The following is a 55,609-nucleotide window of genomic DNA, read 5'->3' as shown; positions in this document are numbered from 1 at the left end:
GGGTCGACCTGGCCGATCGTCACCGCCGTCTCCAGCATCAACGCGTGCACGAACCCCTGCGGCAGGTTGCCGCGCAGCTGTCGCTGCTGCACGTCGTACTCCTCGGTGTAGAGGCCCGGCGGGCCGCACGCCGCCCGGTTGCGTTCGAACCAGCGGTTCGCGCCGGCCACGTCCCCGGCCTGCCAGGCGGCCAGGGCGGCGGCGAAGCCGCAGAGCAGGAACGCGCCCTCGGCGTCGCCGAGGGGCCGCCGGTCGGGCCGGAACCGGTACAGGTAACCGTCCTGCTCCAGTTCGGCGATGACCGCCCGGCGGGTGCGGTCCACACGCGGGTCGTGCGGTGGGAGCGCCCCCCGGATGCCGGGCAGCAGCAACGCGGCGTCGACCCGGTCGTCGTCGTAGGCGCGCCGCCAGTGGCCGGTGGCGGCGAGGGCGTTCGCCGAGACGTCGGCGAGGATCCGGTCGGCCAGGGCCGACCAGTGGGCGGCCGACGGCGGCGCGGCGACCTGGGCCGCCGTCCGCAGCCCGGCCACGCAGGTCAGTTTCGAGTGGGTCCACTGCCGGGGGGACAGCTCCCAGATCCCGGAGTCCGGCTGTGACCAGCGCCGCCCGATCGCGTCGGCGGCGACCCGCATGGCGTGCTGGCCGTCGGCGTCGAGCCGGTCGTGGCGCTGCGCGGCGGCCAGCACCATCAGCACCTCACCGAAGGAGTCGAGTTGCAGTTGGCCGCGTACCCAGTTGCCGGTGCGGACCCGGCCACCCGGGTAGCCGGCCAGCGGCAGCGGCTGTTCCCGGGGCACCGGATCGCCGGTGACGGTGTACGCCGGGGCGAGGTGGTCCCCGTCGGCCAGCACCCGAGCGGTGAAGAAGGCGACGGCGTCGTCGAGCAGGTCGTACCGGCCGACCAGCGCGGCGGCCTGGCCGGCGAAGGACTGGTCGCGGATCCACGCGTACCGGTAGTCGTAGTTGCGGCCGGCCAGGGCCCGCTCGGGGAGGGCGGTGGTGGCGGCGGCGACCATGCCGCCGCCCGGTCGGGTCATGCCCCGCAGCACGGCGTAGGCCAACGTCGCGTCGCGCCGGGCCGGCCCGTTCAGGGACGGGATCACCGAGGCCCAGTGCTGCTCCGTGGTCCGCCACAGTTCGGCGGCCGACTCGTGCGCCGGGTCGAGGGTGTCGTTCGCGATCTCCAGGACCAGGTCGTGGTGACCGCCCGGGGGGATCGTCAGCTCCCCCGCGAGAAAGCCCTGCTGGTCCTGGTGCAGCCGGGCGCCGCCCTGCAGGCGCAGGTGCAGGTTGCCGGTACGGGCCCGCCACCGGTCACCGTCGCGGGCGGCGTCGCGCACGGGTTCCCGGCCGAAGCCGGCCCGGGGGTCCACCACCACCCGCACCCGCGCCGGCCTGTCCAGGGCACGGATCTGGCGCAACAGCACCAGCCGGTCCGCCTCGCCGGGAAAGGCCAGGGCCTCCCGGGACTCGATGATCCCGTCCCCGGTGACCCACCGGCTGCGCCAGATCAACGATCCTGGCTCGTAGTAGCCACCCCAGACGAAGCGGTCGGCCGCCGGGGCGACCCGGAACCGGCCCGCCCCGTCGAGCAGCGCGCTGAAGACCGCCGGGTCGGACCAGCCGGGGGCGCAGAGCCAGGCGATGTCCCCGCCGGGGTCGATCAGCGCGCCACGGTGCCCGTCGGCGAGCAGCGCGTAGTTGCGCAGGACCGCCGGCATCCTGCCGGTGCTCGGGGTCGCCTCCGTCCGGGACATCGCGGCACGGTCACCGGGTGGGTCCGCGCCGCCGGCCGGGTACCCGGTCGGTCGGGTCCGGCGCGGCGGGCGCCCGGTCGGTCGGGTCCGCGCGCGGGCGCGTGGTGTCCGGCATGTCGTCCCGTCCGGCGTCGTCGGTGTCCGGGTCGGCGAGGGCCCGTCCGGTCGCCGCCCAGCTCGCCAGCAGGGCGAGCCGGTCGGCGGAGGCGGAGCCCTCGTCGACGCTGAAGGTGGTGACGAAGGTGCCGGCTTCGCCGGGCATCTCGAACACGTCGAAGGTGACCTCGATCTCGCCCACCTCTGGATGGCGGAGGGTCTTGCGGCCGGTGCGGTGCTCGTGCACGTCCCGGGCGGCCCAGTCGGCGCGGAACTGCGGGCTGCGGGTCGACAGCTCCCCGATCAGGGCGGTGAGGTCGCTGTTGAGGGGGTCACGGCCGGCCTCCAGTCGGAGCATCGCGGCGGTCGTCCGCCGGGCCAGCGGCCAGTCCACGTAGTAGTCCCGCGCCCGTCGGTCGAGGAAGACGAACCTGGCCAGGTTCGGCTGCTCGGCCTCGAAGTGGGGCGAGAAGAGGGCGCGGCCCATGAGGTTCGAGGCGATGAGGTCCTGGTGTGCGGTGTACACGATGGCGGGGACGGCCAGGTTGTCCAGGACGCGTTGCACCGAGGTGCGCAGGGCCGGGGTGATCGTCTTCCTGGACCGCGCCGGCGAGCCGGCCGGGGCGGTGCGGGCCAGGTCGAACAGGTGCTGCCGCTCGACGTCGTCGAGCTGCAACGCCCGTGCGACCGCGTTCAGCACGCTCTCGGACGCGCCCCGGATGTTGCCGCGTTCGAGGCGGGTGTAGTAGTCGAGGCTGACCCCGGCGAGCAGGGCGACCTCCTCGCGTCGCAGGCCCGGCACCCGGCGTTCCCCACCGAAGTCGGGCAGGCCCGCCTGCTCGGGCGTCACGTGCGCGCGCCGGGAGATCAGGAACTCCCGCACCTCGTCCTTGCTGCTCATGGCCTCAACGGTAGGGCGGTGCCGGGGTGGGGTGGGGGGTTCTGGCAGGACCCCCCACCCCATCGGGAAGGGTGCGCCTCAGAGGGTGAGGAGGACCTTGGTGGCGCGGCGCTCGTCCATCGCCTGGTAGCCCTCCGCGGCCCGCTCCAGCGGCAGGGTGAGGTCGAACACCAGGCCCGGGTCGATGGTGCGGTCCCAGATCATCCGGATCAGCTCCGGCAGGTAGCGGCGTACCGGGGCGGGCCCGCCGAGGGTGTGGATGCCGGCGAAGAACAGCTGGATGCCGGGGATCGTGACGTCGTAGTTGACGCCGACGTACCCCAGGTGGCCGCCGCCCCGGGTGGCGCCCACGGCCTGCATGAACGACTCCTGGGTGCCGACCGCCTCGACGACGGAGTGCGCGCCGAGCCCGCCGGTCAGCTCCTTGATCCGGGCGACGCCCTCGTCCCCGCGCTCGGTGACGATGTCGGTGGCGCCGTAGTGGCGGGCGAGCTTCTGCCGTTCCGGGTGGCGCGACATCGCGATGATCCGTTCCGCGCCCAGGTGCTTGGCCGCGAGGATCGCCATCAGACCGACGGCGCCGTCCCCGACGACCGCGACGGTCTTGCCGGGGCCGGCCTGGGCCGCGTCGGCGGCGAACCAGCCGGTCCCCAGGACGTCGGAGGCCGCCAGCAGCGCCGGCACGAGGTCCGCGTCCGGTTCGCCCGGGGTCGCCACGAGCGTGCCGTCGGCGTACGGGATGCGGGCCTTCTCCGCCTGGGTGCCGATCTGGGCCACGAACTCCGCGTGCACGCACTTCGACTGGAAGCCGGCCCGGCAGATCTCGCAGGTGTTGTCCGAGATGACGAAGGAGCCGACGACGAAGTCGCCCGGCTTGATCGTCGTCACCTCGTCCCCGACCTCTTCCACCACACCGACGTACTCGTGTCCCATCACCTGGTGGTCGGCGGGTTCGATGCCCCGGTAGGGCCACAGGTCCGAGCCGCAGATGCACGTCGCGGTCAGCCGGATGACCGCGTCGGTCGGGTCGATGATCGTCGGGTCCTCGCGGTCCTCGACCCGGACGTCCCCGGCCGAGTACATCACCACGCCACGCATGCTGGTCCTCACTTCCCTGGCTACACGTCGTCACCGTCTCGCACGGGCGGCTGCGGGTCCGCTGACTTCGCAGGGCCCGTGATCACGACGGTACGCAGCGACGACGGCTCGCCGGGAGGTTCTGCCAGTCCCCCTCAGGACGGGGTCGGCGGACACGGACCGTGCGGGTCAGCCGCAGCTGTCGGTGGTACCGGAGGCGGGGGTGCAGCAGTCGCTGTCGGTGACCTTCGCCAGGTGGTCGGAGTCGGCCTTGACGGTGTAGACCTCCCAGGGCTCATCGCCGGGGCCACGGACCCAGACCTTGTCCTGGAGGGCGTAGCAGCACTCGGTGCTGTTCTCCTCCAGGGTGATCAGGCCGGACTCGGTGAGGCGCGCCGTGGCGGCGGTGACCTCGTCGGTGCTGGACACCTCGACGCCCAGGTGGTCCAGCACGGTCGGCTGGTCGGGCTCGCCTTCGAGGAGGACGAGCTTCAGCGGTGGGTTCTGGATGGCGAAGTTGGCGTAGCCGGGGCGGCGCTTGGCCGGCTCGACGCCGAACAGCTTCGTGTAGAAGGCGACGGAGCCTTCGAGGTCGGACACGCGCAGGGCGAGTTGAGCGCGGGACATGCTTCTCCTTCTGACAGGGTTTCCGGTCGCCGCTTCGATCCTTGCCTAGATGGTTTTCGAAGCAGGGCCCACGTTGCCCGCTGTTTCGAAATCTGTCAACCTAGGCGCATGTCGAAACAAGCCCTGCCGGTGGTCGACCTGGAGGCCGTGGCCTGCTGCGCCCCGATCGCGGTCCGCCCGATGGACGACGACCAGGCGGCCGTGGTCGCCCCGATGTTCAAGGCCCTGGGCGACCCGGTCCGGCTACGACTGATGTCGATGATCGCCTCCGTACCGGAGATCTGCGTCTGCGACCTGACCCCGGCGTTCGACCTGTCCGGGCCGACCATCTCCCACCACCTCAAGGTGCTGCGCGACGCGGGCCTGGTCGACTCCGAGCGGCGCGGCACCTGGGTCTGGTACCGGGTCCGCCCGGAGGCCTTCCGACAGCTCGGCGCGCTGCTGGACGTCCCCTCCGCCGCCCAGGCCACCGGGTGAGCCTCGCCCTGACCCGGCGGGCGTCCGCGGAGTTCGCCGGTACGGCGATGCTCGTCACCGCCGTCGTGGGCTCCGGGATCGCCGCCGCCCGCCTCTCCCCCACCGACGTCGGACTCCAACTCCTGGAGAACGCGGTCGCCACCGCCCTCGCACTGGGCGCGCTGATCCTGGTGTTCGGGCCGGTGTCGGGCGCGCACCTCAACCCGGTCGTCTCCGCCGTCGACTGGTGGCTCGGCCGCCGCTTCGGCACCGGCCTGAGCGTCCGGGACCTCGCCGCCTACGTACCCGCGCAGGTCGCCGGGGCCGTCGCGGGGGCGGTGCTGGCCGACGTCATGTTCGGTCTTCCGGCGGTCACCTGGTCCCGCACCGACCGCTCCGGCGCGAACCTGTGGCTGGCCGAGGTCGTCGCCACCGCCGGACTCGTCGTGCTGGTCTTCGCCCTCGCCCGCACCGGACGCACCACCGCGGCGCCGGCCGCCGTGGGCGCCTACATCGGCGCGGCGTACTGGTTCACCTCCTCGACCTCGTTCGCCAACCCCGCGGTCACCGTCGGCCGCACGTTCACCGACACCTTCGCCGGCATCGCCCCCACCTCCGTACCCGGCTTCGTCGCCGCCCAACTCGTCGGCGGCCTCGTCGCCGTCGCCGCCCTCGCTGCCTGGTACCCCCACGCCGGGCACACCGCCGACGCCGTGGTCGTGCCCCACCCCATTCGAGAGAGCGCACCCTGATGACCGAGAAGCCCACCGTCCTGTTCGTCTGCGTGCACAACGCCGGCCGCTCCCAGATGGCCGCCGGCTGGCTGCGCCACCTCGCCGGCGACACCGTCGAGGTCCGTTCCGCCGGCAGCGAACCCACCGACCGGATCAACCCCGCCGCCGTCGAGGCCATGGCCGAGGTCGGCATCGACATCACCGACCAGACCCCGACCCGGCTCACCTGGGACACCGCCGAGGCCAGCGACGTCATCGTCACCATGGGCTGCGGCGACGCCTGCCCCGTTTTCCCCGGCAAACGGTACGAGGACTGGACACTCGCCGACCCCGCCGGCCAACCCCTCGACCTCGTCCGCGAGATCCGCGACGACATCAGGACCCGGGTCGTCGACCTGCTCGCCGGCCTGCGACGGGCCCGCTGAGCAGCACTGCCCAGCGGGCCACCGGCCACGACCCGGTCAGGTGATCTGCTCGGACGGCTCCCGGCGGGCCGGGCCGGCGATCGAGTAGCCGATCAGCCCGCCGAGGGCGAGCACCGTCGCCATCACGAGGGCGGGGTTGTCGTCAGGTGGCTGGCCCTGCCACGTCACGGCCGATCCCCAGGTGCCCTCCTGCGGGTACAGGGCGGCGACGATGGTCCAGCCCAGCGGCAGGAACCAGGACCGGGCGGCGCCGAACACCGCCGCGCACAGCGCGGTCAGCCCCAGCAGGCCGACGGCGGTGCGGGCCACCAGCGCGGCCGGGCCGAACCGGGCTCCGGTGTGCAGGGTGGCGAGCAGCACGACGAGGACGACCACCAGGCCGGCGAGCAGGTGCGCCGCGCGCCGCCAGGGCCAGCGTACCGACGCGGTCCGGTCCAGGTCCTCGTCCGGGCCGGCCAGGGTGGTGGAGAGGACCGCCACCATCAGCAGGACGGTCATCACGACCGTTGCCGGGGCGACGTCCCGCTCGTCGGCGAGGGCCAGCCACAGGCTCCAGAGCACCGCCGCGCCGCCGAGGGACGCGGCGAGGGTCCGGGGGACGCGCCGGGAGCGCAGGTACAGCACCACCCCGGTCACCGGGGGCTCCGGGACAGCAGTCCGGTGGTGTCCGCACAGGCCAGGACGGCGTCGCGGACGGCCGTCACCCGGGCCAGCGCCTCGTCGTCGGAGAGCGCGCGCAGCCCCTGCCACAGCGTGACCGCCCCGGCGTTGGTCTCGGCGTCCTCCTCGACACCGAGATCCGGCTGTGGCTCCCGGCCGAGAAGCCAGGAGGCCGCGGCACGTTCGACGGCCGGGTTGCGGTTGCGGCAGGTCCCGTCGTACTCGACGCCCAACCTGGTGACGATCTCGGGAACCACGGCGGCGGGATGGGCCAGCCCACCGCGCCTGTCGATCCGGACCGGGATCGTGACGACGCCGTCCGGGGTCGGCCGGTCCTCGCGGAGCCGGTACGTGGTGGTGTCCTCGTGCACGGCGGTCGGTGCGTCGGGCATTCTCGCCAGCACCGCCAGGCCCTCCCGGGCCAACGGGGTCAGGGCGTCGAGGACGGTGGCGTGGACCCGGCTGACGCAGACCGTCGGGGTGTCGTCGGTGCACACCAGTTCCCGCGCGACCGGGTCGACCGGCTGGTCGAGCACGGCCGGGTCCCGGGGGACGACCGTGGCCGCCACGGTGAGCCCGAGCAGCACCGGCACCAGCGCCGCGGTACGGGCCCGCCAGCCACCGGCGACCAGCAGCAGCACGCCGGTGCCGGCGAGCGCGGCCAGCCAGATCGCGAGGGCGGCACTGACCTGGTTGTCGATCGTCTGGTAGTGGTGGAACTGGCTCGTGCCGTGGATCGGGGAGATGGCTGCGGCCAGCCAGTCCGGAGAGACGAAGGAGCTGGCGAAGACCAGGAGGACGCCGGCCACGCCGAGCGTCGGGGCGGTCGCGGGGGCGGGGAGCGTCCGCCCGATGCCCAGGCCGAGCCACGCCGCGCCGATGAGGGCCAGCACGCCGACCCCGGTGACGACGGCGACGTTCAGCACGGGCAGGTACCGGTCGGTGGTGAAGATCCAGGCGACGCCCGCAGCGGTGACCAGCAGGTAGGCGACGGTGAGGGTGATGGCCATCGCGCCGAGGACCGGCAGCATCCGCTGGGCGCGGGGCCGGGCGGTGGTGGCGAACAGTTCGCCGACCTTCGTCCGGTGCTCCCGGCGGCCCTGCCAGGCGCCGGCGGCGAGGGCGAGCGGCCACATCAGGATCAGGTACTCGCGGATGGCGATGGCCAGCGCCATCCAGCCGGTCGACCAGCGGCCGGGGGCCACGTAGAGGGCGACGACCCCGGCCGCCACGGTGGTCAGCGCGGCACCGAGCGCGGCGGAACGGCGCAGTTCGACACCGAGGATGCTCATCGGGCGGCCTCCGCGCGGTGCCGGCGCAGGACGGCGGAGTAGCCGCGTTCGGCCGGGCTGTCGCCCGCGTGGCTGTGGTCGCCCTGCGTGGTCAGGCCCTCGGGGGTGCCCTGCCACACCAGGCGGCCCTCGTTGATCACGACGACGTCGGTGCAGGCCGCCGCCACGTCCTCGACCAGGTGGGTGGAGACCAGGACGCAGCTGTCGGTGCCGAGGTCCCGCAGCAGTTCACGGAAGTCGAGTCGCTGTTCCGGGTCGAGGCCGACGGTCGGCTCGTCGAGCAGCAGGATCTGCGGGTCGTTGACGATGGCCTGCGCGATGCCGGCCCGGCGCAGCATGCCTCCGGAGAGGGTCTTCAGTCGGGCGTCGGCTCGGCTGGTCAACCCGACCCGGTCGACGGCCCGCTGCACCGCCGCCGGGATGGTGGCCTTGGGCATCTCCTTGAGCCAGGCCATGTAGCCGACGAACTCGCGGACCGTGAAGCGCGGGTAGAAGCCGAAGTGCTGCGGCAGGTACCCCAGGGCGCGGCGTACCGGTCGCAGCTCGGCGCGGCCGTCGACCGGGCGTCCGAGCAGGGTCAGCCGTCCGCCGGCCGGGGTCAGGACGGTGGCCAGGGCCCGCATCAGGGTGGTCTTTCCCGCGCCGTTCGGACCGAGCAGCCCGTGGACGCCGGTGGTCAGGGCCAGGTCGAGGCCGTTGACGGCCAGTTGCCGCCCGGCCCGGACCTGTAGTCCGTCGGCGTGGATCGCCCAGGGATGGGTGGTGGCGGCCGTCTCGGCCGCGCGCACAGCACGCATCGTCGTCTCCTTCGTGCGCTGGTGGGGCGTGGGGTCGGGGTTGCGTGGCGGGGATCGCCTAGTCGTGGTGGGCGAGTCGGCGGAATCCGTCGACCCGGAAGAGCGCCGTCACGGTGAGGAGCACGGTGGCCAGCGCCCAGATGCCGGCGCTGTCCGGTTCCAGCAGCGCCGGGGTCCGGGCGGCGGCGAGGCTGGGTGCGACCACGACGAGCGCCCAGGTCGCGATCAGTCCGGTCGCGGCCCGGCGGACGCCGACGAGGGTCCCCAGCAGGAGGGTGGCGGCGGTGAACGCCAGGCAGGGCAGCAGCGTCAGCGCCAGCGACACTCCGGTGCCGGCGCCCACGAGGGCGAGGGCGGGGATGACGCAGGCCAGCACCGCCGCGGTACGGCGCAGCAGCATGGTCAGACCGGCGGCGGGGGTGGCGGCGATCAGTTCCCAGGCCGGGTCGGCGCGGCGGTGCCAGGCGACCGCCACGCCGGGTAGCGGCGCCAGCGGCGCGATCAGCAGTACCAGCGAGGGCAGTCCGGCGCGCAGCGAGCTGAGCGCGGCGGCGCAGGCGAGCACCGCGGCGGTCATGGCCAGCCACGGCGACAGCGTGCCGACCAGCCAGCGGTGGCGCAGCACGGACCAGGACCGGCTCCGGGCGGCCGGTACCGGCGTGGCGGCGATCTCCCGGTCCAGGCTCGCCGCGACCCGGTCGATCAGGGCTTGGGTGTCGGCGGTGGTGCTGCCAGCCAGCCGGGCCCGGCAGTCGGCGCAGTCTTCGAGGTGCGCCTCGATCGCCCAGACGCTGGCCTCGTCGAGGCCGGGGTCGGCGGCGGCGTACCGGTGGAGGTGGGACGGGCTGGGGTGGGTGCTCACGACAGGGCCTCCCGCAGGGCGATCCGGGCTCGGCGGACCCGGGACTTGACGGTGTTCTCCGGGACGCCCAGCAGCACGGCCGCCTCGCGTGGCGAGAGTCCGTCGAGGACCGTGGCCCGCAGGGCGGCGCGGACCTCGGGCGGCAGGACGAGCAGGGCCTGTTCCAGTTCCTGTCCCACCCGGGCGGCCATCACCTCGTCCTCGGCGGCCGGGGCGGTGCTGGGCGTGAGCTGCACCGGCGGCACCTGCGCGGTGCGGGCCCGGCGGCGGAACGCGTCGACCAGGCGGTGGGCGGCGATGGTCCAGAGCCAGCCCACCGCGCTCCCCCGGGCCCCGCCGCCGCTGCCGGTCCGGGCGCCGGAGAAGCTGCCCGCGGCCCGCCAGACCGTCAGGTACGTGTCCTGGAGCACCTCGGCGACGACGTCGGGGTCGGCGCACCGGCGGCGCAGGCGCACCTCCAGCCACGGCGCGGTACGCCGGTAGAGCTCGTCGAACGCCCGCCGGTCCCCGCGGGCCACCCGACGGACGAGTTCGCCCTCGTCGGGGCCGTCCATGCCTGTCCTCACGGTCGGTAAGACGACGGGCTCGTCCGGATCGGGTCCCGGTCCGGCGTGATCGCCGTCACGTCGGACTCCTACGGGCAGTGTGGGACCCTCCCCGGTCGGAGAACGCGAGCACGGTCTGCTAGCTGGTCCGACGCAGCGAGCAGTCGTCGATCAGGAGGGTGGGCCCGTCGGCGCGCAGGTCACCGGAGAACACCGACAGCGGAAGATTGTTGCCGCCGTGCGCACGTCGGAAGCTGACCGAGATCCGGTACCAGCGGGTCGGGTCCGCAAGCACGATCTTCGGCGACCGGGTGGGCGCCGACACCCGCTGCCAGTCCTGGGTGTACTCCTGCAACTGCGCATAGACCCCGACGGGGTCGGCAGAGCGAACCCAGCAGGTGGCGGTGTAGGCCGCGCCGGTGACCGTGGTGAGCCGATCGGGCGAGCCGGTCGCGCCGGCCGCCACCTGAGTCGGTGCCGTGGTGCCGATCTGGAGCGCATGCTGACCGCTGCGCCGGGTCCGTGTTGGTGTCAGCACGGTGCTCGGGCCGAAGGTCCGCCACGCCGTCGGCAATGTCTCGAAACCCGGATCGGTCAGCAGGTTCGGCGCACTGACCGTCGGTGACCCCGCCGGGGAGGTGGCCTGAGCACTGGCCCGTCGCGTGGGCGGTGAACCGGTCGGTGTCGCGGGGGCGGCCGGGCGGCCCGCCGCAGGTGGAGACCCGACGGCGTGGGGACCGGGCTCGACGCGCCCTGCCGAGTCCGGAACGGTCAGCCATATCAGGACCAGCGGAGCGACCCCCAGCACGACGATGCTCGCTGTGATCACCGCGGGCCATCGCCACCAGGGGGTCCGCCGCCCGGTCGGTTCATCGGCGGTGGGGGCCGACGGCCGGTCGGTGGGCAATCCGGTGGGGACGCCCCCGGCTGTCGCCGCCCGCCAGCCGGCACGCCACTGCGCGACCTCCGCGTCGACGAGTTCCGGCGCGAGCCCGGCGGCAACCAGACAGGCTGCGACGAACGGCTCGACCACCTTCCACGCCGTCTCACGCCCGTTGAGAATCCGTTCGACCGTCCCGGGCGGGAGCCCGCCGGCGAGGAACCCGCCGGCGGTGGGCCGCTCGCCGGCCAGCGATCGCAGAGTCTCCTCGGACGGCTGGCCGGCCTCCGTCCACAGCTCCACGAGCCGGTCGACCAGTTCGTCAGGACCCGGCCTGTGGTCTGGCGCCCCCATGAGGTCATCCACCGGGGTTCTCCTCGCTCGGCCAGGCCACTCCGCCGAGCCGCTCGATCAGCGCTGCCGCGAACCGGTGAGCGAGTCCGGCGGCGCTGGTCGGTTCGTCCGGCGCTCGCACCCGCACCCACCACAGCGGCGTCGGCGCGCGTCGGGCCACGTCCGCGCCGAGGAGCCTGGACACCTCGGCCGGCACCGGCACGAAGACAGGTTCCTCGACGGTCAGCAGCACGCTCAGGCCGCCGTCCCCGCTCGCGTGCGGTGCGCAGAGCTGGATCACGGCGCCATCTGCGGCCCCCCACACCAGCAGGTCCTCACCAGCGGCGACCAGGCCGGCCACCACAGCCGGTACGTCCGGCGGCCGGCTCGCGAGCACCACGACGTCATAGGTCACCCGTCCTCCTCTCCGAGGGCCGTCTGCACGAGGCGGACCGGTGCGCCCCGGCATACCCAGAAGCCGCGGCCCGGTGGTTGCTGCTGGGCGTACACGCCGGGGTACAGCGGCCCTTCGCCGCGGTCCCCGGCGAGGACGAGGCCGGTGGCGCCGCTCTCCCGCACCGCGAGGAGGAACGGGTCGTAGCTGCCACGCGCCGCCCCGGCCACCCGCCGGGCGAGTACGACGTGCAGGCCGATGTCGCGGGCCGACGGCACGTACGGCAGCAGCGCTTCCAGCGGCCGCTGGCCGGCGGCGGTGAGCATGTCGTAGTCGTCGATCAGGAGCACGGCCCGTGGGCCGTCGAACCCGCGCACGGTGGGGTCCTCCGACAGCCGCTTGGCGAGTTCCTTGGCCATGCCCACCGCCAGCGCCGCACAGAGCCGTGGGTGGTGCGCGTACCCGCCCAGGTACGGTTCCGGCACCAGATCACGGAGCCGTTGACGCGGGTCCATCACGGCGAACGTGACCTCGTCGGCGGAGTACCGTTCACGCAGTCCGGCCGCGATCACGCGGATCAGGTTGGTCTTCCCGGATGCGCCGTCGCCGAGCACGACCAGGTGGCCGTCGGCACCGAAGAGGTCCAGCGCCACCGGTGCCAGCGCCAGTTCGTCCACGCCGATCGGCACCTGCTCCGGCATGGCCGCAGGGCCGGGTAGCAGGGCGACAGGCACCTGTTCGGGCAGCACCCGGATGGCCGGCACCCGCTCCCCGGGCCATGCCGCCCGTGCCGTGCCGGCGACCTGACGTGTCACGTCGCCGAGGTCGGCACGACTCGCCAGGCCGTCCACCCGTGGCAGCGCGACCTGCGCGACGAGGCCGCCGGTGGTGAGCACCCGGCCGGGTTGGTCGGCCCCGATCGTCTCGGCCAACCGACGCCCCACGACCGAGTCGGTCGGGTCACCCAGCCGAGCCTCGATACGGATGCCGAACGCGGCCTGGTGCGCGATACGCACGTCGTTCCAGCGCAGCATCGAGGCGATCACGTGGACGCCGTACCCGCTGCCTCGCTGCAGCAGGTCCGCGATCATCGGCTCCAGGTCGTCGAACTCGCTGCGGAGAGCGCCGAAGCCGTCGACCAGCAGGATCACGTCGGCGCTGGGCAGTTCGGGCACCGCCCCGGAGGCGTGGGCGTCACGCAGCCGCTCCACCGAGTCGATGCCACGGCCCCGGCAGAGCAGCTCGCGGTGTTCGAGCATGAGCCGGACCTCCTCGACGGTCCGGCGGATCCGCTCCCGGTCGCCGCGACCGGTCACACCGCCCACGTGGGGAAAGTCCGCGAGGGCGGCGAGCCCGGAGCCGGCCAGGTCGATGCCGTACACCGCCACCTGCTTCGGGGTGTGGGTCAACGCGAGCGACATGACGAGGGTGCGGAGCAGGGTGGTCTTGCCGGACTGCGGACCCCCGATGACCGCGAGGTGGCCGCCAGCCTCGGTCAGGTCGACCACGCACAGCTCCTGCCGCTGCCGTGCCGGGTCGTCCAGGATCCCCACCGGCACCCGGAGAGCCCCGGGACTCGCCGCCAGCCGCAACCCGTCCGCGTCGGCGGTGACCGGTCCGGCGATCTGATCGAGCGTCACCGCCGCCGGCAGCGGCGGAAGCCATATCTGGTGTACCGGCGTGGCGGCGCCCGCGAGCTGGCGCACCACGACGTCGAGGAGGGTGTCCTCCACCACCCGTTCGGGCATCGGCGCGGCTTCCTCGTCTCGTGCCGGCGGCGACCGGTACTGCCGGTAGTACGCCGGGCCTGGCTGGTCGCCGCTCGCCGGGGCCGCCGCTGCCCGGGTGTGCCGCCCCGACACGTACGCGGCCTTGAACCGCTCGTACACCGTCGTGTCGACCTTGAGGTAACCGAAGCCGGGCAGCGGCGGGAGGTGGTACGCGTCCGGCGTGTCCAGCACCGTACGGCTCTCCGCCTCGGAGAACGTGCGCAGCCCCAGCCGGTACGACAGATGGTTCTCCAGCCCCCGCAGTCTGCTGCCGTCCACCCGCTGGCTGGACAGCAGCAGGTGCACACCGATGCTGCGTCCGATCCGCCCGATCGTCAGGAACAGCTCGATGAAATCGGGTCGGGCGGTGAGCAGTTCGCCGAACTCGTCGACGATGACCAGCAGGGAGGGCAGCGGCGGCAGGTCGCTCCGCTTCTCCCGCAGCACGGCGTAGTCCGTCACGTTGGCCACGTTGCCGGCGGACCGCAGCACCTGTTGCCGGCGCTTGACCTCGCCGTCGAGGCTCGCGTACGCCCGTTCGATCAGTCCGGGGTCGTCCTCCAAATTGGTGATGACGCCGGCCACCTGGGGCAGCGCCGCCAACGGGGCGAACGTCGCGCCCCCCTTGTAGTCGATGAGCACCATCGCCAGCAGGTCCGGCGCGTGGCAGACCGCGAGCGACAGCACGAGCGTGCGCAGCAGTTCGCTCTTGCCCGATCCGGTCGCGCCGACACACAGCCCGTGCGGGCCCATGCCGAGCTGGGCTGATTCCTTGAGGTCCAGGAACAGCGGTTTGCCGACGTCGTCGAGGCCGATGAGCACGCGCAGGAACGCGCGTTCGCCGCGCGCCGCCCACAGCCGGGGCACGTCCAGCGCGGTCGGATCGTCCAGGCCGAGCAGCGTCGTCACGTCCACCGCGCCGCCGTGTGACACGTCGTCCGTCGAGTCGGGCGAGAGCCGCAGCGGTGCCAGGAGCCGGGCCACCCCTTCGGCCAGCCCGTCGTCGACGGGATCCAGGTGTCCCGAGTAGACAGTCGGGGTACGGGTGCGCAGGTCCTCCACCGTGATGTCCGCCCCGGTGACCGTGAGTCGCACGGCCACCTGGTCCGGCTCGTGCAACCGGTCGGCGGCGAGGTGGAGGACGGTGACCCCGGCATCCGCCACCGGCAGGCTCGGGTCGGGCATGGCCAGGTCGCTGGCCACGGAACCGTACGTGTCGTGCACGACCAGCAGCCGGTGCAGGGCCGTGGCACCGGCTGCGGAGGCGCCACGACGCAGCTCGCCCAGGTACGCCGCACGGCGGGTCAGCTCGGGGTGCAGCAGCGCGCGCAGGTGCGCCGGGTCCGGGGCGATCCGGCGCGCCGGCACCGCCCCGTCCCGGACGTCGCGGTCCAGCACGTGCGGCAGCCACTTGACCCAGTGCCAGTCCGCCTCCCGCTGGGGCGGGTGGGCGACGGCGAGCGCCACGTCGTCGGGGGCGTGCCACGCCGCAGTCTGGACGAGTAGCGCCCGGACGGCGCGCAGGACCGAGGCGCGGGGCCCGATCACGCTCACGTTGCCGACCCTGTCCAGGGGAACGACGAGCGGCATGCCCGGCGCGGTCCGGAATCGGCGCAGGATGGCGCGGGCCTCGGCGAGCATGAACGGGTCGGTCGGGCTCAGCGCGGTCCCCCGGTCCGGTAGCTCGACGGGACGGGCCGGCACCGTGCCGAGCCCGGCGCGGACGGCCAGGAAGTCCGCGTCCCTGCGGCGGCGTTCCCAGAGCCGCGCCGGGTCACGGACGGTGTCGACCAGAGCGCCGGGCGACGGGCTGAGCAGCCGGGCCCGGGCCCGCGCGTCCTTCTCCTCGGTGGCGAGCGTGCCCCGCAACTCCTCCAGGTAGTCGAGGTATCGCTCGCGCTGTTCGCGGCGGGTGCGCGACGCCTGGCCGCGCTGGGCGAGGAGGAGCACGCCCCCGGCGACCAACGCGCCCACCAGGACCAGTGCGCCGAGGACCGCGAAGGCGCTGCCCCGGGAGAACAGCATCATCGACATCGAGCCGGCGACGCCGACCGCAGGCACCAGCATGACCACGTTGGGGAGCGCCTTGCCGTCCGGCAGGGTCGGCGGCGACTCCACGACCCAAGGGGAGGGTTCCCCCGGTGGGCGGACGTTCCGCGCCGGGCGGTGCACGAGCCGTGTGGTCATGGGGTCTGCCGGCTGCTCGGCGGACCGGGCGGCCCGTCGGCGAGCGGGATGACCGCGGGATACCGCCGCAGGTACTCGGCGACAGCCCGGTCCGGATGGGTCAGCAGGTACGCCGCCGCCACGTCGTAGGGGTCGGGATCCGCCCCCGGCGCCGGGTCACGCACCAGGTAGGCGCTCATGCCGACCGGGTCCTTCTGCCCCAGGATCGACCCGAGCAGCGCCTGCCGGCGGCTCTCACTGAGGTGGCTCCACGCCTGTTGGAAGCTGTTGTGGCCGGGGTCGTTGTGCGGGTAGGAGCGGGGGCGGGGAGCTGTCTCCAGCCAGCGGCCCGAGCCGGGAGCGCGCAGGGTCGCGTCGAAGAACTCGCGTACGCTGAAACCCAGACCGCGGCCGAACGCGGTGATCACCCGCTGTCGGACGAGCGGCGGCGTCGCCTCGACGACCCGGGCGTAGTCGCCCGCGATCACGGCGCCGATGCTGCGGCCGATGTCGCCCTTCGTGAACCCCCCAGCCACGGTGTGGAAGAAGCCATCGGAGGCGTCGAGGTGCACGCCGTGTTGCGGGGCTGCGTGCCAGCCTGACCAAGAGATCGGATCCCACGGCGCGTTCGCCCAGAAGACCCGGTCGGGCGGCGGCATGCCGGGCAGGCGCAGGAGGCTGTCGATGTCGCGGCCGACGCCGGGGCTGCCGATCAGCACGACGGCCTCGAACCGGGTGTCACCGGCCTGCAACGCGTACCGGGAGGTGAGAGAGCCGTAGCTGTGCGCGACGAGGACGGTGGGCTTGTGGTGTTCGCTCTGGAACTGTCGGATGAACGCGTTCAGATCCTGCCCGGCGGACTCCGCCACCCGGGTGTGCAGGCCACCGAAGGCTCTTGGCGGACGGTAGCCGAGCCAGGCGACGGTGGCGGTACGGCTGTGGGACAGCGCCGCGCCGTCCGCCCACTGTTCGAGGTTCTCCTTAATGTTCGGAAAGCTGTTCAAACTGTTGAACATGCCCGGCACGAAGATCGCGTGCCGGTCGGCCCGGGCGAGGTCGCCGTACGCCACCACGGCCCGGCCCCTTCTCCCGTCGTACCGCAGCACCTGGGGCTGCGTCATTTCGCGGGTGACCGGATCGCGTATCGGCTGCGTCATCGCCTCAAGCGCCTTCAGGCGGCGCCTCTCCAACCAGTCTGGCTTCTCGAGCGCCCGGAGCGCCTCCAGGTCACGTTCGACGCGGGCCAGGTTCGCCCAGGAGCGCGCGTCGCTGGGCACGCCGTCGAGCCGGCTGACCACCTCGGAATGCCGGAACGCGAGGTCCCGCCGGTCGGTGGCGCTGAGCCCCGCGAAGTGTTCGCGGACCGCCGTCGCCAGCGCGGCGGGGTCGTCGGCGTGCCTGGTCAGGATCCCGAGCAGGTGGCCGTCGTCGAGCACGCCGCCCGGCGGGCCCGGAACGGCGGTCCGCGCGGTTCCGCCGGCCGAACGGCTCTCCACGGGCGGGCCGTTCTCACCGCCGGACGATCGCGCGGCAATGCTGTTGGCCAGTTCCCCTGCGGTGGGCGGCCGGACGGGGACGTCGCCGAACATCCGGTCGAGACCGCTGTGCACAGCCTTGCCGAGGCCACGCCCGGCGAGCCGGACGTCGGCAAACAGCCATTGTCCGCTGACGACGCGGTATGGCACCGTCATCGCGGCCCCGCCGAGTTTCGCCGCCACGCCGCCGTCGCTCGCCACCCGGCTGCCCCGGGTCGCCACACCCTGCAGGGCATCGGTGAGGCCGATGCCCTTGCTCGGTGAGGGGAGAAGCAGACCGGCGATGTTGCCCAGCACCATCCCGCTACGCCGCCAGCCGTTCCTCTCGTCGGACGCGCTGAGTCCCCGCCACAGTCCGTTCCAGGTCTGCCTGTTGCGCTGGCGTAGGCCGGGCACGAGCCAGGTCGAGGGGTTGGCCATTACGCCCAGCGCGCCCAGGCCCAGCCAGGTCCGCCGGGCTGTCGACGCCTCCCAGCCGATGTGTAGCTCGCGCTGGTTGGTGGTGCCGGTCACCCTGTCGAACGTCAGCCCGGCCAGTCCGCCGAGGAACTCGATCGGCTGGCCGACGAAGGTGGTCACGAAGCCGCCAACGAGGCTGGCCACCTCTCCCGGCTCCTTGATCTGGGGGCCACCCCAGGGGAGGTTGGTGCCGGAGGTCAGGGCGAGGCGGCGCCAGTCCGGCGGCCCGGCCTGGACGCCGCGATTTCCGGCGATCCTGGGGATCTCACTGGGTGGCGGCAGTGCCGCGGTACTGGTGTGCCGGACGATCGTCGAGACGCAGGCCGCCTCGGCCTGAAGAATATCGTTCAGAGCGTCACCGACCTGGTTGGCCAGGTTCTTGTTGACCTCGGCACCCGACTGCCCCCGGGCCGGATACACCTCCCGGTCCCACTCTCTGGGTGGGCCGAGACTGAGCGCCCACGACCGGAACGCCGCCGCGTCCGCCCGCAGGCTGTCCAGGCGCTGCTGTAGTGGACCGACGGTGGAGGCCAACGTGGCCAGCGCGGCGGCAGCCCCCTCCAGGTCGGACCGTGCGTCGACCGCCTTGTCGACCGGCCGGAGGGTACCGGCGACGAGGTCGGTGACCTCGGGTGCGTCGTAGCTGTCCGGTAGATCCCGGCTCCACCGGGAGTGGACCCGCCGGGCGGTGGTGTCGACCTGCTCGCCGACCGCCCTCAGCCGCGCGGCGTCGGCCTGCAGCCCGGCGACGTCATACGTCACTCGCGGGATCATCGCGGGATCGATGAGCTGCCCGCCGAAGGGACGGTACTTTGCGAGCGCGAATTCGCGCCACTCCCCGGTGTCGGTCACCGCCCGTTCCTCCCGCTACGGCTTGGTCACCTGGTCCAACCAGTCGGTGAGGCTCGGCGTCTCCCGCGCGTCCATCGCCTCCTGCTTGGGGATGTTGGCCAGTCCCTGGACCGCGCGCCGGCCTGCCTGGCTGGCCCGGTCTCCGTCGTTTCCGGCGACGTACGTCGCCGTGACGGTCACCCCCGCTTCGCCGGCGCGGGCCATGTCCAGGTCCGCCTCGACGTAGGCGTTGGTGGCGGTGGCGGTGGCGCGCAGCACCGTGGTGGTGGCCGAGTAGACGGCCTTGATCTGGCCGCCCGCCGCCAGGGCGAAGGGCCCCAACGCGCCCCGGACCGGTGACAGGGGGTCCAGGTGGGCCTCTGCCGAGGTGGTCGCCCGCTGGAGGTCCTTCGCGTGCGCGGTCAACGTCCGCGCCGCGTCCTCGTTGACGGCATTGACCACAGCCGCCACGCCGCCCGGCTCGATCCGGTATCTGGTCATCGGCGTCAGATCGCCTCGACGGCGGCCCGGGCCCGAGCCTGGGCCTGGGTCGCGGTGTCGTCGTTGTCCGTCAACGTCTTGCGTAGCAGCGTGATGATGTCGCGGACCTCCTGGGCCGCCTTGTTCCAGCGGATCTCCTTCTCGTGGTAGAGGTCCGAGACCCCATCCGCCTGGAAGTCCGCCATGGCAGCCTTGACCGCCTGGTCGCGTTCGTTGATGACGGCTTCGAGCCGTCCGAGGATGGCTCCGATACTGCCCTGCACCTCGGCCGAGGCGCCCGTGTCGTAGCTGAGCCGGTCCTGGTTACCCATGCCGATCTCCCTTGTCTCAGGACCGCAGGCGGAAGGTCGCACCCTCGACGTTGGCCGCGCTCTCGGCGCGCTGGGTCGTGTCGGACATCGTCTGGTCGCCCTCGACGAACGAGGCGTTCATCCCCTGTTGGCCGCCGAGGATCGAGGCGACCGCCGAGTTCAGGTCGACGGCGATCTCGTCGGCACGGTGCTTGAAACGGTCGAAGGCGGCCTTTCCCGCACCGTTGAACCTGCCTTCCAGCGGCTCCGCCGCCGCGACCAGCTGCCGGATGAGAGCACCGAGATCCTGGTGTGCGCCGTCCGTACGATTGATCAATTCAGGCAGAGCCTGACTTCCCATGTCGAAGCGCATTTATGATCACCGACCTCAATGGTTAACAGGTGTTCGACATGCTACCCAAAAGAGCGCCACCCACCGAACCCCACCATGTCGTCCGTCGATAGCCGGGGCAGGAATGAGCTGGATTATTCGCCCTGTCACTCCTATCATCCGACGGGTGGGGTGGCCGGTTGTCGATGTCGTCACGGAACGCGTATTCGTGGTCCACCAGAGCTGGCCCGTCGCCAGCCTGCATCACGGGCTCGTGGACGCGCTCGTCGTCGCCGAGCGGGAGGGGCGGGCCGTGCAACTCGTCACGCCTGCCACCACCCACCTCACGCTGCCGCTGTGGCTCGCCCTGCGGGGCGGACCAACCCCCACCTGGGTGGTGTCCAGCCCGGACGGGACGTGCCGCGACGGCTATTCGTCGGCACCGCTGCGCTGGCAGGACGGGGCGTTCGAGCCGTACGCCGACACCGGCCCACCTCCTGAGGCGAGTGACGAGCGCGGGACCGGTGGGCAACTCTGGATCCTCATCGAGGCCGTGCACGAGCGCCCAACCGCCGTGTTCGGGGTCGGCGCCGAGGTGGTGTGCCGGGCACTGACCGGACAGCGCCCCGCCGGATGGGGACCGGCCGAGCCCGTCTCCGAGCGATGGCGGACCCGCGACCTGACCGACTTCGCGATCCAGCGGGCCCCCCACCCGTCCGTCCTGGTCGTCGTGGGCGAACGGTGCGCCGGCCTCATCGAGATCACCCCGACCGAGCACGCTGTTGCGGAGTCGACACTACTGGCGATCGACGACCCCGGCCCCACCACGATGCCACCGGACCGGTTGCGGGACCTCGCCGACACCCTCGCGGTGCAGCATCCCATCGGAATCTTCTGCGCCGTCGTCCACCGTGGCCAGTCGGGTCTGTCGTACCCGCCGGGCGGAATCCGGCTCGGTCGGCCCCGGGGACTGGCGGCGGGACCGGCCGCCCGACCGGACGTTTCGCTCACCGAGGCGCTGGCGCTACCGGGTGCGCAGCCCATCGGGCCACCGCACCGGGAGACGGTGTGGTACGACCTGGCCGACGGCTGGGACTCCGTGACGGCGGTGGCGGACGGACTGCGAGCGGACACGCCGATGCTGGACGCCTGGCGACAGGGTGGACGCCATGGCCCGTGACTACGACGTCCAACTGCTCGAATCGGTGTCGGTGCGCCGCAGGCGGCTCCGGGACGCGTTCCTCTTCGGCACCCAGGCAAGCCGCCGGTCGTACCCGGAGAATGTCGGAAGGTTCGTGGCCAGCGTGACCATCTCGGCCGTGCTCGCAGCCGGTTGTGTCGGATATTCGTTCATCCGGCACCACCTTGCCGCGCAGGAGGCGACAAGTCGACCGGCGCCGGTCACGACGACCGCGCCGGTCCGGTAGGGCGACTGTGGTGGCGGAGTACAGCCGGGTGACGGTGGTGGGTGACCACCGCCGGGCGGACGTCGTCCTGCCGTCCGACGAACTCGTCGGGGTCCTGCTGCCCGACGTCCTCGAACTGCTCGGCGAGCCGCCGGCGGTGGCGCCCCATCCCCGGCTGCTTGTCACCAGTACCGGGCACGCGCTGCCGGCCACCGCCACACTCGCCACCGCAGGGGTGCCGGACGGTGCGGTCCTGCGGCTGGTGGCTGCGGCGGACAGCCCACCCGCGCCCGTCGTGCACGACGTCGCAGAGCAGATCATCGACGCCTCCGAGCGGCTGACCTGGCGATGGAGTCCGGTGTCCCGGCGATGGACGGTGACGCTCGCGGTCGTCACACTCTCCGTCCTCGCGGGCGCGCTGGCGTACGAGATCCGTCCGGGTCGCCCCGGGGTCGTGCTCCTGACCGCCGCCGCCACCATCGCGAGCCTGCTCGGCGCGGCACTGGCGCGGGTCCGCGAGCCGGCCGGCACGGCGCTGATCCTCGTCGGTGGTGCGCTCGCCCTCGACGCCGGTTGGGCCGGGGCGTCGATCGCCGGCTTCACCACGATGCAACGGCTGCTGCTCCTGGCCGCCGAGGCGGGCACCCTGGTCGCGTTACTCGGTGTCGCCACGCCACTGGGCGCAGGGGGCCGGATCGGCGGCGCGCTCGGCCTGGCCCTGGTGGGCCTCTGGTGGGTGGGTGAGGTGGCCGGCCTGCCCGCCGAGCGGCTGGCCGCCCTCATGGCCGTCGTCGCGGTCGTCCTGCTCGGCTTCCTGCCTCGGCTCGCCCTCCTGATGGCCGGTCTGCCTCGACTGGACGACGCTCGCGCGGCGGGTCGGGAGGTGACCCGGCCCGACGTCGACTCGGCGATCGCCGCCGCCCACCGTGGTCTCGCGCTGGCCGTCGCCGCGCTGGCCATGTCGCTCGCGACCAGTGGCTGGTTGCTGGCCGGTCACGGCGGCCGGTGGACACTGGGCCTCGCGTGCCTGCTCACTGCCATCGCGTTGAGCCGGGCCCGGATGTACCCGCTGGCCGGCGAGATGCTCGCGCTGTTCGCAGCGGCGGCCGTCACGCTCGCCGCGCTCCTCCTGGCGTGGCTGAGGTTCTCAGGCGGCGCGTCGGGCGCGGCGCTCGTCACCGTCGCCGCTGCGGCCACGGCGTGCATGCTCTTCCTCGCAGGGGAGCCGACCGATCATGTCCGTGTCCGGATCCGTCGGGGCGTCGACCGGATCGAAGCGGCGGCGGTGCTGGCGACCGTGCCGGTGGCCGTCGGCGTCTTCGGCACCTACGACCGGTTGGTGCACATCTTCTGACGAGGGGGTGTTCGTGCGGGATCCGGTGCTGGCGGGCCTGCGGCTGCGGGTACGGCCGGGAGACAATCCCGGACGCCGGCTCGCCCGGCTGGTGTCGGGCCTTGTGGGTGCTCCGACGACGGCCGCCGAGGTGCACGCTCTGCTGGACGACCTGCGTCGTGTCCAACGGCCGCTCACCACCTGCCGCCGCATCCTCGTCGCCGCCGTCCGCGGGGGTGCCGGGGCGACGACGCTGACCGGGCTGCTCGCGACGGTGTTCGCGACGTACCGGGGCGACGGCGCGCTCGCGCTGGAAACCACACTGGGCCATGGCTCGCTGGAGTTTCGGTTCTCCGAAAGCGGGCCGGCCGCAGCCGGGGTGTGGACGGCCGATCAGGTGGCGGCGATGTCGCAGCTGCCACCGTCCGACGTCGCGGAGAGGATGTCCCACGAGGACCACCGGGTCCACCTGCTGCCACGCCCGGGCCACATGGGTCTGGACACATACGGCGAGGCGGCCCGCGCGCTGATGCGGTTCTTCGGGTGCGCGGTGATCGACGGCGGCCACGACGCGCTGACGCAGCCGGGGCACCTCGGGACCGTGCACACCGTGGTGCTCGCCATACCGGCCACGGTGGATGGGGTCCGCACGGCGGGCATCTGGTTCAGGGAGACGGATCCGGAGCTACATGCCCGCACCGTGCCAGTGCTCATGGAGGTGTCGCCGGGCAGCCGGCTCGATCCGGCACGGGTCGCGGACGCACTGCGCGACGGTGGTGGTGCCAGCGCCGTACGCGCCCTCGACGCCAGCAGCGGACGACCGCACCTTCTTCCCTACGACCGCAGCCTCGCCACGGGAGCACCGGTGCGAACGGGCCTGCTGGCCCACCGCACCACGCCGACGGTGGTCCGGATCGCCGCCACGGCCCTGGCCCTGGCCGGTTAGCCTGCCGCTCGATCCGGATTGTTCGGTCGATGGTCGCCGCGCGGGCCACGGATGCGAACGATAGCCACACCGATCGGGATGGGCAGCGACCGGAGTCGAATCACCGCCATCCGGATCGGGCACCCGCGGAGGGCCCATGCGGCGGCACCCAGCTCGGGTACCGCCGCATGTCGGCCACGGTGCCGGGCAGCAGGGTGTCTCGCCAGCCACCGAGTGCCTTCGCGATTAACCGACGTCAGCGGCGCCCCTGCTGGCGGGCTAGACTTCAGGTTGGCAGTTCCACCGTGCTCCGTTGCGCTGGAGCGCGTGCGGCCTCGGGAGGGTGTTGCAGCACCCTCCTGAGGGCCCGCCCGTCTGGACGGCGCCTACTCGCAGAAGACCCGCACCTTGGCATCGGGCTGGTCCACCTCCACGGTCATCTCGTCGAGGTGGTCCACGAGCGCCTCAAGCTGGTCGGGCTTGAGCTGGGTGAGGTCGATCGGCACGCCCGACTTGGTCAGCTCGGCGTTGGCCGTGCCGAGGGCCTGCGGCGGGATCAGGGCCGTCAGCCGTACGCCGGCCCGCAGCAACTGCAACGGCACCCGCACGTTGACCCGGCCCGGCTCGCCGTCCTCGTCGACGGCGTCGACCATCACCCGCAGGTACTTGGCCTTGCCCTTCGGTCGGGCGTCGCGACTGGCCGCCGTCGGCGGCTGGTCCCGTTCGAGCGCGGCGATGAGCTGCTCGGCCTCCGCTGCGGTGATCTTGCCCTCGGCCAGCATGTCGAGGATGTCCTTGCGCTGTTCCTTCATGGGGTTCTCTCCTATCGGATGGTCACGAGCACCGCCGTGCGGCCGTGCTCGAGGTCGATGCGGGTGCCGGGCAGCGCGGACACGACGCCCCACCCGGCCCCGAGTGCCCGCACCACGCTGATGCGGTACACGAGGCAGGCCACGGCCGCCGCCAGGACGGCCAGGAGCAGCACCGGTGACAGCACGAGCACCACGGGGAGCACCGGGACCCAGATCCGCAGGGGCCGGCCGTGCGCCCGGGTGCACCGCACGGCCACCACCTGCGGCATCACGCCTGCCCCTGGAGCTCGGACAGCGCCTGCTGGGCGGTGATCTCGCCGCGGCGCAACCGGTCGATGGTGTCGGCCTGGGGTGGCGCCGGATCGGTGTCGACGAAGGCGAGCTTCTGCGTGATCCGGTTCAGCCGCGCCTTGATCGTCGGGTAGCTCACCCCGAAGATCCGCTCCATCTCCTTGATGGAGCCGTGGCACCGCACGAACGCCGTGACGAAGACCTGGTCCTCGACGGTGAGCTGGGCCAGTTGCGGCAGCTCGAACCGGCCCTCGATCGCGACGCCGCTGCCGGCCAGGCGCACCCGCTCGACGACGAACGGCTGACCCCGGCTCAGGTTCGTCAGTTCCTGCCAGTCCATGGCCTGCTCTGTCATAGCCGAAAGAGTAGACCCATCACGTATTAACTTTCAAGATATGGATCTTGATTTTCTTAATTTCCCCCTCGTGCCCTCACCGGATCAGGCCGGTTGGTCAGCGACCACCGTCCGGAGCGCCCCGACCAGCCCGGTGGTCGCCGACCGCCCTCGGCCTCCCCGGTCGCGCCGGGCAGCGGAAAACCGAAGCCGAGCGCCGGACCCTCGCCGGGGGGCGGGGTGTCCGGGAATCCGTCGGACAGCACGTACACCCACCAGGGTGGACCCCACCGGCTCCGAGGAGCCGGGGTATCCGACGAGGTGAGGAGCGGTCGTGGTGGAAACCAGCGGATGTCCGCGGTCCGAACAACTGTCCCGGAAGCCCCGCGTGGATCGACGGGTGGTCGGCCGGCTTGCGCTGCGGACCTGGCTCGCCGCGATCCTGGCCGGTGGCCTGCTGACGACCGGGGCCGGCGCGGCGCAGGCCGATCCCGGCTCGACCCGGGCCGGGGCCGGCGGGGCGCAGGGCGGGTCCGCGGTGGCATCGGCGCGGGACGCGGCAGGGCCCAGCATCCAGGCGGTGGACTACTACGAGATCCGGCCCCGACACAGCGACCGGTGTCTGGACGTCGCGAACGCCAGCATCGCCCACAACACGCAGGTCGTGCAGGGCAACTGCTGGGGCGGGGCCAACCAGCGCTGGCGGTGGATCGCCGTCGGCAACGGCTACTACGAGATCCGCCCGCAGCACAGCGGCAAGTGCCTGGACGTGGCGCACGCCAGCAACGCGCACGGCGCGTCGGTGGTGCAGGGCGACTGCTGGGGCGGCACGAACCAGCACTGGCGGTTCGTCAACCTGGGCAACGGCTTCTACGAGATCCGGGCCCGGCACAGCGACCGGTGCCTGGACGTCGCGAACGCCAGCATCGCGCACGGCGCGTACGTGGTGCAGGGCACCTGCTGGGGCGGGACCAACCAGCACTGGCGGCTCGTCTACGCCGGCACCTGGGGCTGAACCGGCGCACCGACCGGCGTGGCGGGACACGGGTTCCGCCACGCCGGCGCCGGCCCGGTGCCGCTAGGACGTACCGGTGGCCAGCACCCTCGCCAGCAGCTCGGACAACTGGCGCTGCTCCGGTGCGGTCAGGCGTCCCAGCCGCTCGGCCGGGAAGTCGAAGGACCGCCGCATCGCGCGTTGCACGTCACGCCCCGCCGGGGTGATCGACACCTGCCTGATCCGCCGGTCGGTCGGGTCGGGCGCGCGGGACACCAGGCCGCGGGCCTCCAGTCGGGCGGCGAGCTGGGTGACGTTCGAGGCGTCGCACAGCAGGTCGGCGGCGAGCTCACCCATGGAGCGGCTGCCCCCGGTCAGGTGCTCCAGCAGGCAGGCCTGCGCGGCGCTCAGCCCCACCGTCTGCGCCGCCCGCCCGTACGCGGCGTCGTAGGCGAACACGAAGTCCCACACCTGTTGTTCAAGGGTGTCTGCCACCTCGGTCATAGCTGGAGGTTAGTTGCTGGGGAATGGTTGACTCACTCAAGCATCGGTGTTTAGGTGGGTGATGAAACTTTAGTCACTCAACCAAAGGGGTGGTTCACGGTGGGACGTCCGAACTCGGACGGGGCCGGCAGGACCCGCGTTCTGGTGACCGGGGTCCGCGGCAAGACGGGGCTGCCGCTGGCGCACCTGCTCGTGGCGCGGGGCGTGGAGGTGCTCGGCGGCAGCAGCGACCCGTCCACGGTCAGCCTGGAGGGGGTGCGCCCGACCGCGTTCTCGTGGGACGACCCGTCCGGGTGGGCGGCGGCCACCGACGGCGTCGACGCGGTGTACGTCGTCCGACCGGACCGGGCGGACGCGCCGGAGCTCATCGGCGCGCTGCTGACCCAGACCCCGACGCGGACCCGGATCGTCCTGTTGTCCGAGCAGGACGCGGACTACATGGGTCCCGACGGATGGGCACCGCTGGCCGAGCGCGCGGTGACCGACGGCGGGCACCCCTGGACGATCCTGCGGCCGAGCTGGTTCATGCAGGTCTTCACCGACGCGCGCTTCTACCGCGACCAGATCGCCGGTGCCGGACTGCTGCCGTTTCCCGCTACCGGTGCCCGGTTGGCCTGGATCGACGCCCGGGACATCGCGGCCGTGGCCGAGCGGGCGCTGCTCCAGGAGGGGCACGCCGGTCAGGTGTACGAACTCTCCGGCCCGGAGGCCCTCTCGTTGCCGCGCACCGCAGAGCTGCTCTCCGCTGCGGCAGGACGACCCGTGACCCACCAGGAGCTGACCATCGACGAGGCCGTGGCCGGGACCACCGGCTTCGAACGGGAACTCTTCGCGCTGACCTTCGAGCGCGTGCACGCGGGCAGCTTCGCGGTGGTGACCGACACCGTCGAGCGGGTCACCGGCCGGCCGGCGCGGACCCTGCGGGAGTTCCTGGCCGACACCGAGCCCGTGCTGCGGCCCGCGAGCTGACGGCCCGACCGCGTCCCGGGGCCGGGTGACTCACCGTGGTCCCCGGGACGCGTCCTCGTTGTCGACGAGCCGGAACCGGGTGGTCAGCGGCGCGTCGCCGAGTTCCTCGAGGATCAGGCCCCGGGTCGGCGAGAACTGGAGGTAGGCGAAGCGGTTGCTGATCGCGTAGGTCGGCTCTCCGTTGCGCTGCCCGTCGCGGACCACCGAGAACTGCTGCGCCGGCTCGTCCGGGGCACAGGCGGCGGCCACCACCCGCAGCGGCTGGCTGCCCGAGGCCCGGACCTCCCAGCAGGTGTCGGTCAGGTCAGCGGCCGGCTCGGCGACGCGGATCAGGTGCCGGCCGGCGCCCTGTGGCGCGAGGACGAACAGTTGCCGCCCCTCGTCGCCGTCGACCTCGCCGAGCCGGCCGTCGTCGAGCAGCGACAGACCGCCGGCCTGGTCCGCGGCCCGCACGATGGTCACCTGGCGTTGCCCGGCCAGCACCGGATCGACGCTCGGCGCGGTGCCGGGCGTACCGGAGGTCGAGCCGTTCGTGGTGCGCGTGACCGGACCGGGTCCGCCGGAGGCCGGGGCGGACGTGCCGGTGGGCGGGCTGGGGGCGACGGGGGTCGGGCCCCGGGTCGGTGGACCGGCGGTCGGGGCCGGCGCCGGTGTCGGTGTCGCTGTCGGTGTCGGGCCGGCGGGACCGACCGGGACGGGGTCCGGGGCCCCGGACAGGCGGATCACCGCGGTGCCGCCGCCGAGCACCCCGACCAGGACGGCACCGAGGGCGACCGACGCGAGGTGGCGACGCCGCCGCCGGACGTCGCCCCGCCGCCGGACGTCGACCGGGGCGGGAACCGTCCCGTCCGCGCCGTGCCGGGCCAGCGCCCGCAGGACGTCGTCGAGACTCCGGTCAGACCTCATGGCCCCTCCCCCCACCCGTGATCTGGTACTCGTCGTCGGCGAGATGCGCGGCGAGGGCCCGACGTCCCCGTGCGAGCCGCGTCTTGACGGTGTTCACGTTGGTACCGGCCTCGGTGGCGATCTCGGCCACACTGAGGCCGACCAGATGGTGCAGGACCACCACCCGGCGCTGCTCGGCAGGGATCCGGCGCAGCGCGTCCACGAGCGCGACGTGGTCGACCGTGACCGCCTCCACGGGCTGCTCCGCGACCTGGCGGCGGTGGGCGCTGAGCCGGTTCACCGCCTTGCGCCACGCGCTCACCGCCACCCGGTACGCCACGCGACGCACCCAGGCCTCCGGGCTGTCGCACTCGCGCACCGTCCCCCACCGGTCCCAGGCCCGGGCGTACGCCTCCGCCACCGCGTCCTCGGCCTCCACCCGGCTGCCGATCATCGCGTACAGCTGGCCCAGCACGCGCTGGGCCGACGCGGAGTAGAAGGAGTCGAACTCCGCAGCGTCACGCATCGAACAGTGTCCCCACCCCGTCTGGTTGCGTACGGTCATGGCCTGGCCCGCCGGCGGGGTCGGTCCGCCGGCGGGCCGGGCCGAGGTGGCAGCGCGCCGGTGGCGGGCCCGACGCCGCCCGGCACCCGGGCAGGCGCTACGGCCGGGGCGCCGGCCCCGTGTCGTTGAACCGGAAGCTGCTGAACGGGTCGGCGTCGCCCAACTCCTCCAGGATCAGCCCGGACCGCGCCGAGTCACGCAGGTACGCGGACCGGTTGCTGATCACGAACTCGCGGGCGCCGCCCCCGACGGCCGCGGTGATCACGAAGCGCTGGGCGGGGTCGTCCGCCCGGCAGGTCGCACCCCGCACCACCAGCGGCTGCGCGTTGCCCGGATTGTGCGCCCGCCAGCAGAGCGGCTGCCCCGTCCCGCCGCCGTAGTAGGACTTGACCAGGAACTGCTGCCCGCCCAGCGGGGTCGGCACGAACACCTGCCGCCCCCGGTCGTCGTCCACCTCGGCCAGCCGCCCGCCGTCCAGCAACGACAGCCCCGACTCGAACGCGCCGACCCGGACGATCGTGACCCGCCGCGTACCGGAGAGCACCGGGTCCGGCGACGCCCTCCGCGCCTGCTCCGTGACCGCGCCGGGACCGGCCGGCGCACCGTCGTGCGCCGACGCCGACGCCCCGGCGTACAGTCCGATCCCGGCACCGGCCACCGCCACCAGCCCCACGCCCGCGAGCCATCTCCGCACCGACATCACGTCCTCCCACCCTCCTGCGTCACCGCGCCCGGACCGCCGGGGCGGCCCGAGGCGCTCGGATCGATACAGCCTCATGACGCGCGGGACCGGACGGTGGTTTCATCCGCCCGCCTGCCGATCACGGCCGGGGTCCCAGAGGCGCACGAGGGTGGATCAGCGCCTGCCGTGAGGTCCGCGTGTCCGCACCGGCGGACCGGGCCGGCGACCGAGAAGTGCCGGTGCACCGACCGGGACCGCGTCGCGGTCCGTCACGTGATCCTGAAGAGACGGTCGGCGGGGTCCACGACGGCGGTCAGGATCGCGCCGGGGACGAGGGCCGGGTCGTCGGGGCGGATCGTGTCCGCCCCGAACGGGGCGAATCCGGGCCCGCTGATCCGCAGGTGCAGTTCCAGGCCGGGATCCTCGCCGCCGAGGTGGTGGGCGACCGTGAGGATCTCGGCGGTGGCGGCGACGCCGGCGGTGGCGAGTCGACGGGCGTCGCGCCGGGAACGGGTGACCAGCCGCAGGCCGAGGACGCCGAACCCGACGCCGACGATCGTGATCAGGACGTCGCCGGCGAGCATGCCCCAGAACTCTGCGGGCGGCAGCGGTGGGTCGAGCGTCAGGGCGACGGTGAGCAGGACCGGTCCGGGCAGGCAGATGGCCAGGAACACCAGTCGGCAGAGTGCCGCACCGATCGGGCCGATCGGCGTCTCCGCCTCCCGGGGAGCACTCGTCACCCTCGCAGCGTAGTGCAGCACCGTCCCCGGCAGCGCCCCTCAGCCGGCCGTCGGGGTTGCGGCGTCGCCGAACCACCGGGCCAGGGCGACCGCGAGTGTCCGCTGGTCCTCGCCGACCCACGCGACGTGGCCGTCCGGCCGGAGCAGGACCGCCGGTACGCCCCACTCGTCGCTGACGTCGGCGACGTGGTCGACCCGGTCGGCCCAGCCGTCAACCGAGAGCCGGCCCGTCCGGTCCAGCAGCAGTCCGTTGCCGGTACGCATCAGCTCGTACAGGCGCCCCGGTGCCAGCGGGACGTCGCGCAGCCGCCGCCCGAGCAGGGGGTGGCCCGCGCCGACGTCGTACCGGACGCTGATCGCCGTGATCTTCTCGATCAGGAACCGGTTGACGTCGTCGAGGTCCATGAGCTGCGCCAGCAACCGCCGTACCGCCTGCGGTCCGGGCTCGGTGCTCGTCAGGTACATCTGCGCCCGGGTGTTGTCCAGCACGTCGGCGGCCACCGGGTGCCGTTCGGAGTGGTAGCTGTCCAGCAGGCCGGCCGGCGCCCAGCCGGTGACGGCCGCCGCCAGTTTCCAGCCCAGGTTGACCGCGTCCTGGATGCCGAGGTTGAGCCCCTGTCCACCCATCGGCGGGTGGACGTGCGCGGCGTCCCCGGCCAGGAAGACCCGTCCGACCCGGTACCGCTCGGCCTGGCGGGTCGCGTCACCGAAGCGCGACAGCCAGCGGGGCGAGTGCACGCCGAAGTCGGTGCCGGCGTACCTGCGCAACTGGTGCCGGAACTCCTCGAACGTCGGCGGTACCGAGCGGTCCTCGGCCACCGCCGCCGCCGGCACGACCGCCCGGAACACCCCGGGCCTGCCCGACGGCCCGATCCCGAACCGTTTCTCGGTCCTGCGCACCTCGGTCATCACCTCGGCGATGTCGGCCGGGGAGGCCGTGACCTCCATTTCGCCGAGCAGCGTGTCCATTGTCGACGGCTCGCCGGGAAACGCGACTCCGAGCAGTTTCCGGACGGTGCTGCGCCCACCGTCGCAGCCGACGAGGAACCGCGCCCGCACCGGTGTCGTGGTGTCGTCGTCGAGGTGGACGGTCACGCCGTCGTCGTCCTGCTCCAGCCCGGTCACGGCGCACCCGCGCCGGATCTCGGCCCCGACGTCGGCGGCGTGCTCGGCGAGCAGCCGGTCGGTGAGTGTCTGCGGAATGCCGAGCACGTAGCCGTGCGCGGTGTCCAGCCCGGTGGGGGCGGGCTTGTCGATGCCCGCGAAGAAGCCCCGGACGTCGCCGGGACGGATCGGGTACTGGGTGCCGTTGTCGAGGAACCGTTCCAGCAGCCCCCGCTGGTCCAGCAGCTCGATGCTGCGTACGTGCAGCCCGAGCGACCGTACGAACGGCGGCGGCTGCGCCTCCTTCTCCAGCACGAGCACCGTGACACCCCGCAGCCGCAGTTCGCTCGCCAGCATCATGCCGGTGGGGCCACCCCCGGCGATGATCACATCGAACATGAATTCCCCCATGGTGTGCCGATTCGTACGCTCGGCCGACGATTGTGGGGCATGACCGGGGTCTTGCCGCAAGCCCGGGGGTGCGGTATATGTTAATAGTGGCAAGGAGTTTCCCTCCTTGCTTTTGTTTTGTTCGGAGCCTTTGTTGTTGTCGGCGAGCGGGGATGGCACGGCTGCCCGCGACACGCTATGGCCACGACGACGACGGCCACGACAATGACGGCCGCAGCGATGACGGCCACGGCGATCGCGGACAACCGAGGCGCGGATCTTGGCCGTGCCCGTGCCGTCGCCCGCTCGGGCTGCTCACTGTCTTCCGAGCGGAGATCATCAACCAAGGGCCAGGCACCCGGTCGCGGCCCGCCGGGCACCTGGTCCGCCACGCACGCCCCGAGGCATCGGTTCGGCTGGCCGCTGACGACGCGCGGTCAGGAGACGGCGGCGGGCGTGGTGGGAGCGGGGCGGAGGGTCAGGACCTGCGGGCCGGAGGCGGTGATGGCGACGGTGTGCTCGGAGTGGGCGGTGCGGGAGCCGTCGGCGGAGCGGATCGTCCAGCCGTCGTCGTCGAACCTGATCTTGTCGGTGGAGCGGCAGAACCAGGGCTCGATGGCGAGGGTGAGGCCGGGGTCGAGTCTCAGGCCTCGGCGGGCGCGACCGTTGTTGGAGACGTGCGGGTCCTCGTGCATGGTGCGGCCGATGCCGTGGCCGCCGAACTCGGCGTTGACGCGGTAGCCGTAGGAGTGGGCGACCTCGCCGATGGCGGCGGAGATGTCGCCGAGGCGGCCACCGGGCTGGGCGGCGGTGATGGCGGCTTCCAGGGCGACCTCGGTGGCCTCGATCAGCTTCAGGTCGGCCGGGTCGGGGGTGCCGACGACGACGGAGAGCGCGGAGTCGGCGACCCAGCCGTCGATGGTGACCGCCATGTCGATGCTGAGCAGGTCGCCGTCGCGCAGCACGTAGTCGTGCGGCAGGCCGTGCAGCACCGCGTCGTTGACCGACAGGCACAGCACGTTACGGAACGGGCCGCGACCGAACGACGGGGCGTAGTCCCAGTAGCAGGACTCGGCACCACGGTCGGCGATCCGGCGGCGGGCGTGGTGTTCGAGGTCCATCAGGTTGACGCCGACCGCGGCGACACCGGCCAGTTCGGCGAGCAGTTCGCCGACGAACTGGCCGGTGACCGCCATCCGGCCGATCTCTTCGGTGGACTTCAGCTCGATCACAACTGCCTCCCTCTCCCCATGCGGTATTTCTATACCGGCATTTTTATACCACGCGGGATCGGGGCGCTCCGCAGGGATATCCTGCTGGCATGGTTCGCCAACCACTCACCCCCGCACAGATCGCCGCGGGCCAGCGCCTCGGAACCGCCCTGCGGGCCGCGCGGGCCGGCCGCAGCCTCGTCGAGGTGGCCCTGGCGGCCGGCATCTCCCCCGAGACGCTGCGCAAGATCGAGGCGGGCCGGCTTCCCGCACCGGCGTTCGGCACGGTGGTCTGCCTCAGCCAGGCCCTCGACGTCCCCCTCGCCGACCTGGCCGACGTCTGGCTGGCCGACATGCCCGTCCGCCAGGCGTCCTAGCGACCCGCAGCCCCGTCGTCAGCTCTGGAGCCCGCGGTGGTCGGGCATGGTCCAGGTCGGCGTCCAGAGCGGCGCGGCAGGTGTCCGGGCGTGCCGCGCCGCCGCCAGGTACGCCCGCAGGGCGGCCAGGCCGGGGTGGGGGTTGACGGTGGCCCAGATCAGGGAATGGGGATAGATCGGGGTCGGGTTCCGCAGTGGGATGCGGCGCAGGTCGTAGCGGGCCGGCCACAGGTAGCGGTCGCGTCTGCCGACGATCGTGGCGAGGTCGGCGGAGGTGGACAACTGGTCGAGCAGCGCCTCGTCGCCGAAGTGCGGGCCGATGCCGTCGATGCTCAGGCCGAAGGCGTCCGCGAAGTCGTGGTAGAACGTCGCCCACTCCGTGCCGGGGACGATCCCGGGTATCCAGATCCGGTGCCCCGCGAGGCGGGCCGGCTCGAGGTGCCGCTCCCTGGCCAGGGGGTGCCGGGGCCCGACCAGGACTTCGAGCTCGTGGTCGATGGCGCGGGCGGTGCTGATGCCGGCCGGCAGGGCGTCGGCCGGCAGGGTCACGGCCCGGAAGGAGGCGTCCACGGCGCCGGTGCGCACGGCGGCCAGCGCCGCGGTGAGGTTGTTCTCGGCCAGGGTGACCACGTCGAGGTCCTGGTCGGGGTGGGCGACGTGGAAGTCGTGCAGGGCGACGGCGGGCGCGATGCGCCGGTGGGTGACGTCGACGCGCAGCGCGCGGCTGCCGGGTCGGACCGCGTTCCTGGCGCGCTCGGCGGCGCGCAGGAGCTCACGGGCGTGCGGAAGGAAGGTCTGCCCGTCGAGGGTGAGCCGCACGCCACGGGTGGTCCGCGCGAACAGCACCGCGCCGACGGCCTGTTCCAGGGCGGCGACGCGCTTGGAGACCGCCTGTTGGGTGACGGCCAGGTCGGCCGCCGCCTCCTGGAACTGGCCGAGCTCGGCCGCGACGACGAACGTCCGGACGCCGTCGAGATCCACTCGTCTGCCCAACTTTCGGTTGTGGCCGGGGTACGTGTCGGTTGTTTGCCCGCTGGTCGGGACCTTTACTGAGATCATCACATGTCTACCGCCACAACCCAGCGGATGTATGTCCGGACGACGGAGTTCGCGCGCTACGCGGAGCGAATCCACCAGGTCACCGACCTGACCTCGCGGTTGAACGTGCTGCCGTTCGGCGACGCCGAGGCACGCGCCGCGCTGCTCGCGCAGGTCTTCGCCGGTCCCCTCCCGCAGTCCGTGCGGATCTTCCCGCCGTTCTTCACCGACTACGGCCTGAACACCGCGTTCGGTGAGGACGTCTTCGTCAACCAGGGCTGCACGTTCCTGGACCAGGGCGGCATCCGGATCGGCTCCGGGGTGATGATCGGCCCGAAGTCGAACCTCGTCACCTCCGGGCATCCCGTGCCGCCCGGACAGCGGCGCGAGTACGTCATGGCGGCGCCGATCACCCTGGAGGACGACGTGTGGCTCGGCGCCGCCGTCACCGTCCTGCCCGGCGTCACGATCGGCCGCAACAGTGTGGTCGGCGCCGGCGCCGTGGTGACCAGGGACGTCCCGCCGAACACGCTCGTGACCGGCCCGGCCGCCACCGCACGCAGGACCTGGGACGCCTGACCCGGACGGGGCTGCGCCCCGTGGTCGCCGGCCCGGCCCGGTTCCTGGCTTGACTGTGCCCCGAGGGCATGGGTTCGCATGGGGTGAAGCCCGCCCGACGACGGGCAGGAAAGGAGGCGTGGACGTGTATCGAAGGTATTCTGCCGCCCTGGTCGGGGTGGTCGGCATGGTGGGGGCGCTGGTCGCGGTGCCGCCGGTGGTGGTGGAGGAGTCCGTGCCGCAGGTGGCGTGGGCGGCGTGTCCCGAGGATGTCGTGGTGCCCCCGTCGGTACAGGTGCGGTGCGCGCGGGTGCCGGTCCCGCTGGACTACCGCGACCCCGACGGTACGCAGATCGAGCTCATGGTGTCGCGGATCGCGAGCACGAAGCCGGCGAAGCGGCGCGGGGTGCTCATGTTCAACCCGGGCGGTCCGGGCGGCACCGGGCTGGACCAGCCGGGGTTCCTGGTCGGCAGGGGGCTGCCGAGCAGCGTCGTGGACGCCTACGACCTGATCGGCATGGACACCCGGGGGGTCGGCCATTCGTCGCCGGTGAGCTGCGGCTTCACCGTGGAGGGCGGCTACTGGGGCAACATTCCGCCGTACGCGGCCGACGACGCGGCGGTGACCGCGCAGGCCGGGATCGCCGAGGAGGTCGCCGCCCGGTGTGCCGCCACCGATACCGAGGGGCGGCTGCGGCACCTGACGACGGCGAACACGGCCCGGGACCTAAACCGGATCCGGGCCGCGCTCGGCGAGGAGAAGGCCAGCTTCTACGGGGCGTCCTACGGGTCGGCGTTGGGGGCGGCGTACGCCTCGATGTTTCCGGACACCACCGACCGGATCGTGCTCGACAGCAACATCGGCGACACCCACCTCGACCGGGACGGGCTGCGCCGGTACGCGTTGGGCATGGAGCAGACGTTCCCCGACTTCGCGCGGTGGGCGGCGGCGCGGCACGGCTCCTATGGCCTGGGTCGCACGCCGCAGCAGGTGCGCCGGACGTACCTCACCATCGCTGAGCGGCTCGACGGGACCCCGGCGCCCGACGGGCTCACCGGCGCCATGTTCCGGGCGGTCACCTTCGCCTCCCTCTACCACGAGGTGCAGTACGGCAACCTCGCCCGGACCTGGCAGTCGTACCTGGATCCGGGTGACGCGCAGCCGCTGTCGGCGACGGCGGCGACGCCGCACCCGGGGGACAACGCGCTCACCGTCTTCCTCGCGGTGACCTGCAACGACGTCGAGTGGCCCGAGGGCGTGGCGACGTACCGGCGGGCCGTCGCCGAGGACCGCGAGCGGTACCCGCTCTACGGCGCGGCCAGCGCCAACATCCTGCCGTGCGCCTTCTGGCGGTACGCGCCGACCGAGCCGCCCGTCACGGTCAACGACAAGGGGCCGCGCAACGTGCTGATCCTGCAGAACCGGCGCGACCCGGTCACCCCGTACGCGGGCGGCACGCTGCTGCGCGAGAAGTTCGGCCAGCGCGCCCGGTTGGTGACCGCCGACGAAAGCGGGCACGGTGTCTACGTGCTCGGGAACAACGCCTGCGCGGTGAACGTCACCACGGCGTACCTGGTCGAGGGCGCGATGCCGGCGAAGGACACGGCCTGCCGGCGCGGCTGACCTTGACTGTGCCCTCGGGGCACGGTGTCGAATGGCGGCATGCGGATGAAGGGCGGTTGGAGCACGCGTGACCTGGCCGAGATCGCCGGCACCACCGTGAAGACCGTGCGGCACTACCACCGGGTCGGGCTGCTGGAGGAGCCGGAGCGGGCGGCCAACGGGTACAAGCAGTACCGGATCGGGCACCTCGTCCGGCTGCTGCGGCTCCGCCGCCTCGTGGATCTCGGTGTGCCGCTGTCCGACATCGCCGCGATGGAGGAGTCGGCCGAGGGCGCGGAGCAGGTTCTCCGCGCCCTCGACGCCGAACTGGCCGCCAGTATCGAGCGTCAGCAGCGGATGCGCGACGAGGTGGCCGGGATCCTGCGGCAGCGCGAACTCGCCGAGTTGCCGCCGGGGTTCGGCGAGAACGCCGGTGCGTTGTCCGACGCCGAGCGGGCGTTCCTGCTCGTCTGCTCGCGGATCTTCGAGCCGTGGGTGATGGAGACGCTCCAGGAGATGCAGACGGAGCCCCGCAGCGCGGTCGGGAGGGAGTTCGACGCCCTGACCGAGGAGGCGAGCGAGGAGACCCGGCAGCGCCTGGCCGAGCGGTACGCCCCCGAGGTGCTCCGGGTGCAGCAGGACCATCCACGCCTGACGACGTTGAAGGAGCAGGGCGCGGGGGTGCACGGGCCGCGTCACTGGTCGGCCTTCCTGCAGGGGATCGTCGAGATGTACAACCCCGCGCAGATCGACGTGTTGCAGCGGGTCAACGTCATCCTCGGGTGGACCCCGGCCTCCGGGTAGCGCCGCCCGCCGGGGTGGATCCTCAGGAGGCGCCCGCGTCGTAGGTGTCGCGGTGTGCGAGCACCGTGGTCATGTGCGTCTCGGCCCAACTCCTGAGCCCGCGCGTCATCTCGTAGAGGGAGAGACCCAGGTCGGTCAACTGGTAGGTGACGGTGACGGGGACGGTCGGGGTGACGGTACGGGTGAGCAGACCGTCGCGTTCCAGCGACCGCAGTGTCTGGGTCAGCATCTTCTGGCTGACACCGGCCAGCGCGCGGGCCAGTTCCGAGTACCGCATCGGGCCGGGTCCGCCGCCGGCGTCGGCGTCCGACCGGTGCGGCCCGTCGCCGCTGAGCGCGCACAGGATCAGGACGACCCACTTGTCCGAGATCCGGTCGAGCAGCCCGCGGCTGGGGCACGCCGCCAGGAACGCGTCGTACTCCGCCTTGGCCTGGGCCCTGCGCTGGGCCGCCGTCACCGTCGCCATCGATGCTCCCCCCACCCCGTGGTGACCTACGCACTTCCAGGTGCCTTCTTCCTGGCAGGAAGTTACCTCCCAACAATGGTGCAGGAGGCCGGAAGGCACCCCTGCGTCAGCACGAGAGGCACCACGATGAGCACCTCCTCCGCACGACTTCCCGGCGGCAACTGGGCCCTGGGCGATCTGACCGTCACCCGGTTCGGGTACGGCGCCATGCAGCTCGCCGGTCCCGGGGTGATGGGGCCGCCGGCGGACCGGGACGCCGCCCGGGCCGTGCTGCGCGCGGCCGTCGAGGCCGGGGTCACCCACATCGACACCAGCGACGCGTACGGGCCGCGGGTCACCAACGAGCTGATCCGGGAGGCGTTGCACCCCTATCCCCCGTCGCTGCGCATCGTGACCAAAGTCGGCGCGACGCGGGACGGGCACGGTGGCTGGCCCACGGCGCGGCGGCCCGAGGATCTGCGCCGCCAGGTCCACGAGAACCTCGCGAGCCTCGGGCTCGACGTCCTCGACGTGGTCAACCTCCGGCTCGGCACCGCCGAGGGGCCGCAGGCGGGCTCGCTCGCCGAGGCGTTCGAGACGCTCGTCGAGCTTCGGGAGCAGGGGCTCATCCGCCACCTCGGGGTCAGCAACGCGACGGTGGAGCAGGTCGTCGAGGCCCGGTCGATCGCGCCGATCGTGTGCGTGCAGAACATGTACAACCTCGCCCACCGTCACGACGACGCGCTCGTGGACACGCTCGCCGGGCAGGGTGTCGCGTACGTGCCGTTCTTTCCGCTGGGTGGCTTCACCCCGCTGCAGTCCTCGACGTTGTCGGGGGTGGCCGCGCGGCGTGGGGTGACGCCGATGGCCGTCGCCCTCGCCTGGTTGCTGCACCGGTCGCCGAACATCCTGCTCATCCCCGGCACCTCGTCGGCGGCGCACCTGCGCGAGAACATCGCCGGCGCGGGTCTGTCGCTCTCGCCCGAGGACCTGGCCGAGCTGGACCAGATCGGTCGCTGATTGGCGCGGCGGCAGCGGGCGATCCGCCACCCTTGACTTTGTCGCATGCCATGACTCATCTTATTGAGACAAGGATTGCGACATACGGAGGTGGCGACATGCGCCAGATAGATCTCCCGGAGGCGCGGCGGTGGCTGGACCGGCACGGCCTGGCCGACGTCGAGCCGACCCCGCTGCTCGCGACCCGGCTGGCGGTGCGGCGGCGCGCCAAGCTGGTCGACAGTTGCCTGCTGGCCGCGTTCCTCATCGGTGCGGCGCTCACCCACGTCTGGGGGCGGTTCCCCGACCCGACGTTCTCCTGGCCGCCGCTGCTGGCGCTGGTGGCGCTCGTGGGCGGGCTGCTGGTGGGCCAGTGGCGGCTCGGCTGGTGGGTACGGCGGGTCGACCGGTGGGCCGGCGCCCAACTGTCCCAGCGGGTGGCCCACCCGGTCGAGCTCGGCTGGCCGGCGGTGCTGGGCTGGCCGTACGCCATCTTCACGGCCGCCACCTTCAGCGGCGCGCTGCTGCTGGCGGTGAGCGTGCTGCCGGTGTCGGATCCCGGCCTGCGGTACGGGGCGGTCGTCGTGCTGATCGGCCTCGCCGGGGCCGGCGCCGGGACCGTCCTGCAGTTGCGTCAGGTGCTGGCGGCCCCGGCCGTGGCGGAGGACGAGGCGTCGCTCACGGCCGACGTCATCATGCGGGTCGAGGACGTCCGGGCCCTCGTCACGCCCAGCCTGGTGTGGTCGCTGCCGCCCATCTTCCTGGTCGGGGAGTCGATCGGCTGGTGGAACGCCGCCGCCGTGGCGCTGGTCGTGGCGGGAGTGATCGCGCGCGGCCTGATCCAGATCCGGACCGCGGGTGTCGGGACGGCGGCGCGGCGGGCCCTGGCCGTCCGATGATCGTCATCGACGCGGCCTCGCCGACGCCGCCGTACGAGCAGCTCCGGGCCCAGCTCGCGCGGCAGATCCAGGAGCGCTCGCTCGCCGTCGGCACGAGACTGCCGACGATCCGCCGACTCGCGGCCGACCTCGGCCTCGCCGTGAACACCGTCGGCCGGGCGTACCGGGAGTTGGAGGAGGCCGGGCTGATCGAGACCCGTGGGCGGGCCGGCTCGTTCGTCTCGGCCGCCGGTGAGCAGGCGCTGGAGCAGGCGCACCGGGCCGCCCGCGAGTACGCGGCGGTGATCTCCAGCGTCGGCATCGACCGTACCGAGGCGATCCGGATCGTCGAGGCGGCGCTGGGCCGACCGGCGACGCCCTGAGTCACCGCCGCGCCCCGCTTTCCGGCCTGCCGGGCAACATTGGGGAAATGCGACGTGGGGTGTCAGGTATCTGGCGGAGCATGGTGGGACCGGTCGCGTCGGTGACGGACGTGCACCGGCCCCACCGGCAGAAAGGGACGACCCAGAGTGCGCGAAACGCCCGAGGAGCTCAGCGAACTGCAGGCCCTGCTCGACTCCTCCCTGTCCCGCTCCACCGCCCACCTCCGCTCGATCGTCGTCGAGCGCACCCTGACCGCGGCGCAGCTCACCCGGGTCCTGACCGGCATGTGCACCCTCGCCCTGTCCACCGTGACGGCTAAGGGCGAGCCGCGGATCAGCGGCGCGGACGGGCACTTCCTGCACGGCAGGTGGCATTTCGGCACCGCGCCCGGCGCCGCCAAGGCCCGTCACCTCGCCGCGCGACCGGCGGCCAGCGTCGCGCACCTGCGCGGCGAGGACCTCGGCGTGTTCACCCACGGCACGGTCGAGGTCCTCAACCCCCGGGGCGGCGAGCCGGCCGCGGACTGGCCGGACCTGCTCGCCTACTTCCAGGAGTTCTACGGCCCGGACGCCTTCGACTGGGACAACGAGGTGGTCTACTACCGGCTGCGACCACACTGGATGACCGTCTACGCCCCCGACGTCGACACGCTCGTCACCACCTGACCGGAGGGCGTCACCCGCTCGACCTGCGCCGCGCGCTCTGCCGGAAATCGATGGCATGACCGGGTCCCGCGGCGGGAAGATCCCCGACGTGACCCTGCACCACGACGAGGTACCCGTCGACGAGGACACCGTCCGGTCACTGGTGCGGGCGCAGTGCCCCCAGTGGGCCGACCTGCCGCTGTCACCCGCCGGCGCCGGAACGGACAACACCATGTACCGGCTCGGCGACGACCTGCTCGTCCGCGTTCCGCGGACCGCCGACAAGGCCCGCTCCCTGCGCAAGGAGCAGCGGTGGCTGCCCCGGCTGGCACCGCTGCTCCCCCGCGCGGTCCCCGAGCCCCGCCACGCCGGCACACCGACACCCGGGTTCCCGCTGCCGTGGTCCGTCCTCGGGTGGATCGACGGAGAGGAGCCCGGGCCCGACACCGTCAGCGACTGGGCCGCGTTCGGCGCCGACCTGGCGGCCTTCGTCCGCGAACTCCACCGCGTCGACCTGATGGGGGCATCCCGCACCGACGATCTGAGCTGGTACCGCGCCGGCCCTCTGCAGCCCTGCGACGAGTGGGTCAGCCAGTACTTCCAGGACTGCCGGGCCACCGTCGGCGACGACCTGGACGTGGCGACGCTGGAACGGTTCTGGCGCGCGGCGCTCGCCCTGCCGGAGCCCGCCGGCGGCCCGGTGTGGCTGCACGGTGACCTGAAGCCCAGCAACCTGCTGGTCACCGACGGCAGCCTCCATGCCGTCATCGACTTCGGCGGCCTGTCCGTCGGCTTCCCCGACGCCGAGCACGCCACCGTCTGGGACCTGCCGGCCGCAGGACGCCAGGCGTACTGGGACGCCATGGACCTCGACGAGGCGACCTGGACACGGGCCCGGGCCTGGGCCGTCGCCGTCGGCGTCAGCGGCATCGCCTACTACTGGCACACCTATCCCGCGTTCGTCGCCGAGTGCCGGGTCCGGCTCGACCACATCCTGGCCGACGCCACCACCCGCTGAGCCGGCCTCGTCACGCGCGCCGAACGCGGTGAAGGTTCGCGGCTCCGCCTATGCTGCGCCGAATGGACCAGCCGTCACCCCACACCGTCCGGTCGCTGGCGTCCGACCTGCGGGCGCTCGGCATCGCCACGGGCGACGTCCTGCTGCTGCACTCGTCGTACCGGAGCCTCGGGTTCGTGGCCGGTGGCGTCCAGGCGGTGGTGCACGCGGGGCTGGACGTGCTCGGCCCGGAGGGCACCCTCGTCGTGCCGACCCACACGTCCGAGAACACGGACCCGGCCGGGTGGCAGCATCCGCCTGTCCCCGAGGCGTGGTGGCCGGTGATCCGCGAGCAGGCTCCCGGCTTCGACCCGTCGTGCACGCCGAGCCAGTGGATGGGTGTCATCGCCGAGGCGGTCCGCACGTGGCCGGGCGCCCTGCGCAGCGATCACCCGCAGGTCTCCTTCGCCGCGCTCGGCAGGAACGCCGCGACTGTCGTGGGCAGGCACCAGTTCGACGACGCGCTGGGTGAGCACTCACCGCTGGGCGCGGTGTACCGGCTCGACGGCAGGGTGCTCCTGCTCGGCTGCGGTCACCGCGCCAACACGTCGCTGCACCTGGCGGAGTGGCGACAGGCGTCGCCCTCACGGGCGGCCACCGGCTCGTCGGTCCGGCAGCCGGACGGCACAAGCCGCTGGACCACGTGGGTGGACGTCGTCACCGACGAGAGCGACTTCGACCGGCTGGGCGCTGACTTCGAGGCCACCGGCGCCGCCGTGGTCGGTCCCGTCGGTGGTGCGACGGCCCGGCTGATGTCCCAGCCTGCTCTCGTCGACTTCGCGACCGCCTGGATGGCCGCCAACCGCCGGGCAGGCGACAGCGCCAGCACCGCACCCCCGGCCGGCGGCGAGTAGCGGGCGGAGGACGGGTGCGACGCGCCGCGAACGTCCGGCGCTGGGCCATCAGCGTCCTACGCCGGCACGACCTGCGGCATCCGGTCACCTCCGTACCAATGCCCCGCCCCACCCTGCCGGCACCGCCCCAGCCTCCGTCGGCGCGCGGCTCGTCTACATTGTCAACTGACCGTTGACAGCAGGAGGTGTCATGACCCCGCGACCCCGCGCCGACGGCCATCCGGAGGACCCGGTGGACGCGCTCGCCACGGCCCTCGACACCGCAGCGGCGACCGAACCCGGCCCCGATCGGGTGGTGGCCGCGCTGTCGCTGGTGGTCGGCCTCCGCGCGCATCTCGACGAGCTGGAGCGCCGCCTGATCGGCTCCGCCCGGGAGCAGCAGGTGACCTGGGCGCAGCTCTCCCTGGCGCTGGGCCTGACCTCCCGGCAGGCGGCCGAGCAGCGCTGGCTCCGCCTGTCCGCGACGACGACCCGGGACCCGGCCGAGACCCGGACGGTCCGACAGCGTCAACGTCTGGTTGACAAACAGGAGCCCGCCGTCGCCGCACTCAGGCGGGCGGCCACCGCCGCACACCGGTGGCTGGCCACCGACCAGACGTGGGACTCCCGCCACCCACGCGCCGCCCTGGCCCGGCGGAGCCTGGCGCTGGCCGTCGCGTCAGCCGAGCCCGGCGCCCTGCACCACCTCGCCCAGCGGGCTCTCGACGACCTTGACGAGATGGCAGCCGCCGGGGTCGCCCGGGCGACCCACGTGGTGGTCCGCGACCTTCGGCGGGCGGTCACCCGGCGCACCGCCGGCCCGTCACCTGCCGACGCCAATACTTGACTCGCCTGGACTCAATCGCTGCTTGACAGCCCGTCCGCCCACAGTAGAGTTGAGCCAACTGGGCGGACCGGGAGGCGGGTATGGATCCGGCGACCTCGGACACGGCGCTGCGACGCAATGCCATCCTCTTCGTCACGGTCTCCCTGGTCTCCGGTTTCGGTGGCACGGCCATGTCCCTCGTCGCCGGCGTCTGGGTCATGGACCTCACCGGTTCCGCCGCACTGGCCTCCCTGGCCGGCTTCTGCGTGTTCCTGCCGACCCTGATCGGTCCCCTGCTCGGTGCCCTGGTCGACCGGCTACCGCGCCGCCCCCTGCTGATCTGGACCAACCTCCTGGTCGCCTGCTCGCTTCTTCTGCTGCTGGCGGTGCGCTCGGCGGACCAGGTGTGGCTGCTGTACACCGTGATGCTCGCCTACGGCGTCAGCTACGTGCTGCTCGACGCCGGCGAGGCGGCCCTGCTGCCCGCCGCGCTGCCCGCCGACGAGCTGGGCCGGATCAACGGTTTCCGGATGAGCGCGCAGGAGGGCGCCAAGCTGCTCGCCCCACTGGTGGGTGCGGCCCTGTTCACCGTGGTCGGTGGAGCCGCCGTCTCCGCCCTCGCCGCCACCATGCTGCTCGTCGCCGCGGTGCTCTACCGGCTCGTCCGGGTCCGGTACGTTCCGCCGGCCACGCCACCGCAGGCCGCCGCAGGTCAGGGTGCCGCACCGGACGCGCCGGGTCGGGGCTGGCGCCACCTGATGAGGGATACCGGGGAGGGCGTGCGGTTCCTGCGCCGCCGCGTCCACCTGCTGGCAATCGTGCTCCTCGGCGCACTCGCCATGACCATGTCCGGCCTCACGACGGCCCCGCTCTTCGCCGTGGTGGACGAAGGCCTGGGCCTGACCCCGGCGTTCATGGGCGTCCTTTCCTCGGCCCAGGGTGCGGGAGCGCTGGCCGGCGGCCTGGTGACCGGGCGACTCATCACCCGACGCGGGGAGGCGGCCGTCGGCGCCTGCGGAGCCCTGCTGCTCGCCGTCGGAACGGCGGCGCGCCTGCTGCCCTGGACCCCCGCCGTCGTCGCCAGCAGCGTCATCATCGGGATCGGTCTGCCCTGGACGGTCGTCGCGGCCATGACGGCGGTGCAGACCCGCACCCCCGAGCGACTCCTGGGCCGGGTGGCCGCCAGCGCCAACACGCTCGTGTTCGGGCCGACAGCGATCGCCATCCCGATCGGGGCCTTCCTCGTCACCGTCGCGGACTACCGGGGGACGCTGCTCGCCGCCGCGCTCCTGACCGCGCTCGGTGCGTGGTGGCTGGGTCGACGCGGTGCCGGGCCCGAGCCGGACGGCCGGCCGACGGACCCCGAGCGCGACGGGTCCCGCGTCGGCACCCGCGATGGCGCGGTGGCGGTCGAGGCCGACGAGGTCGCCTGACCGGTTCGGAGCGCCGCGCGGGGCCGGACCCGGCGTCGCTGTCCCGCCGGCGGGACAGCGACCGTGCCGCCGTCCCGGTCGCCGTCGCCCCGGCGGGCCTGACACCGGCGTACCGGGAACAGTCCCGCGAAAGTAAGCAAACAGCGCTTCCGCCAAGAATCGGGACAGCCGTACAGCGGCCGACGCCGGGCTGCGGCGACACCGGGCCGCAGGGTCCCGCGTACGGCCCGATCGAGAGGGCTGATCTTGACTGCTTCCAGGAGGCACCACGTTCCGTACCCCACCCTGGGCACCATCGTCGGCGACGAAGAGGTGGCCGTCGTCACCGAGGTCCTGCTGTCCGGCAAGCGGCTGTCGCAGGGCTCCTGGCGCAGCAGGTTCGAGGAGGCGTTCCGCGACCACGTCGGCTCCCGGTACGCGTTCAGCGTGACCAGCGGAACCGTCGCCCTCAGGCTGGCGATCCAGCTACTCGACCTGCGGGAGGGCGACGAGGTCGTCGTCACTCCCCAGACGTACCAGGCCACCGCGCAGCCGCTGCTGGACCACCGGGCCACGGTGCGCTTCTGCGACATCGACCCGAACACCCTCAACATCGACGTCAGTCGCCTCGCCGACCTGGTGAGCCCCCGGACCAGGGCCGTGATCCTGGTCCACTACGGAGGGCTCCCGGCGGAGATGGCGGCGGTGCGGGAACTGGCCGACCGGTACGACTTCGTGATCGTCGAGGACTGCGCGCACGCGCTCGGCGCGGAGTACTTCGGCGAACAGCCGGGCGTGCTCGGCGACATCGCGTGCTTCAGCTTCCACTCCACGAAGAACATCACCACCCTCGGTGAGGGCGGCATGCTGACCCTGAACCGCGACGACTGGGCCGAACGTATCGGCCGACTGCGCAACAACGAGTGCGACGCGGTGTTCCGCCCGGCCCCGTCCACGCTGCGCAAGGTGCCGCGGGCCATGTTCGACGGGCTGGCGCACAGCAGGGAGTGCGTCGCGGTACGGACGGCGGGCACCAACGCCACCCTGAGCGAGCCGGCCGCCGCGGTCGGCCTGGTGCAGCTCGGCAGGCTGCCGGCGCTGACCGAGGCCCGGCGGCGGGTCGCCGCCGACATCGACGCGGCGTTGGCCCACCACCCCGCCGTCCGGTTGCAGGTGGCACCGGAGGGACACAAGCACTCGTACCACCTCTACACGTTGTTCGTCCGCCCGGAGCGCGGGGTCGTGCGGGACCGGGTGGTCGAGCGCCTGGTGCAGCTCGGCGTGGACGTGTGGCTGCGCTACTTCCCGCTGCACCTGCTGCCGGAGTGGCGCAGCCGTGGGCACCGGCTCGGTGACTGCCCGGTCGCCGAGCGGTGCTGGTTCGAGGAGCAGATCAACCTGCCGTGCCACCCGGCCTTCAGCGAGGTCGACGTGAAGAGCATGGTCGCGGCGCTCGGCGAGGCGCTCGACCACGGAACCCGTGCATAGCCGACAGTGAGGGAGTCCCTGATGGCCAAGGCGGACGAGGTGTTCGACATCGCCGTGATCGGCGGTGGTGCCGTGGGTCTGGCGACGGCGTGGGCGGCCGGTGCCGCGGGACTCTCCGTGGTGCTCTTCGAGCGGCAGCCGCTGTTCCACGACGGGGGCAGCTCGGGCGGCGCCGAGCGACAGTGGCGGCTCCAGTACAGCGACGAGCGACTCGCCCGCCTGGTGCTCGCCGCCGTACCGGCCTGGCGGCGGCTCGAACACGACATCGACCGGCCGCTGGTGCACCGCACCGGCAGCCTGTGGTTCGGCGACATCGACCAGGACAGCAACGAGGGGCAGATCCGGGCGGCGGTCGCCGTGCTGGACCGGCTGTCCCTCCCGTACGAGTGGCTCGACGTCAAGGACATCGAGTCACGCTTCGGGTTCGGTGGTCTGCCCGGCCACTACCAGGGCTTCCACCAACCCGACGGGGGCGCGATCGACGTCCGGGCGACGCTGTGGTCGCTCTACACGCTGGCCGTCGCCACCGGGGCGCGGATCCTGCCCGAGGTGCCCGTCCGGGAGATCCGGCCCACCGGCACCGGCGTGCAGGTGGTCACCGCCGCCGGGACGACGCGCGCCGGTGCCGTCGTGGTCGCCGCGGGCGCCGCGACCACGCCCCTGCTGGAGCCGCTCGGCGTGCACCTGGCGATGCGGACGTTCGAGATGCCGTCGGCGTACTTCCGGCTCCGGGATCCCGCGCAGGACTACCCGACCTGGTTCGCCTTCGAACCACCCGAGGAGAGCGGCGACGCCCACTACTACGGGTTCGGCCGCAACCCGTGGGGACACCGGGACCTGGTCCGGGTCGCGCCGGACTCCGAGGCCAACCCGTTGCCGGAGGCCAGCCGGGCGACCGGCGTCGCCCGGGACGCCGACCTCCGCCGCCTGTCGGCCTGGGTGGACCGCCACCTCGCCGGCCTCGACCCGACGCCCCTGGCGCCCTCGACCTGCCTGGTCACCCTCCCGGCCGACCACGACCGGGCGTTCCGGGTGGGACGGGTGCCGGGCGCCGAGCGGGTGGTCTACTGCACCTCGGGATGGATCTTCAAGTTCGTCCCGCTGCTCGGCCAGGTCTGCGTCGACCTGGCGGTACACGGTGCGGCGTCCGCGGACGTGGCCGAACTCCTGCCGGCGTCATGACGCTGTCCATGCGGGGCCACGAGGCGGAACCCGCGCTGCCGGCCGGGGCGGCCCGGACCGGGGCGGGGCGGCCGGCCGGCACCGTGGCGGCGGCGTTCGCCGGGGCCGTCGCACGCGACCCGGACGGCACGGCGCTGGTGGGCGCCGGACAGCGGGTCTCCTACCGGGACCTCGACCACCACTCGGACAGCCTGGCCGGGCGGCTGCCCGACCACATCGGCCCGGAGTCGGTGGTGGGGGTGTGCCTCCGGCCCGGCCCCGACCTGGTCGCCGCGGTGCTCGCCGTGCTCAAGCGGGGCGCCGCCTACCTCCCGCTGGATCCGGACCACCCGCCGTCGCGGCTGGCGCACCTGGTCCGCGACGCCGGTGTCCGGTCGGTGTTCCTGACCGACGAGCGGGTCCGGACGGCGCTGGCGGACGTGACGCCGCTGTCGCCCCGACCGGGCGCGCGACCGGAGGCCCGGCCCCGGCGGCCCGCGCCAGCGGTCGGCCCCGGCAACCTGGCGTACGTCGTCTACACCTCCGGCTCGACCGGCGCGCCGAAGCCGGTCGGGGTCAGCCACGACGCCCTGCTCAACCTCATCGGCTGGAGCGCGGCCGAGTACGGGATGCGCCCCGGGGACCGGCTGCTGCCCACCCACGCGCCCGGCTTCGACGCGGGCGTACGGGAACTGTTGTTGCCGCTGCTGACCGGCGCGGGCCTCGTCCTCGGCGACGGCGACGAGCGGTTCTGGCCGGCCCGGCTGCTGGACCTGGTCGCCGCCGAGGGCGTCACCATGCTCGACGTCGTACCGTCCCTGCTGCGCCGGCTGCTCGACGAGCCGCACGCGGCGGCGCGGCTGGCCGCCGTACGTCAGGTCACCTGCGGCGGCGAGGAGTTGCCGGCGCGGACGGTACGCCGCCTGCGGGACGTGGCGCCGTGGATCCGGGTGTTCAACCAGTACGGCCCGAGCGAGGCCACCGTCGCGGCGACCTCCTGGACCGGGGTCCACCCGGCCGGCGAGGAGCGGGTGCCGATCGGGGTGCCGATCAACGACGTGCACGCGTACGTCCTGGACGCGGGGCTGCGGCCGGTACCGGCCGGGACGCCGGGTGAGCTCGTTCTCGGCGGTCGGGGTGTGGCCCGGGGCTACCTCGGCGCCGCCGACCGGACGGCGGAGCGGTTCCTCCCCGACCCTTTCCGGGGCGCCCCTGGCGCACGGATGTACCGCACCGGCGACCGGGTGCAGGCGCGGCCCGACGGCGCGCTGGTGTTCCTCGGGCGGCTCGACGACCAGGTGACGATCGACGGCTACCGGATCGAACCCGGTGAGGTCGCCGCCGCCGTGCGTCGCTTCCCCGGCGTGGCCGACGCCGCCGTGGTCCCGGTGCACGACCCGACCGGCACGCTGTCCCTGGCAGCCTTCGTGGCGCCCGCCACCGCCGGTCCGGGCCGGGCCGAGGTGGACGCGGCGGCGTTGCGTCGCTGGCTGTCCCACCAGCTCCCGCCCTTCATGGTGCCGCGCCACCTGTCGCTGCTCGAGCGGCTGCCGGTGACGGAGACGGGCAAGCTGGATCGCGCCCGGCTGCCCGTCGCGACCCGGCCGGCGCCGACCCGACGTCCGGCGGACGGCCCGGAGCGGACGATCGCCGAGGTCGTCCGCGACGTCCTCGACCTGCCCGAGGTCGGGGTCGAGGACGACGTCTTCGCCCTCGGCGCCGACTCGCTGTGCGCCACCCGCATCGCGTTGCGGGCCGGCACGGCGCTCGGCGTACGGCTGAACGTCCACGACGTCTTCGCCGCCCGGACCGTCGCGGGCCTCGCCGCCGCCGTCGCCACCGCACCGCCGGCCACGGAGCTGCCGGACGTCGCCCCCGCCACCGGTGACCTCTCCCCGCCCCAGCGCCGCCTGTGGTTCCTCGACCAGCTCATGCCCGGCAACGTCGCCTACAACGTGGGCGCCGGCTACCGCATCCGGGGTCCGCTGGACGTGGCCGCGCTGGGCGAGGCGCTGCGGGCCGTCACGATCCGGCACGAGTGCCTGCGGCACCGGTACCCGGCGGAGGACGGCCAACCCCGCGCCCGCCTGCTGGAGCCGGCGCAGGTCGTCGGCGAGCTGCCGGTACGGGCCGTGGGTTCCTGGGCGGAGGCCGAGCAGCTCGCCCGCGCCGAGGTCGCCGTACCGTTCGACCTGGCGGATGGGCCACTGCTGCGGGCGCGGCTGCTGCGGGTCGGCGTCGACGACCACCTGCTGCTGCTGGTCGTCCACCACATCGTCTTCGACGGCTGGTCCCTCGCCCCGTTCGAACGGCACCTGTCGGCCGCCTACCGGGCCGCGACGGCCGGCCGGCCCGATCCGCTCCCCGACGGCCGGCAGTACCGGCACGTCGTGGCCTGGCAACGCCGGCACCTCACCGGCGACCGCGTCGACGAGGTCGTCGAGTACTGGACCCGGCGGCTCGCCGGCCTGGACCTGGTGCTGGAACTCCCGGCGGACCGCCCCCACCCGCCGGTGCCGTCGTACCGTGCCGCCGCCGTCCCGGTGCGGATCCCCCCGCACGTCGCGGCCGGGTTGCGTCACCTGGCCGGTGAGCGCGGCGCCACGCTGTTCATGGTGGCGCTCGCCGTGTACCAGGTGCTCCTCGGCCGGTACGCCCGACGGGACACGTTCGTCGTCGGATGCCCGTCGGTCGGGCGGTTCCGCTCGGACTTCGAGGACGTGGTCGGGTTCTTCGTCAACACGCTGCCGATGCGCGCGGACCTGTCCGGCGACCCCACCTTCGCCCAGCTCGTCGACCGGATACGGGCGGCGGCGACCGCCGCCTACGCCCACCAGGACCTGCCCTTCGAGCGGTTGGCCGAGCAGCTCGCCCCGGCGCGGGACCTGAACCGGTACCCGGTGGCGCAGGTGTGGTTCGACCTGTTCACTGCCCCGGACTCGCTGGAGCTGCCCGGTACGGCGACCCGCTGGCACCCGCCGGCCACCGTCGCCACCCGCTTCGACCTGGAGCTGCACCTGGCCGAGAGTCCGTCGGGCGCGCTGGTCGGTGAGCTCGTCTACGCCACCGACTTGTTCGACGCGTCGACCGCCGCCCAGTACGCCCGGCACGTCGAACGCCTGGCCGACCGGCTCGCCGAGCGGCCCGACACCCCCCTGTCGACGGTAGAGCTGCTCGACGCCGGGGAACGTGACCGGATCCTGTACCGCTGGAACGACACGTCTGCTGCGCTGCCCGGCGACCGCACCATCCCGGCGCTCTTCGCCGCGCAGGTCGCCGGTACGCCGGACCGCGTGGCGCTGGTGGTGGACGGTCGGGAGCTGTCCTTCGCCGACCTGGACCGGCGCGCCAACCGCCTGGCCGGTCACCTCCGCCGGCACGGAATCCGGCGGGGCCAGGTGGTCGCGCTGCTCCTGCCACCGGGGCTGGACGCGGTCGTCGCGCTGCTGGCCGTCGTCAAGGCCGGCGCGGCCTACCTTCCGCTCGACGTGGACAGCCCGGCCGAGCGCCTCGCCTTCATGGTCACGAACGCCGGAGCGACCCTCGTGCTCACCCGTACGGAGGTCCGTGACGGGTTGCCGCGGCTCGACGTCCCGGTGCGGTGCCTGGACACCGACTCCGCCGCGATCGACCGCTGCGACCCCACCGACCCACCGGGCCCGGGCTCGCCGGACGACCTGCTGTACGTCATCTACACCTCCGGCTCCACCGGCCAGCCGAAGGGCGTCGCGATGACCCACCGGCCGCTGGTCAACCTGCTCGACTGGCAGGTGCGGCGGGCCGAGTGCGCCGGACCGACCCTGCAGTTCTCCGCCCTGCACTTCGACATCTCGTTCCAGGAGATGTTCTCGACCTGGCTGTGTGGCGAGCGCGTGGTCCTGCTCGACCGGGACCAGCGGCGCGATCCCGAGCAACTGCTCACGGTGATGACCACGACCGGGGTACGACGGCTGTTCTGCACCCCGCTGGTGCTGGAACAGGTCGCGCAGGCGGCAGCGAGCCGGTCGGAGCTGCCGCCGCTGGCCTCGATCGCCACCGCCGGCGAGCGGCTGCAGATCACCGGCGAGGTACGTGACCTGCTGTGCCGCCTGCCGGGCGTCCGCGTGGACAACCAGTACGGGCCGACCGAGGCGCACGTCGTGACGGCGCAGATGCTCGCCGGGGACCCGCGCGGCTGGCCGGTGTTCCCGCTGGTCGGCAGCGCCATCGCCAACACCCGGATCCACCTCCTCGACGAGCGCGGACGGCCGGTGCCGCCCCGGGTGCCCGGCGAGGTGTATGTAGGCGGGATCTGCCTCGCCCGTGGCTACCTCGGCCGGCCGGACCTCACGGCCGACCGGTTCGTGCCCGATCCCTTCGGCACCGAGCCGGGCGCGCGTCTCTACCGCACCGGTGACCTGGCCCGCTGGACGTCCGACGGCCGCATCGAGTTTCTGGGCCGCACCGACCACCAGGTGAAGGTCCGTGGGTACCGGATCGAACCCGGCGAGATCGAGGTGACCCTGACCGGGCACCCGGACGTCGCCGAAGCCGCGGTGCTGGCCACCGGTGCGGGCGCCGACCGGATCCTGGTGGCCTACGTGGTGCCCCGCCCGGGCGGTGCCGTCGACCCGGAGGCGCTGCGTGGGTTCCTCCGGGCGCGGTTGCCGAGCTACATGGTCCCGGCGGGGATGGTCGGCGTGCCCGCGCTACCGCTGACCGCCGCCGGCAAGCTCGACCGCGCCGGCCTGGCCGGGCTCGACGAGCGGTCCGTGGCCGCCGCCGACGCGGAGACCCTGCAACCGCACGAACGGATCGTCGCGGACGTCTGGGCGAAGCACCTGCGCGGGCCGATCGGCGCCGACGCGGACTTCTTCGACCTGGGCGGGCACTCGCTCATGGCCACCACGGTGATCCACGAGATCCGCTCCGCGTTCGACATCCCGCTGCCGCTGCGGGCGATCTTCGAGAACCGTACCGTCCGGGAACTCGCCGCGGCCGTGGCCACGGTGGTGACGGCGCAGATCGAGGACATGACCGATGAGGACGTCGTCGCCGCCGTCACCGACGACCCGCTGCCGACCGGCACGGGCGCGGCGGGGACGCCGGGGAGAGAGGAGCCAGACAATGCGGGTCATTGACGGCGCGACCGTACGCGCCCTGCTGTCGCCGGCCGACCTGGTGCCCGCCATGGGCAGGGCGCTGGCGGACTTCAGCACCGGACAGGTCCACCAGCATCCCCGGGTGACCGTGGAGGCGGGGACCAGCCCGGGACGGGTGCTCATCATGCCCGCCGCCGGGGTCGAGGCCGGGCTCGGCCTGAAGGTGCTGTCCATGTTCGACCGCAGCGCCGAACGGGGCCTGCCGCACGTCCAGGGCGTGCTCATCCTGCTCGACGGGACGTACGGCGAGCCGCTGGCCGTCATCGACGGGGTGGCGCTGACCGAGATCCGGACGGCGGCGGTGACCGCCCAGGCGACCACGCTGCTGGCCCGTCCGGACGCCAACCGGTTGGCGATCGTCGGCGCCGGGGTCCAGGGCAGGGCGCACCTGTCGGCGCTGGGCGCGCTGCGCGACTGGGCGCGGATCAGGGTGTTCAGCCGGAGTGTCGACCGTGCCGAACAGCTCGTCGCGTGGGCCCGTCGGCAGGAGCTGCCGGCCGAGGTGGGTGACAGCGCGGACGCGACGGTGAAGGACGCCGACGTGATCTGCACGACCACGTCGTCGTTGACGCCGGTGGTCGAGGAGGGCAGCGTCGCGCCCGAGGGGGTGCACATCAACGGCGTCGGCGCGTTCGGGCCGACCTGCCGGGAGTTGCCGACCGACCTGGTACGCCGCGCCGAGGTCTTCGTGGACAGCCGGGAGGCGGCCCTGCGGGAGGCCGGTGACCTGCTGGTGCCGATCTCCGAGGGGGTCCTGGACACCGACCACGTGCGGGCCGAGCTCGGCGAGGTGATCGCCGGTCGGCACCCCGGCCGCACCGGTCCCGCCGCCACCACCCTGTTCAAGTCCCTCGGCCTGGCCGTGGAGGATCTCGTCGCCGGTCGCCTGGTGTACGACCTGGCGACCGAGCGCGACGCCGGTGTCGTGGTGGGTGCCCGATGACCTCGGCGGCGTCGGGGGACACGCCGCCGCAGCGCCGCGACGCGGACCGGGCGTTCCGCCCGGCCGGGCGGATCACCGGCGACCGTCCGCAGATGTTCTGTCTGCCGTACGCCGGCGGGTCGGTGAACGCCTACGACGACTGGCTGCCGATGGTCTCCCGCGCGCTGGATCTCTGGGTCGCCGAGTTGCCCGGCCGGGGCACCCGCTTCCACCTGCCGCCCGCCCACGACGTCCGCGAGCTGACCCGGCAGCTCGCCGACGAGGTGGGGCCCCTGCTGGGCGACCGGGTCGTCCTGTTCGGGCACAGCATGGGCGCGATCCTGGCCCTGGAGTTGGCCCTCACCCTCCAGTCCCGTGGGGTGCCGCTGTCGTGCCTGGTCCTGGCGGGGCAGCCCGCTCCCGGCTGGCCCCGCCCCTCCCGCCTGCACCGGCTGGACGACGAGCAGCTCGCGGCGGCGATGCGGGCGATGGGCGGCACGCCCGCGGAGGTGTTCGAGTCGGCCGAGCTGTTGGAGCTGATGCTGCCGATCCTGCGCGCGGACCTGCGAATGGTGGAGGGACACCGGGTCGCGCCCGACGCCGTCGTCCGGTGCCCGATCATCGCCTACGGTGCCGTCGACGACCCGGACGCGACCGGACCGGCGCTGGCCGGGTGGGCGCAGCGGACCACCGGCAGGTTCGAGTCGCGGGTGTTCCCCGGCGGTCACTTCTTCTTCCAGGAACACCCGCACGCGCTCGCCGTCGACCTCTCGCGCCGGCTGCTGTGCCTGCTGTCCACCCCCGACGTCACGAGTTTGGAAGGGACACGATGAGCCACACCGAGGACGGGTCGACGATCCGGTACAAGGTCGTCGTCAACCACGAGGAGCAGTACTCGATCTGGCCGGTCGACCGGGACAACCCGCTGGGCTGGCAGGACGTCGGGCATTCCGGGGACAAGGAGAGCTGCCTGGCCCACATTCGCGAGATCTGGCCGGACATCACACCGCGTAGCGTGCGCGAGGCGCTGCGCAACCAGGCGACGACGTGACGCGGACGGTCAGCGATGGCACTGGCGCACTACGACCGTGAGATCGACGAGGTGACGGAGCGTTTCCTGGCCGACGCCCGCCGCTCGACCTGGGACCCGAAGGCCACCGCCCGGGCCGCCCTGCACAAGATCAAGCCCTCGGACGACCTGCTGGAGCTGACCTGGAACCTGTCCAGCGGCAGCGTGTACGCCGAGCAACTGGGGTTGGAGGCGGCCAGCGTCATCGTGACCGAGAGCCCGGACGCCGCCGCGAAGCTGATCGGCGCCACGGCCGTCGCCGACGAGGGACGGCACAGCGCGGTCTTCGCGTACTACGCGGAGGCGGTCGGCGGGGTGGTGGCCGATCCACCCGAGCCGATCGAGAACCTGTCGCGGGGGCTGCTCGCCATGGAGCATCCCGCCGCCCGGGCACTGGCGCACATGCTCCTGGAGGGGTTCGCCTCCGACGAGTTCCTGTGGTTCGTCCGGGGACTGCGCTCCACCGGGCTGGGGGACATCTACCGGCTGGTGCGGCGCGACGAGTCCCGGCACGTCGGCCTGGGCATGCACTACCTCACCCGTGGCGCGGGCCTCAGGCTGCTCGCCACCATGCCCGCGGAGGACCTGCTCCACAGCGAGGAGTTCGTCGTCCGCTACAGCGACCTCGGCTCGATCGAGTCGCTGGTCCGCCGCCTCAACCCGACCGTACGGCCGGGTTCCGTCTCCGCCTGGATGCGCCGGCGGCACCAGAAACGGATGTCGATCATCTTCGCGGCCCGTCACGACGCGCCGGAGCTACACCGGTACCGCCGGGACAACCCGGTGTGGGCGGTGCACTGAACCGAAGGGGAGTTTCCATGATCCATGACGCGGGTGAGGTGTCCGCCTACCGGACCGAGCTGCTGCGACGCCGGCTGCACGGGATGGCGACCTCGACAACGGCCAGCCTCCGCGACGACGTCCGGCTCGAGCCGGTGGCGCGGGGTGAACGGTGGGCGCCGTCGTTCGGGCAACGCCGGTTGTGGTTCCTGGACCAGCTCCAACCGGGCGGCATCGCGTACAACATGGCGGACGTCGCGTACCGGATCCGGGGGCCGTTGGTGGTGTCCGCCCTCGCCGCCGCCCTCACCACCATCGCCGACCGCC

Annotated in this window: 57 protein-coding genes (1 of these 57 cut by a window edge); 29 read left to right on the top strand and 28 right to left on the bottom strand. The window is 73.1% G+C overall.

The window, feature by feature from the left end:
• The 4 genes from AWW66_RS00285 to AWW66_RS00270 all read right to left on the bottom strand — a co-directional run.
• A protein-coding gene (locus tag AWW66_RS00285; RefSeq protein WP_067359240.1) for a glycoside hydrolase family 15 protein crosses the window boundary here: on the bottom strand, nt 1–1,757 show its 5' portion. 10 nt of this gene lie to the left of the window's left edge; only the first 1,757 of its 1,767 coding nucleotides appear in the window; its start codon is at nt 1,755–1,757; its stop codon lies beyond the left edge, outside the window.
• 10 nt (nt 1,758–1,767) lie between these two features.
• Complete coding sequence (locus tag AWW66_RS00280) at nt 1,768–2,754, bottom strand: helix-turn-helix transcriptional regulator (RefSeq protein WP_083978092.1); 987 nt, start codon at nt 2,752–2,754, stop codon at nt 1,768–1,770.
• Nucleotides 2,755–2,832: 78 nt separating this feature from the next.
• Entirely contained in the window at nt 2,833–3,837 is a 1,005-nt protein-coding gene (locus tag AWW66_RS00275) for a zinc-dependent alcohol dehydrogenase family protein (RefSeq protein ID WP_245647802.1), read from the bottom strand.
• Between the two features lie 183 nt (nt 3,838–4,020).
• Nucleotides 4,021–4,458 (bottom strand): ArsI/CadI family heavy metal resistance metalloenzyme, encoded by a 438-nt coding sequence (locus AWW66_RS00270; protein ID WP_067359238.1) that lies wholly within the window; start codon nt 4,456–4,458, stop codon nt 4,021–4,023.
• Nucleotides 4,459–4,566: 108 nt separating this feature from the next.
• On the opposite strand from AWW66_RS00270, the gene AWW66_RS00265 reads away from it, so the two are divergent.
• Genes AWW66_RS00265 through AWW66_RS00255 form a run of 3 tightly spaced genes read left to right on the top strand, consistent with a single transcriptional unit; the run spans nt 4,567 to nt 6,073 of the window.
• Nucleotides 4,567–4,935: an ArsR/SmtB family transcription factor gene (locus AWW66_RS00265; RefSeq protein WP_067359237.1), complete on the top strand. Its 369-nt coding sequence runs from the start codon at nt 4,567–4,569 to the stop codon at nt 4,933–4,935.
• Nucleotides 4,932–5,666 (top strand): aquaporin, encoded by a 735-nt coding sequence (locus tag AWW66_RS00260; RefSeq protein ID WP_211271793.1) that lies wholly within the window; start codon nt 4,932–4,934, stop codon nt 5,664–5,666. The genes AWW66_RS00265 and AWW66_RS00260 overlap by 4 nt, the downstream gene beginning before the upstream one ends.
• Nucleotides 5,666–6,073, top strand: a complete 408-nt coding sequence (locus AWW66_RS00255; protein ID WP_067359236.1) for an arsenate reductase ArsC — start codon at nt 5,666–5,668, stop codon at nt 6,071–6,073. Before AWW66_RS00260 ends, AWW66_RS00255 begins: the two co-directional genes overlap by 1 nt.
• Nucleotides 6,074–6,109: 36 nt before the next feature.
• Here the strand turns inward: AWW66_RS00255 and AWW66_RS00250 are convergent, their stop codons facing one another.
• From AWW66_RS00250 to AWW66_RS00195, 12 genes are all read right to left on the bottom strand, one after another.
• On the bottom strand, nt 6,110–6,709 hold the full coding sequence (locus AWW66_RS00250) for a hypothetical protein (RefSeq protein ID WP_067359235.1): 600 nt from the start codon (nt 6,707–6,709) through the stop codon (nt 6,110–6,112).
• Complete coding sequence (locus AWW66_RS00245; protein ID WP_067359234.1) at nt 6,706–8,025, bottom strand: ABC transporter permease; 1,320 nt, start codon at nt 8,023–8,025, stop codon at nt 6,706–6,708. Before AWW66_RS00245 ends, AWW66_RS00250 begins: the two co-directional genes overlap by 4 nt.
• Complete coding sequence (locus tag AWW66_RS00240; protein WP_067359233.1) at nt 8,022–8,822, bottom strand: ABC transporter ATP-binding protein; 801 nt, start codon at nt 8,820–8,822, stop codon at nt 8,022–8,024. Before AWW66_RS00240 ends, AWW66_RS00245 begins: the two co-directional genes overlap by 4 nt.
• Nucleotides 8,823–8,880: 58 nt before the next feature.
• Nucleotides 8,881–9,684, bottom strand: coding sequence for a cupin domain-containing protein (locus tag AWW66_RS00235; protein WP_067359232.1), 804 nt, complete (start codon nt 9,682–9,684; stop codon nt 8,881–8,883).
• Nucleotides 9,681–10,238: an RNA polymerase sigma factor gene (locus AWW66_RS00230; protein WP_067359231.1), complete on the bottom strand. Its 558-nt coding sequence runs from the start codon at nt 10,236–10,238 to the stop codon at nt 9,681–9,683. The genes AWW66_RS00235 and AWW66_RS00230 overlap by 4 nt, the downstream gene beginning before the upstream one ends.
• A 130-nt stretch (nt 10,239–10,368) precedes the next feature.
• Entirely contained in the window at nt 10,369–11,475 is a 1,107-nt protein-coding gene (locus AWW66_RS00225) for a hypothetical protein (RefSeq protein ID WP_157527022.1), read from the bottom strand.
• Nucleotides 11,468–11,857 carry a hypothetical protein gene (locus AWW66_RS00220; RefSeq protein ID WP_067359229.1) on the bottom strand — a complete coding sequence of 130 codons (390 nt, stop codon included), beginning with the start codon at nt 11,855–11,857 and terminating at the stop codon, nt 11,468–11,470. Before AWW66_RS00220 ends, AWW66_RS00225 begins: the two co-directional genes overlap by 8 nt.
• A complete protein-coding gene (gene eccCa, locus AWW66_RS00215; RefSeq protein ID WP_211271792.1) occupies nt 11,854–15,723 on the bottom strand; it encodes a type VII secretion protein EccCa in 3,870 nt (1,289 codons plus the stop codon). Before eccCa ends, AWW66_RS00220 begins: the two co-directional genes overlap by 4 nt.
• Before the next feature lie 65 nt (nt 15,724–15,788).
• Nucleotides 15,789–18,527 carry an alpha/beta hydrolase gene (locus AWW66_RS00210; RefSeq protein WP_169807030.1) on the bottom strand — a complete coding sequence of 913 codons (2,739 nt, stop codon included), beginning with the start codon at nt 18,525–18,527 and terminating at the stop codon, nt 15,789–15,791.
• Nucleotides 18,528–18,632: 105 nt separating this feature from the next.
• Complete coding sequence (locus AWW66_RS00205) at nt 18,633–19,097, bottom strand: DUF6507 family protein (protein WP_067359226.1); 465 nt, start codon at nt 19,095–19,097, stop codon at nt 18,633–18,635.
• A gap of 5 nt (nt 19,098–19,102) precedes the next feature.
• Entirely contained in the window at nt 19,103–19,408 is a 306-nt protein-coding gene (locus AWW66_RS00200; protein ID WP_067359225.1) for a pore-forming ESAT-6 family protein, read from the bottom strand.
• 16 nt (nt 19,409–19,424) lie between these two features.
• Entirely contained in the window at nt 19,425–19,760 is a 336-nt protein-coding gene (locus tag AWW66_RS00195; protein ID WP_067359224.1) for a hypothetical protein, read from the bottom strand.
• Here AWW66_RS00195 and AWW66_RS00190 point away from each other — a divergent pair.
• Genes AWW66_RS00190 through AWW66_RS00175 form a run of 4 tightly spaced genes read left to right on the top strand, consistent with a single transcriptional unit; the run spans nt 19,747 to nt 23,403 of the window.
• Complete coding sequence (locus AWW66_RS00190) at nt 19,747–20,898, top strand: DUF6177 family protein (protein WP_342671904.1); 1,152 nt, start codon at nt 19,747–19,749, stop codon at nt 20,896–20,898. The two genes, AWW66_RS00195 and AWW66_RS00190, sit on opposite strands and share 14 nt — an antisense overlap.
• The gene (locus tag AWW66_RS00185) at nt 20,888–21,145 is read left to right on the top strand and encodes a hypothetical protein (protein WP_067359312.1); all 258 of its coding nucleotides are present in this window, start codon (nt 20,888–20,890) and stop codon (nt 21,143–21,145) included. Before AWW66_RS00190 ends, AWW66_RS00185 begins: the two co-directional genes overlap by 11 nt.
• Nucleotides 21,146–21,155: 10 nt before the next feature.
• Nucleotides 21,156–22,478 carry a type VII secretion integral membrane protein EccD gene (gene eccD, locus AWW66_RS00180; RefSeq protein ID WP_169807029.1) on the top strand — a complete coding sequence of 441 codons (1,323 nt, stop codon included), beginning with the start codon at nt 21,156–21,158 and terminating at the stop codon, nt 22,476–22,478.
• A gap of 13 nt (nt 22,479–22,491) precedes the next feature.
• A complete protein-coding gene (locus AWW66_RS00175; RefSeq protein ID WP_157527020.1) occupies nt 22,492–23,403 on the top strand; it encodes a CpaE/TadZ family protein in 912 nt (303 codons plus the stop codon).
• 365 nt (nt 23,404–23,768) lie between these two features.
• Here AWW66_RS00175 and AWW66_RS00170 read toward each other — a convergent pair whose 3' ends face one another.
• Genes AWW66_RS00170 through AWW66_RS00160 form a run of 3 tightly spaced genes read right to left on the bottom strand, consistent with a single transcriptional unit; the run spans nt 23,769 to nt 24,840 of the window.
• Nucleotides 23,769–24,194: an SHOCT-like domain-containing protein gene (locus AWW66_RS00170; protein WP_067359220.1), complete on the bottom strand. Its 426-nt coding sequence runs from the start codon at nt 24,192–24,194 to the stop codon at nt 23,769–23,771.
• Between the two features lie 11 nt (nt 24,195–24,205).
• Nucleotides 24,206–24,463, bottom strand: a complete 258-nt coding sequence (locus tag AWW66_RS00165) for a hypothetical protein (protein WP_067359219.1) — start codon at nt 24,461–24,463, stop codon at nt 24,206–24,208.
• Nucleotides 24,463–24,840, bottom strand: coding sequence for a DUF2089 domain-containing protein (locus AWW66_RS00160; RefSeq protein WP_211271791.1), 378 nt, complete (start codon nt 24,838–24,840; stop codon nt 24,463–24,465). The genes AWW66_RS00165 and AWW66_RS00160 overlap by 1 nt, the downstream gene beginning before the upstream one ends.
• A gap of 367 nt (nt 24,841–25,207) precedes the next feature.
• Between AWW66_RS00160 and AWW66_RS00155 the strand changes: the two genes are divergently transcribed.
• Nucleotides 25,208–25,834, top strand: coding sequence for an RICIN domain-containing protein (locus AWW66_RS00155; protein WP_211271790.1), 627 nt, complete (start codon nt 25,208–25,210; stop codon nt 25,832–25,834).
• 63 nt (nt 25,835–25,897) lie between these two features.
• On the opposite strand, the gene AWW66_RS00150 is transcribed toward AWW66_RS00155, so the two are convergent.
• Nucleotides 25,898–26,317: a MarR family winged helix-turn-helix transcriptional regulator gene (locus AWW66_RS00150; RefSeq protein ID WP_067359217.1), complete on the bottom strand. Its 420-nt coding sequence runs from the start codon at nt 26,315–26,317 to the stop codon at nt 25,898–25,900.
• A 144-nt stretch (nt 26,318–26,461) separates the two neighbouring features.
• Between AWW66_RS00150 and AWW66_RS00145 the strand changes: the two genes are divergently transcribed.
• Complete coding sequence (locus AWW66_RS00145; protein WP_211271789.1) at nt 26,462–27,286, top strand: Rossmann-fold NAD(P)-binding domain-containing protein; 825 nt, start codon at nt 26,462–26,464, stop codon at nt 27,284–27,286.
• 30 nt (nt 27,287–27,316) lie between these two features.
• Here the strand turns inward: AWW66_RS00145 and AWW66_RS00140 are convergent, their stop codons facing one another.
• From AWW66_RS00140 to map, 6 genes are all read right to left on the bottom strand, one after another.
• Nucleotides 27,317–28,192, bottom strand: coding sequence for a hypothetical protein (locus tag AWW66_RS00140; protein WP_067359215.1), 876 nt, complete (start codon nt 28,190–28,192; stop codon nt 27,317–27,319).
• Nucleotides 28,182–28,697 (bottom strand): SigE family RNA polymerase sigma factor, encoded by a 516-nt coding sequence (locus tag AWW66_RS00135; protein ID WP_067359214.1) that lies wholly within the window; start codon nt 28,695–28,697, stop codon nt 28,182–28,184. The genes AWW66_RS00140 and AWW66_RS00135 overlap by 11 nt, the downstream gene beginning before the upstream one ends.
• A gap of 136 nt (nt 28,698–28,833) precedes the next feature.
• The gene (locus AWW66_RS00130; protein ID WP_067359213.1) at nt 28,834–29,436 is read right to left on the bottom strand and encodes a hypothetical protein; all 603 of its coding nucleotides are present in this window, start codon (nt 29,434–29,436) and stop codon (nt 28,834–28,836) included.
• A 251-nt stretch (nt 29,437–29,687) separates the two neighbouring features.
• The gene (locus AWW66_RS00125; protein ID WP_157527019.1) at nt 29,688–30,158 is read right to left on the bottom strand and encodes a hypothetical protein; all 471 of its coding nucleotides are present in this window, start codon (nt 30,156–30,158) and stop codon (nt 29,688–29,690) included.
• Between the two features lie 39 nt (nt 30,159–30,197).
• Nucleotides 30,198–31,661 carry a rifampin monooxygenase gene (gene rox, locus AWW66_RS00120; protein WP_067359211.1) on the bottom strand — a complete coding sequence of 488 codons (1,464 nt, stop codon included), beginning with the start codon at nt 31,659–31,661 and terminating at the stop codon, nt 30,198–30,200.
• Nucleotides 31,662–32,089: 428 nt separating this feature from the next.
• The gene (gene map / locus AWW66_RS00115; RefSeq protein WP_067359210.1) at nt 32,090–32,884 is read right to left on the bottom strand and encodes a type I methionyl aminopeptidase; all 795 of its coding nucleotides are present in this window, start codon (nt 32,882–32,884) and stop codon (nt 32,090–32,092) included.
• Between the two features lie 89 nt (nt 32,885–32,973).
• Between map and AWW66_RS00110 the strand changes: the two genes are divergently transcribed.
• On the top strand, nt 32,974–33,240 hold the full coding sequence (locus AWW66_RS00110; RefSeq protein WP_067359209.1) for a helix-turn-helix domain-containing protein: 267 nt from the start codon (nt 32,974–32,976) through the stop codon (nt 33,238–33,240).
• 18 nt (nt 33,241–33,258) lie between these two features.
• On the opposite strand, the gene AWW66_RS00105 is transcribed toward AWW66_RS00110, so the two are convergent.
• Nucleotides 33,259–34,233 (bottom strand): LysR family transcriptional regulator, encoded by a 975-nt coding sequence (locus AWW66_RS00105; protein ID WP_245647794.1) that lies wholly within the window; start codon nt 34,231–34,233, stop codon nt 33,259–33,261.
• 69 nt (nt 34,234–34,302) lie between these two features.
• On the opposite strand from AWW66_RS00105, the gene AWW66_RS00100 reads away from it, so the two are divergent.
• The 3 genes from AWW66_RS00100 to AWW66_RS00090 all read left to right on the top strand — a co-directional run bounded on the left by AWW66_RS00100 (nt 34,303) and on the right by AWW66_RS00090 (nt 37,243).
• Nucleotides 34,303–34,857, top strand: coding sequence for a sugar O-acetyltransferase (locus AWW66_RS00100; RefSeq protein WP_067359207.1), 555 nt, complete (start codon nt 34,303–34,305; stop codon nt 34,855–34,857).
• Between the two features lie 124 nt (nt 34,858–34,981).
• The gene (locus AWW66_RS00095) at nt 34,982–36,460 is read left to right on the top strand and encodes an alpha/beta hydrolase (RefSeq protein ID WP_067359310.1); all 1,479 of its coding nucleotides are present in this window, start codon (nt 34,982–34,984) and stop codon (nt 36,458–36,460) included.
• Between the two features lie 39 nt (nt 36,461–36,499).
• Nucleotides 36,500–37,243, top strand: a complete 744-nt coding sequence (locus tag AWW66_RS00090; protein ID WP_211271787.1) for a helix-turn-helix domain-containing protein — start codon at nt 36,500–36,502, stop codon at nt 37,241–37,243.
• 22 nt (nt 37,244–37,265) lie between these two features.
• On the opposite strand, the gene AWW66_RS00085 is transcribed toward AWW66_RS00090, so the two are convergent.
• Nucleotides 37,266–37,709 carry a winged helix-turn-helix transcriptional regulator gene (locus AWW66_RS00085; RefSeq protein WP_067359206.1) on the bottom strand — a complete coding sequence of 148 codons (444 nt, stop codon included), beginning with the start codon at nt 37,707–37,709 and terminating at the stop codon, nt 37,266–37,268.
• Nucleotides 37,710–37,835: 126 nt separating this feature from the next.
• Here AWW66_RS00085 and AWW66_RS00080 point away from each other — a divergent pair, with 126 nt between their 5' ends.
• The 16 genes from AWW66_RS00080 to AWW66_RS00005 form a co-directional block, all read left to right on the top strand.
• Entirely contained in the window at nt 37,836–38,708 is an 873-nt protein-coding gene (locus tag AWW66_RS00080; protein ID WP_067359205.1) for an oxidoreductase, read from the top strand.
• 98 nt (nt 38,709–38,806) lie between these two features.
• Nucleotides 38,807–39,586, top strand: a complete 780-nt coding sequence (locus AWW66_RS00075) for a hypothetical protein (RefSeq protein WP_067359204.1) — start codon at nt 38,807–38,809, stop codon at nt 39,584–39,586.
• Nucleotides 39,583–39,948, top strand: coding sequence for a GntR family transcriptional regulator (locus AWW66_RS00070; RefSeq protein WP_067359203.1), 366 nt, complete (start codon nt 39,583–39,585; stop codon nt 39,946–39,948). The genes AWW66_RS00075 and AWW66_RS00070 overlap by 4 nt, the downstream gene beginning before the upstream one ends.
• Before the next feature lie 147 nt (nt 39,949–40,095).
• Nucleotides 40,096–40,614 (top strand): pyridoxamine 5'-phosphate oxidase family protein, encoded by a 519-nt coding sequence (locus AWW66_RS00065; protein WP_067359202.1) that lies wholly within the window; start codon nt 40,096–40,098, stop codon nt 40,612–40,614.
• Between the two features lie 55 nt (nt 40,615–40,669).
• Entirely contained in the window at nt 40,670–41,611 is a 942-nt protein-coding gene (locus tag AWW66_RS00060) for an aminoglycoside phosphotransferase family protein (protein WP_211271786.1), read from the top strand.
• Between the two features lie 62 nt (nt 41,612–41,673).
• Nucleotides 41,674–42,504 carry an AAC(3) family N-acetyltransferase gene (locus AWW66_RS00055; RefSeq protein ID WP_067359201.1) on the top strand — a complete coding sequence of 277 codons (831 nt, stop codon included), beginning with the start codon at nt 41,674–41,676 and terminating at the stop codon, nt 42,502–42,504.
• A 190-nt stretch (nt 42,505–42,694) separates the two neighbouring features.
• Nucleotides 42,695–43,330 (top strand): hypothetical protein, encoded by a 636-nt coding sequence (locus tag AWW66_RS00050; protein WP_083978089.1) that lies wholly within the window; start codon nt 42,695–42,697, stop codon nt 43,328–43,330.
• Nucleotides 43,331–43,410: 80 nt separating this feature from the next.
• The gene (locus AWW66_RS00045; protein ID WP_067359200.1) at nt 43,411–44,742 is read left to right on the top strand and encodes an MFS transporter; all 1,332 of its coding nucleotides are present in this window, start codon (nt 43,411–43,413) and stop codon (nt 44,740–44,742) included.
• A gap of 246 nt (nt 44,743–44,988) precedes the next feature.
• Complete coding sequence (locus AWW66_RS00040) at nt 44,989–46,209, top strand: DegT/DnrJ/EryC1/StrS family aminotransferase (RefSeq protein ID WP_067359199.1); 1,221 nt, start codon at nt 44,989–44,991, stop codon at nt 46,207–46,209.
• A 21-nt stretch (nt 46,210–46,230) separates the two neighbouring features.
• A complete protein-coding gene (locus tag AWW66_RS00035; protein WP_067359198.1) occupies nt 46,231–47,391 on the top strand; it encodes an FAD-dependent oxidoreductase in 1,161 nt (386 codons plus the stop codon).
• Nucleotides 47,388–52,490, top strand: coding sequence for a non-ribosomal peptide synthetase (locus AWW66_RS00030; RefSeq protein ID WP_169807027.1), 5,103 nt, complete (start codon nt 47,388–47,390; stop codon nt 52,488–52,490). The genes AWW66_RS00035 and AWW66_RS00030 overlap by 4 nt, the downstream gene beginning before the upstream one ends.
• Nucleotides 52,477–53,454 (top strand): ornithine cyclodeaminase family protein, encoded by a 978-nt coding sequence (locus tag AWW66_RS00025; RefSeq protein ID WP_067359196.1) that lies wholly within the window; start codon nt 52,477–52,479, stop codon nt 53,452–53,454. The genes AWW66_RS00030 and AWW66_RS00025 overlap by 14 nt, the downstream gene beginning before the upstream one ends.
• On the top strand, nt 53,451–54,266 hold the full coding sequence (locus AWW66_RS00020) for a thioesterase II family protein (RefSeq protein ID WP_067359195.1): 816 nt from the start codon (nt 53,451–53,453) through the stop codon (nt 54,264–54,266). Before AWW66_RS00025 ends, AWW66_RS00020 begins: the two co-directional genes overlap by 4 nt.
• Entirely contained in the window at nt 54,263–54,484 is a 222-nt protein-coding gene (locus AWW66_RS00015) for an MbtH family protein (protein ID WP_067359194.1), read from the top strand. Before AWW66_RS00020 ends, AWW66_RS00015 begins: the two co-directional genes overlap by 4 nt.
• Before the next feature lie 15 nt (nt 54,485–54,499).
• Nucleotides 54,500–55,303 (top strand): ferritin-like domain-containing protein, encoded by an 804-nt coding sequence (locus AWW66_RS00010; protein WP_067359193.1) that lies wholly within the window; start codon nt 54,500–54,502, stop codon nt 55,301–55,303.
• Nucleotides 55,304–55,320: 17 nt separating this feature from the next.
• A partial coding sequence (locus AWW66_RS00005) for a hypothetical protein (protein WP_157527018.1) occupies nt 55,321–55,609 on the top strand: 289 nt, incomplete at its 3' end.

The organism is Micromonospora rosaria (assembly GCF_001567585.1).
Lineage (GTDB): Bacteria > Actinomycetota > Actinomycetes > Mycobacteriales > Micromonosporaceae > Micromonospora > Micromonospora rosaria.
This window is presented reverse-complemented; position numbering and strand designations above follow the sequence as displayed.

What these genes read in the sequence shown, in the direction of transcription:
- AWW66_RS00280 (WP_083978092.1), bottom strand. Translation starts at nt 2,754, where the DNA reads ATGAGCAGCAAGGACGAGGTGCGGGAGTTCCTGATCTCCCGGCGCGCG.
- AWW66_RS00275 (WP_245647802.1), bottom strand. Translation starts at nt 3,837, where the DNA reads ATGTACTCGGCCGGGGACGTCCGGGTCGAGGACCGCGAGGACCCGACG.
- AWW66_RS00270 (WP_067359238.1), bottom strand. Translation starts at nt 4,458, where the DNA reads ATGTCCCGCGCTCAACTCGCCCTGCGCGTGTCCGACCTCGAAGGCTCC.
- AWW66_RS00265 (WP_067359237.1), top strand. Translation starts at nt 4,567, where the DNA reads ATGTCGAAACAAGCCCTGCCGGTGGTCGACCTGGAGGCCGTGGCCTGC.
- AWW66_RS00255 (WP_067359236.1), top strand. Translation starts at nt 5,666, where the DNA reads ATGACCGAGAAGCCCACCGTCCTGTTCGTCTGCGTGCACAACGCCGGC.
- AWW66_RS00245 (WP_067359234.1), bottom strand. Translation starts at nt 8,025, where the DNA reads ATGAGCATCCTCGGTGTCGAACTGCGCCGTTCCGCCGCGCTCGGTGCC.
- AWW66_RS00240 (WP_067359233.1), bottom strand. Translation starts at nt 8,822, where the DNA reads ATGCGTGCTGTGCGCGCGGCCGAGACGGCCGCCACCACCCATCCCTGG.
- AWW66_RS00230 (WP_067359231.1), bottom strand. Translation starts at nt 10,238, where the DNA reads ATGGACGGCCCCGACGAGGGCGAACTCGTCCGTCGGGTGGCCCGCGGG.
- AWW66_RS00205 (WP_067359226.1), bottom strand. Translation starts at nt 19,097, where the DNA reads ATGACCAGATACCGGATCGAGCCGGGCGGCGTGGCGGCTGTGGTCAAT.
- AWW66_RS00200 (WP_067359225.1), bottom strand. Translation starts at nt 19,408, where the DNA reads ATGGGTAACCAGGACCGGCTCAGCTACGACACGGGCGCCTCGGCCGAG.
- AWW66_RS00190 (WP_342671904.1), top strand. Translation starts at nt 19,747, where the DNA reads ATGTCGAAGCGCATTTATGATCACCGACCTCAATGGTTAACAGGTGTT.
- AWW66_RS00195 (WP_067359224.1), bottom strand. Translation starts at nt 19,760, where the DNA reads ATGCGCTTCGACATGGGAAGTCAGGCTCTGCCTGAATTGATCAATCGT.
- AWW66_RS00185 (WP_067359312.1), top strand. Translation starts at nt 20,888, where the DNA reads ATGGCCCGTGACTACGACGTCCAACTGCTCGAATCGGTGTCGGTGCGC.
- AWW66_RS00170 (WP_067359220.1), bottom strand. Translation starts at nt 24,194, where the DNA reads ATGAAGGAACAGCGCAAGGACATCCTCGACATGCTGGCCGAGGGCAAG.
- AWW66_RS00165 (WP_067359219.1), bottom strand. Translation starts at nt 24,463, where the DNA reads ATGCCGCAGGTGGTGGCCGTGCGGTGCACCCGGGCGCACGGCCGGCCC.
- AWW66_RS00160 (WP_211271791.1), bottom strand. Translation starts at nt 24,840, where the DNA reads ATGACAGAGCAGGCCATGGACTGGCAGGAACTGACGAACCTGAGCCGG.
- AWW66_RS00150 (WP_067359217.1), bottom strand. Translation starts at nt 26,317, where the DNA reads ATGACCGAGGTGGCAGACACCCTTGAACAACAGGTGTGGGACTTCGTG.
- AWW66_RS00140 (WP_067359215.1), bottom strand. Translation starts at nt 28,192, where the DNA reads ATGAGGTCTGACCGGAGTCTCGACGACGTCCTGCGGGCGCTGGCCCGG.
- AWW66_RS00135 (WP_067359214.1), bottom strand. Translation starts at nt 28,697, where the DNA reads ATGCGTGACGCTGCGGAGTTCGACTCCTTCTACTCCGCGTCGGCCCAG.
- AWW66_RS00130 (WP_067359213.1), bottom strand. Translation starts at nt 29,436, where the DNA reads ATGTCGGTGCGGAGATGGCTCGCGGGCGTGGGGCTGGTGGCGGTGGCC.
- rox (WP_067359211.1), bottom strand. Translation starts at nt 31,661, where the DNA reads ATGTTCGATGTGATCATCGCCGGGGGTGGCCCCACCGGCATGATGCTG.
- AWW66_RS00110 (WP_067359209.1), top strand. Translation starts at nt 32,974, where the DNA reads ATGGTTCGCCAACCACTCACCCCCGCACAGATCGCCGCGGGCCAGCGC.
- AWW66_RS00100 (WP_067359207.1), top strand. Translation starts at nt 34,303, where the DNA reads ATGTCTACCGCCACAACCCAGCGGATGTATGTCCGGACGACGGAGTTC.
- AWW66_RS00090 (WP_211271787.1), top strand. Translation starts at nt 36,500, where the DNA reads ATGCGGATGAAGGGCGGTTGGAGCACGCGTGACCTGGCCGAGATCGCC.
- AWW66_RS00085 (WP_067359206.1), bottom strand. Translation starts at nt 37,709, where the DNA reads ATGGCGACGGTGACGGCGGCCCAGCGCAGGGCCCAGGCCAAGGCGGAG.
- AWW66_RS00080 (WP_067359205.1), top strand. Translation starts at nt 37,836, where the DNA reads ATGAGCACCTCCTCCGCACGACTTCCCGGCGGCAACTGGGCCCTGGGC.
- AWW66_RS00075 (WP_067359204.1), top strand. Translation starts at nt 38,807, where the DNA reads ATGCGCCAGATAGATCTCCCGGAGGCGCGGCGGTGGCTGGACCGGCAC.
- AWW66_RS00070 (WP_067359203.1), top strand. Translation starts at nt 39,583, where the DNA reads ATGATCGTCATCGACGCGGCCTCGCCGACGCCGCCGTACGAGCAGCTC.
- AWW66_RS00060 (WP_211271786.1), top strand. Translation starts at nt 40,670, where the DNA reads ATGACCGGGTCCCGCGGCGGGAAGATCCCCGACGTGACCCTGCACCAC.
- AWW66_RS00055 (WP_067359201.1), top strand. Translation starts at nt 41,674, where the DNA reads ATGGACCAGCCGTCACCCCACACCGTCCGGTCGCTGGCGTCCGACCTG.
- AWW66_RS00050 (WP_083978089.1), top strand. Translation starts at nt 42,695, where the DNA reads ATGACCCCGCGACCCCGCGCCGACGGCCATCCGGAGGACCCGGTGGAC.
- AWW66_RS00045 (WP_067359200.1), top strand. Translation starts at nt 43,411, where the DNA reads ATGGATCCGGCGACCTCGGACACGGCGCTGCGACGCAATGCCATCCTC.
- AWW66_RS00035 (WP_067359198.1), top strand. Translation starts at nt 46,231, where the DNA reads ATGGCCAAGGCGGACGAGGTGTTCGACATCGCCGTGATCGGCGGTGGT.
- AWW66_RS00030 (WP_169807027.1), top strand. Translation starts at nt 47,388, where the DNA reads ATGACGCTGTCCATGCGGGGCCACGAGGCGGAACCCGCGCTGCCGGCC.
- AWW66_RS00025 (WP_067359196.1), top strand. Translation starts at nt 52,477, where the DNA reads ATGCGGGTCATTGACGGCGCGACCGTACGCGCCCTGCTGTCGCCGGCC.
- AWW66_RS00020 (WP_067359195.1), top strand. Translation starts at nt 53,451, where the DNA reads ATGACCTCGGCGGCGTCGGGGGACACGCCGCCGCAGCGCCGCGACGCG.
- AWW66_RS00015 (WP_067359194.1), top strand. Translation starts at nt 54,263, where the DNA reads ATGAGCCACACCGAGGACGGGTCGACGATCCGGTACAAGGTCGTCGTC.
- AWW66_RS00010 (WP_067359193.1), top strand. Translation starts at nt 54,500, where the DNA reads ATGGCACTGGCGCACTACGACCGTGAGATCGACGAGGTGACGGAGCGT.